At 69.0% G+C, this 56585-nt stretch carries 53 protein-coding genes (2 of these 53 running past the window's edge); 14 read left to right on the forward strand and 39 right to left on the reverse strand.

The features are described 5' to 3' along the window. A protein-coding gene (locus AC07TY_RS03865; RefSeq protein WP_488626195.1) for a TetR/AcrR family transcriptional regulator crosses the window boundary here: on the reverse strand, positions 1-129 show its 5' portion. The gene continues 459 nt to the left of window position 1, outside the view; only the first 129 of its 588 coding nucleotides appear in the window; it begins with the start codon at positions 127-129; the stop codon falls past the left edge of the window. A gap of 63 nt (positions 130-192) precedes the next feature. Between AC07TY_RS03865 and AC07TY_RS03870 the strand changes: the two genes are divergently transcribed. Beyond that, the gene (locus tag AC07TY_RS03870; RefSeq protein WP_494784377.1) at positions 193-1659 is read left to right on the forward strand and encodes an MFS transporter; all 1467 of its coding nucleotides are present in this window, start codon (positions 193-195) and stop codon (positions 1657-1659) included. 77 nt (positions 1660-1736) lie between these two features. Here the strand turns inward: AC07TY_RS03870 and AC07TY_RS03875 are convergent, their stop codons facing one another. From AC07TY_RS03875 to AC07TY_RS03885, 3 genes are all read right to left on the reverse strand, one after another. Continuing rightward, positions 1737-2489: a methyltransferase domain-containing protein gene (locus AC07TY_RS03875; protein ID WP_494784378.1), complete on the reverse strand. Its 753-nt coding sequence runs from the start codon at positions 2487-2489 to the stop codon at positions 1737-1739. A gap of 233 nt (positions 2490-2722) precedes the next feature. Then, positions 2723-4165 carry an argininosuccinate synthase gene (gene argG / locus AC07TY_RS03880; RefSeq protein ID WP_123504464.1) on the reverse strand — a complete coding sequence of 481 codons (1443 nt, stop codon included), beginning with the start codon at positions 4163-4165 and terminating at the stop codon, positions 2723-2725. Positions 4166-4216: 51 nt separating this feature from the next. Then, complete coding sequence (locus AC07TY_RS03885) at positions 4217-4393, reverse strand: hypothetical protein (RefSeq protein ID WP_488626156.1); 177 nt, start codon at positions 4391-4393, stop codon at positions 4217-4219. 48 nt (positions 4394-4441) lie between these two features. Here AC07TY_RS03885 and AC07TY_RS03890 point away from each other — a divergent pair, with 48 nt between their 5' ends. Beyond that, a complete protein-coding gene (locus AC07TY_RS03890) occupies positions 4442-4861 on the forward strand; it encodes a YchJ family protein (RefSeq protein WP_488626155.1) in 420 nt (139 codons plus the stop codon). A 13-nt stretch (positions 4862-4874) separates the two neighbouring features. Here the strand turns inward: AC07TY_RS03890 and dhaM are convergent, their stop codons facing one another. From dhaM to dhaK, 3 genes are read right to left on the reverse strand one after another with little or no spacing between them, the layout of a single operon-like run. Beyond that, the gene (gene dhaM, locus AC07TY_RS03895) at positions 4875-5567 is read right to left on the reverse strand and encodes a dihydroxyacetone kinase phosphoryl donor subunit DhaM (RefSeq protein WP_123504462.1); all 693 of its coding nucleotides are present in this window, start codon (positions 5565-5567) and stop codon (positions 4875-4877) included. Between the two features lie 4 nt (positions 5568-5571). Next, entirely contained in the window at positions 5572-6216 is a 645-nt protein-coding gene (gene dhaL / locus AC07TY_RS03900) for a dihydroxyacetone kinase subunit DhaL (protein WP_123504461.1), read from the reverse strand. 33 nt (positions 6217-6249) lie between these two features. After that, the gene (gene dhaK / locus AC07TY_RS03905) at positions 6250-7251 is read right to left on the reverse strand and encodes a dihydroxyacetone kinase subunit DhaK (protein WP_494784379.1); all 1002 of its coding nucleotides are present in this window, start codon (positions 7249-7251) and stop codon (positions 6250-6252) included. A 229-nt stretch (positions 7252-7480) separates the two neighbouring features. On the opposite strand from dhaK, the gene AC07TY_RS03910 reads away from it, so the two are divergent. Together AC07TY_RS03910 and glpK are read left to right on the forward strand one after the other, a co-directional pair. Beyond that, positions 7481-8158 carry an MIP/aquaporin family protein gene (locus tag AC07TY_RS03910; protein ID WP_494784554.1) on the forward strand — a complete coding sequence of 226 codons (678 nt, stop codon included), beginning with the start codon at positions 7481-7483 and terminating at the stop codon, positions 8156-8158. A gap of 94 nt (positions 8159-8252) precedes the next feature. Continuing rightward, entirely contained in the window at positions 8253-9770 is a 1518-nt protein-coding gene (gene glpK / locus AC07TY_RS03915) for a glycerol kinase GlpK (protein WP_488626151.1), read from the forward strand. A gap of 71 nt (positions 9771-9841) precedes the next feature. On the opposite strand, the gene trpD is transcribed toward glpK, so the two are convergent. Then, positions 9842-10894 carry an anthranilate phosphoribosyltransferase gene (gene trpD, locus AC07TY_RS03920; RefSeq protein WP_494784380.1) on the reverse strand — a complete coding sequence of 351 codons (1053 nt, stop codon included), beginning with the start codon at positions 10892-10894 and terminating at the stop codon, positions 9842-9844. Positions 10895-10987: 93 nt separating this feature from the next. Between trpD and ctaE the strand changes: the two genes are divergently transcribed. The 4 genes from ctaE (at position 10988) to qcrB (ending at position 15345) form a co-directional block, all read left to right on the forward strand. Further along, positions 10988-11632, forward strand: coding sequence for an aa3-type cytochrome oxidase subunit III (ctaE, locus tag AC07TY_RS03925; RefSeq protein ID WP_123504456.1), 645 nt, complete (start codon positions 10988-10990; stop codon positions 11630-11632). A gap of 37 nt (positions 11633-11669) precedes the next feature. Beyond that, a complete protein-coding gene (gene qcrC / locus AC07TY_RS03930; RefSeq protein WP_494784381.1) occupies positions 11670-12497 on the forward strand; it encodes a cytochrome bc1 complex diheme cytochrome c subunit in 828 nt (275 codons plus the stop codon). Between the two features lie 95 nt (positions 12498-12592). Further along, positions 12593-13660, forward strand: coding sequence for a cytochrome bc1 complex Rieske iron-sulfur subunit (gene qcrA / locus AC07TY_RS03935; protein ID WP_488626149.1), 1068 nt, complete (start codon positions 12593-12595; stop codon positions 13658-13660). Positions 13661-13719: 59 nt separating this feature from the next. Further along, entirely contained in the window at positions 13720-15345 is a 1626-nt protein-coding gene (qcrB, locus tag AC07TY_RS03940; RefSeq protein WP_233579844.1) for a cytochrome bc1 complex cytochrome b subunit, read from the forward strand. A 781-nt stretch (positions 15346-16126) separates the two neighbouring features. Here qcrB and AC07TY_RS03945 read toward each other — a convergent pair. From AC07TY_RS03945 to AC07TY_RS03965, 5 genes are all read right to left on the reverse strand, one after another. Next, positions 16127-16549 carry a cytochrome c oxidase subunit 4 gene (locus AC07TY_RS03945; RefSeq protein WP_123504452.1) on the reverse strand — a complete coding sequence of 141 codons (423 nt, stop codon included), beginning with the start codon at positions 16547-16549 and terminating at the stop codon, positions 16127-16129. An 11-nt stretch (positions 16550-16560) separates the two neighbouring features. After that, complete coding sequence (gene ctaD, locus AC07TY_RS03950; protein WP_123504451.1) at positions 16561-18306, reverse strand: aa3-type cytochrome oxidase subunit I; 1746 nt, start codon at positions 18304-18306, stop codon at positions 16561-16563. A gap of 10 nt (positions 18307-18316) precedes the next feature. After that, positions 18317-19210, reverse strand: a complete 894-nt coding sequence (gene ctaC / locus AC07TY_RS03955; RefSeq protein ID WP_123504450.1) for an aa3-type cytochrome oxidase subunit II — start codon at positions 19208-19210, stop codon at positions 18317-18319. A 206-nt stretch (positions 19211-19416) separates the two neighbouring features. Then, entirely contained in the window at positions 19417-19785 is a 369-nt protein-coding gene (erpA, locus tag AC07TY_RS03960) for an iron-sulfur cluster insertion protein ErpA (RefSeq protein ID WP_123504449.1), read from the reverse strand. Positions 19786-19827: 42 nt separating this feature from the next. Beyond that, positions 19828-21240, reverse strand: coding sequence for a dipeptidase (locus AC07TY_RS03965; protein ID WP_494784382.1), 1413 nt, complete (start codon positions 21238-21240; stop codon positions 19828-19830). 43 nt (positions 21241-21283) lie between these two features. Between AC07TY_RS03965 and AC07TY_RS03970 the strand changes: the two genes are divergently transcribed. Then, a complete protein-coding gene (locus AC07TY_RS03970; protein WP_494784383.1) occupies positions 21284-21862 on the forward strand; it encodes a DUF3043 domain-containing protein in 579 nt (192 codons plus the stop codon). A 57-nt stretch (positions 21863-21919) separates the two neighbouring features. On the opposite strand, the gene AC07TY_RS03975 is transcribed toward AC07TY_RS03970, so the two are convergent. Genes AC07TY_RS03975 through AC07TY_RS03990 form a run of 4 tightly spaced genes read right to left on the reverse strand, consistent with a single transcriptional unit; the run spans position 21920 to position 25261 of the window. Continuing rightward, positions 21920-22951, reverse strand: coding sequence for a quinone-dependent dihydroorotate dehydrogenase (locus AC07TY_RS03975; RefSeq protein ID WP_123505143.1), 1032 nt, complete (start codon positions 22949-22951; stop codon positions 21920-21922). Between the two features lie 29 nt (positions 22952-22980). After that, positions 22981-23463, reverse strand: a complete 483-nt coding sequence (nrdR, locus tag AC07TY_RS03980; RefSeq protein ID WP_494784384.1) for a transcriptional regulator NrdR — start codon at positions 23461-23463, stop codon at positions 22981-22983. A 32-nt stretch (positions 23464-23495) separates the two neighbouring features. Then, a complete protein-coding gene (hisD, locus tag AC07TY_RS03985; protein WP_494784385.1) occupies positions 23496-24806 on the reverse strand; it encodes a histidinol dehydrogenase in 1311 nt (436 codons plus the stop codon). A gap of 41 nt (positions 24807-24847) precedes the next feature. Further along, entirely contained in the window at positions 24848-25261 is a 414-nt protein-coding gene (locus AC07TY_RS03990; RefSeq protein WP_494784386.1) for a MarR family winged helix-turn-helix transcriptional regulator, read from the reverse strand. Between the two features lie 82 nt (positions 25262-25343). On the opposite strand from AC07TY_RS03990, the gene AC07TY_RS03995 reads away from it, so the two are divergent. Both AC07TY_RS03995 and AC07TY_RS04000 read left to right on the forward strand, forming a co-directional pair. Next, positions 25344-26297 (forward strand): quinone oxidoreductase family protein, encoded by a 954-nt coding sequence (locus tag AC07TY_RS03995; RefSeq protein WP_494784387.1) that lies wholly within the window; start codon positions 25344-25346, stop codon positions 26295-26297. Positions 26298-26589: 292 nt separating this feature from the next. Next, positions 26590-27195: an HD domain-containing protein gene (locus AC07TY_RS04000; protein WP_494784388.1), complete on the forward strand. Its 606-nt coding sequence runs from the start codon at positions 26590-26592 to the stop codon at positions 27193-27195. A gap of 93 nt (positions 27196-27288) precedes the next feature. Here AC07TY_RS04000 and dnaE read toward each other — a convergent pair whose 3' ends face one another. From dnaE to AC07TY_RS04105, 21 genes are all read right to left on the reverse strand, one after another. Continuing rightward, positions 27289-30750, reverse strand: coding sequence for a DNA polymerase III subunit alpha (gene dnaE, locus AC07TY_RS04005; protein ID WP_233579842.1), 3462 nt, complete (start codon positions 30748-30750; stop codon positions 27289-27291). A 131-nt stretch (positions 30751-30881) separates the two neighbouring features. Beyond that, a complete protein-coding gene (locus tag AC07TY_RS04010; protein WP_123504440.1) occupies positions 30882-31805 on the reverse strand; it encodes an RluA family pseudouridine synthase in 924 nt (307 codons plus the stop codon). Next, on the reverse strand, positions 31802-32419 hold the full coding sequence (lspA, locus tag AC07TY_RS04015) for a signal peptidase II (RefSeq protein ID WP_494784389.1): 618 nt from the start codon (positions 32417-32419) through the stop codon (positions 31802-31804). Before lspA ends, AC07TY_RS04010 begins: the two co-directional genes overlap by 4 nt. Beyond that, entirely contained in the window at positions 32406-33257 is an 852-nt protein-coding gene (locus AC07TY_RS04020) for a DivIVA domain-containing protein (protein ID WP_488626142.1), read from the reverse strand. The genes lspA and AC07TY_RS04020 overlap by 14 nt, the downstream gene beginning before the upstream one ends. 182 nt (positions 33258-33439) lie before the next feature. After that, positions 33440-33736, reverse strand: coding sequence for a YggT family protein (locus tag AC07TY_RS04025; protein WP_123504438.1), 297 nt, complete (start codon positions 33734-33736; stop codon positions 33440-33442). A gap of 69 nt (positions 33737-33805) precedes the next feature. Next, positions 33806-34372, reverse strand: a complete 567-nt coding sequence (locus AC07TY_RS04030; RefSeq protein ID WP_123504437.1) for a cell division protein SepF — start codon at positions 34370-34372, stop codon at positions 33806-33808. Between the two features lie 34 nt (positions 34373-34406). Then, a complete protein-coding gene (locus AC07TY_RS04035) occupies positions 34407-35093 on the reverse strand; it encodes a YggS family pyridoxal phosphate-dependent enzyme (protein WP_494784390.1) in 687 nt (228 codons plus the stop codon). A 17-nt stretch (positions 35094-35110) separates the two neighbouring features. Next, positions 35111-36259 carry a cell division protein FtsZ gene (gene ftsZ, locus AC07TY_RS04040; protein ID WP_123504435.1) on the reverse strand — a complete coding sequence of 383 codons (1149 nt, stop codon included), beginning with the start codon at positions 36257-36259 and terminating at the stop codon, positions 35111-35113. Between the two features lie 160 nt (positions 36260-36419). Beyond that, positions 36420-37439, reverse strand: coding sequence for a cell division protein FtsQ/DivIB (locus tag AC07TY_RS04045; RefSeq protein ID WP_494784391.1), 1020 nt, complete (start codon positions 37437-37439; stop codon positions 36420-36422). Between the two features lie 10 nt (positions 37440-37449). Next, positions 37450-38856, reverse strand: a complete 1407-nt coding sequence (gene murC / locus AC07TY_RS04050; RefSeq protein ID WP_494784392.1) for a UDP-N-acetylmuramate--L-alanine ligase — start codon at positions 38854-38856, stop codon at positions 37450-37452. After that, on the reverse strand, positions 38853-39953 hold the full coding sequence (locus tag AC07TY_RS04055) for a UDP-N-acetylglucosamine--N-acetylmuramyl-(pentapeptide) pyrophosphoryl-undecaprenol N-acetylglucosamine transferase (RefSeq protein ID WP_494784393.1): 1101 nt from the start codon (positions 39951-39953) through the stop codon (positions 38853-38855). The genes murC and AC07TY_RS04055 overlap by 4 nt, the downstream gene beginning before the upstream one ends. Further along, on the reverse strand, positions 39950-41242 hold the full coding sequence (gene ftsW / locus AC07TY_RS04060; RefSeq protein ID WP_123504431.1) for a putative lipid II flippase FtsW: 1293 nt from the start codon (positions 41240-41242) through the stop codon (positions 39950-39952). The genes AC07TY_RS04055 and ftsW overlap by 4 nt, the downstream gene beginning before the upstream one ends. After that, complete coding sequence (murD, locus tag AC07TY_RS04065; protein WP_123504430.1) at positions 41199-42731, reverse strand: UDP-N-acetylmuramoyl-L-alanine--D-glutamate ligase; 1533 nt, start codon at positions 42729-42731, stop codon at positions 41199-41201. The genes ftsW and murD overlap by 44 nt, the downstream gene beginning before the upstream one ends. Further along, positions 42731-43822: a phospho-N-acetylmuramoyl-pentapeptide-transferase gene (gene mraY / locus AC07TY_RS04070; RefSeq protein ID WP_123504429.1), complete on the reverse strand. Its 1092-nt coding sequence runs from the start codon at positions 43820-43822 to the stop codon at positions 42731-42733. The genes murD and mraY overlap by 1 nt, the downstream gene beginning before the upstream one ends. After that, positions 43819-45237, reverse strand: a complete 1419-nt coding sequence (locus AC07TY_RS04075) for a UDP-N-acetylmuramoyl-tripeptide--D-alanyl-D-alanine ligase (protein WP_488626138.1) — start codon at positions 45235-45237, stop codon at positions 43819-43821. Before AC07TY_RS04075 ends, mraY begins: the two co-directional genes overlap by 4 nt. After that, positions 45234-46796, reverse strand: coding sequence for a Mur ligase family protein (locus tag AC07TY_RS04080; protein ID WP_494784394.1), 1563 nt, complete (start codon positions 46794-46796; stop codon positions 45234-45236). The genes AC07TY_RS04075 and AC07TY_RS04080 overlap by 4 nt, the downstream gene beginning before the upstream one ends. A gap of 73 nt (positions 46797-46869) precedes the next feature. Beyond that, positions 46870-48672, reverse strand: coding sequence for a peptidoglycan D,D-transpeptidase FtsI family protein (locus AC07TY_RS04085; RefSeq protein WP_233579743.1), 1803 nt, complete (start codon positions 48670-48672; stop codon positions 46870-46872). Positions 48673-48688: 16 nt separating this feature from the next. Further along, a complete protein-coding gene (gene ftsL / locus AC07TY_RS04090; RefSeq protein ID WP_494784395.1) occupies positions 48689-49300 on the reverse strand; it encodes a cell division protein FtsL in 612 nt (203 codons plus the stop codon). Next, positions 49297-50250 carry a 16S rRNA (cytosine(1402)-N(4))-methyltransferase RsmH gene (rsmH, locus tag AC07TY_RS04095; RefSeq protein ID WP_123504426.1) on the reverse strand — a complete coding sequence of 318 codons (954 nt, stop codon included), beginning with the start codon at positions 50248-50250 and terminating at the stop codon, positions 49297-49299. Before rsmH ends, ftsL begins: the two co-directional genes overlap by 4 nt. A gap of 102 nt (positions 50251-50352) precedes the next feature. After that, positions 50353-50784 (reverse strand): division/cell wall cluster transcriptional repressor MraZ, encoded by a 432-nt coding sequence (gene mraZ, locus AC07TY_RS04100; protein ID WP_123504425.1) that lies wholly within the window; start codon positions 50782-50784, stop codon positions 50353-50355. 220 nt (positions 50785-51004) lie between these two features. Beyond that, entirely contained in the window at positions 51005-51415 is a 411-nt protein-coding gene (locus AC07TY_RS04105) for an SCO2097 family morphological protein (protein ID WP_123504424.1), read from the reverse strand. A gap of 190 nt (positions 51416-51605) precedes the next feature. On the opposite strand from AC07TY_RS04105, the gene AC07TY_RS04110 reads away from it, so the two are divergent. Beyond that, positions 51606-52727, forward strand: a complete 1122-nt coding sequence (locus tag AC07TY_RS04110) for a polyprenyl synthetase family protein (protein WP_494784396.1) — start codon at positions 51606-51608, stop codon at positions 52725-52727. Between the two features lie 36 nt (positions 52728-52763). On the opposite strand, the gene AC07TY_RS04115 is transcribed toward AC07TY_RS04110, so the two are convergent. Continuing rightward, positions 52764-53120 carry an Rv2175c family DNA-binding protein gene (locus AC07TY_RS04115; RefSeq protein WP_123504422.1) on the reverse strand — a complete coding sequence of 119 codons (357 nt, stop codon included), beginning with the start codon at positions 53118-53120 and terminating at the stop codon, positions 52764-52766. Positions 53121-53289: 169 nt separating this feature from the next. Between AC07TY_RS04115 and AC07TY_RS04120 the strand changes: the two genes are divergently transcribed. Then, positions 53290-54597, forward strand: a complete 1308-nt coding sequence (locus AC07TY_RS04120) for a LysM peptidoglycan-binding domain-containing protein (RefSeq protein WP_494784397.1) — start codon at positions 53290-53292, stop codon at positions 54595-54597. A 168-nt stretch (positions 54598-54765) separates the two neighbouring features. Beyond that, positions 54766-56585: the 5' portion of a Stk1 family PASTA domain-containing Ser/Thr kinase gene (gene pknB / locus AC07TY_RS04125; RefSeq protein ID WP_494784398.1), read on the forward strand. It continues 184 nt past the right edge of the window; 1820 of the gene's 2004 nt are visible here — the first part of the coding sequence; its start codon is at positions 54766-54768; the stop codon falls past the right edge of the window.

The raw sequence follows: 56585 nt of genomic DNA on the forward strand, positions 1-56585 counted from the left end.
CACGCCCGCGTCCTTCGCGACCTGAGCCACCGTCACAGAGTCGAAGCCGCGCTCGATGAAGAGGCGGTTGGCGGCTTCGAGGATCCGGGCGCGCGTCTGGGGCCCGCCGCGCTCGCTCGTTCTGGGCATGTCGCTCGCTTTCTCCACCGACTGAGTCTTGTGTGACTTAATTTAGTGACATAACCTAACGGCATGTCCATCACTATTCTCCCGTCTGCGCGCACGCAGCCCGCCACTCTCCGAGCCGCCTGGCTCGCCCTCGCGGGCCTGTCGGCGGTCTTCCTGTTCGAGATGCTCGACAACTCCGTGCTGAACGTGGCTCTGCCGACCATCGGCCGCGACCTGCAGGCGTCGACGACGGCGCTGCAGTGGGTGACCGGCTCGTACTCGGTGGTCTTCGGCGGCCTCATGCTCGCTTTCGGCAGCCTGTCGGACCGCTTCGGTCGCCGCCGGATGATGCTCATCGGCCTGACACTGCTCGCCGTGGCCAGCCTCGCGACCGCGTTCGTCACCAGCGCCGAGCAGCTGATCGCCGTCCGCCTGCTCATGGGCGTGGCCGCGGCCATGACGACGCCGGGCTCGATCGCCCTGGCGTTCCGCCTCTTCGCAGGCGACGACCTGCGCGTGCGGGCGATGAGCCTGATCACGACGGTCGGCCTCGTCGGCCTGGCCCTCGGCCCGACGGTCGGCGGTCTCGTCATCGCCATCGCACCGTGGCAGGTGCTCCTGCTGGCCAATGTGCCGATCGCCGTCCTCGCCTGGATCGGAATCCGCGGCGGCATCGCCGTCGACGAGCCGGGGGAGCTGCATCGCGACCCCATCGATGTCGCCGGCGCCGTGCTGGGCACGGTGACGATCGTCCTCGCGCTGGTCGCCCCGACGCTCTTCGTCGACTTCGGCGCGAGCTCCTGGGCGGCCTGGGCATCAGCCGTCGCGGCCGCCGGGGGAGCAGCGCTCTTCGTCCGTCGCATGCGGACTGCTCAGCACCCGCTGCTCGACCTGGCGCTCGTGGCCCGGCCGCTGGTGTCGTCCGGCCTCGCCTACAAGGCCGCCACCGGGCTCGCGACCGCCGGCCTCGGCTACCTCGTCACCCTTCAGCTGCAGCTCGACTGGGGCTGGCCGCCGGCGCTGGCAGCTGTCGGCCTGCTGCCGCAGGTGGTGGTCCTGCTCGCCGGCGGGCCGTTCGTCGGCCCGCTGGTGAAGCGCATCGGAATGGACCGCGCCGCCTGGCTGAGCTCCGTCTGCGTCATCCTCGGCCTCGCCGTCTACGGCGTGCTCGGGACCCTCGGCTACCCGTGGGTCGCCACAGCGCTCGTCCTGGTGGCCGCCGGCATCCGGATCAACGGCGTCGTCGCCGGAACCAACGTCATGCGCGGCCTTCCCGAGAACCGCACGTCGATCGGCGCAGCCCTCGTCGACACGGCCTCCGAGGTCGCCACCGGCGTGGGCGTCGCCGTCACCGGAACGATCCTGGCGGCATTGTTCACCGGCAGCATCGCGACGGCGCACTGGTCGGCGGCCCAGACGGCGGAGTTCCGCGACGCCGTGATGGTCGGCGGGCTGAGCCTCACGGCGATGGCCGCGGCGCTGGTGGCGTGGGGTGTGTGGCGGGCCCGGCGCGGCGGCGCGGTGACGGCCGTGCCCCATCCTGCGCAGTAAGTCCCCGAATGCGCTGATAATGCACATTATGTCAAGTAATGCGGATTTCGGACCGGAGTTGCCCCGTTGCGCACGCCCTAAGCGACCTTGCGCCACACCGACACGTGACCCGCACTGTCGGCCGTGAACGGCGCACGCGTCCAGTCGGCCCAGCGCTGGTCCAATCGCAGGCCGGCGTGCATCGCCATCAGGTCGAGCTCCGACGGCCAGACGTAGCGGTGCGGCGACGAGAACGTCGTCGCGGCACCGTCGGCGAAATCGTAGTGATGCGACACGAGCAGCTGCGTGACGGTGTCGATCTCGTCGAAGCCGAGGTGAGTGTCGGTCACCTCGAACGGCTGGTACCTCTCCCCCGGAACCAGCTGTCGCAATCGCGGCACGAACGTCTCGATGACGAATGCGCCGCCGAGTCGCAGGTGTGCCGCGGCGTTCTCGAAGCACGCGACCTGCTGCTCCTGCGTCAGCAGGTTCGTGATCGTGTTGTATACCAGATACACGAGAGCGAACTCGCCGGGGACCCGGGTCGAGGCCATGTCGCCGACGACGACCGGCACCGCCTCTCCCCCGGGCTTCGCCGCCAGCTCGGCGGCCATCGCCTCGGAGAACTCGATGCCCGACACCGCGACACCCGTCTCGGCCAGCGCAAGCCCGATGCGCCCGGTGCCGATGGCGAACTCAAGTGCCGGCCCGCCCGCCGCGATCCGGCGCAGGAACTCCACCGTCGGCCCCACGACCTCCGGCGCGAACATCCCCGCCGACGACCGGTCGTACGAGCGAGCGACGTCGGCACCCCAGACGTGCGGATCGAGATCGTCGGCGTCAAGCGGCATGGCGTCCTCCTCGGACGCAGGAACTGCGTGCCACCCTACCCACGGCCCCGCGTCGCCGCACGTGCCCGCCCCCGCCGCCCCTCCCCCGCCCGGCCCACGATCGCGACATGGCACCACGACGTCGAGCGGTGTCATGTCGCGATCGTGGGCGGAAGCGTCGCGATCGTCCGCGCACAGCACGACGGCCGGGTCACCCGCAGGTGACCCGGCCGTCGCCGGTGCTGCCGCTGCGCCTAGTCGGTGCCGGAGTCGAACGCCGCGGACTCGCTGGCGGCGTCGGTGGCGCGCCCCTGGGCGTCCGTGGCCGCATCGACGGGCTCGGACGCACCGAGGATGAGCTCGCCCTCCCCTGCCTCGAGCGACCCGACGAGGTCGGCCGTGGCTCCGCCGATCAGGCCCGACAGGGCGTACTGCTCGAGGCGCGAGCGCGAGTCGGCGATGTCGAGGTTGCGCATCGTGAGCTGGCCGATGCGGTCGTCCGGGCCGAAGGCCGAGTCGCCGACGCGCTCCATCGAGAGCTTCTCGGGGTGGTAGCTGAGACCGGGGCCGGTGGTGTCGAGGATCGTGTAGTCGTCGCCGCGGCGGAGGCGGACCGTGACCTCGCCGGTGATGGCCGAGCCGACCCAGCGCACGAGCGACTCGCGGAGCATGAGCGACTGCGGGTCGAGCCAACGGCCCTCGTACATGAGGCGGCCGAGCTTGCGGCCCTCGTTGTGGTAGTTCGCCACGGTGTCTTCGTTGTGGATCGCGTTGAGCAGGCGCTCGTAGGCGAGGTGCAGCAGAGCCATGCCGGGTGCCTCGTAGATGCCGCGGCTCTTCGCCTCGATGATGCGGTTCTCGATCTGGTCGGACGCGCCCAGGCCGTGACGGCCGCCGATGGCGTTCGCCTCGAGCACCAGGGCGACGGAGTCGGCGAATTCCACGCCGTTGATCGCGACCGGGCGGCCGGCCTCGAAGCGGACGCTCACCTCTTCGGTCGCCACCTCGACGTCGTCGCGCCAGGCGGCGACGCCCATGATCGGCTCGACGATGTCGAGGCCGTGGCTGAGCTCCTCGAGGCTCTTCGCCTCGTGCGTGGCGCCCCAGATGTTGGCGTCGGTCGAGTACGCCTTCTCGGTCGAGTCGCGGTACGGGAAGCCGCGGGCGACGAGCCACTCGCTCATCTCGGTGCGGCCGCCGAGCTCGTTCACGAAGTCGGAGTCGAGCCACGGCTTGTAGACGCGCAGGCGCGGGTTGGCCATGAGGCCGTAGCGGTAGAACCGCTCGATGTCGTTGCCCTTGTAGGTGGAGCCGTCACCCCAGATGTCGACGCCGTCCTCTTTCATGGCGCGGACCAGCATCGTGCCGGTCACCGCGCGGCCGAGCGGCGTCGTGTTGAAGTACGTCTTGCCGCCGGAGCGGATGTGGAAGGCGCCGCACTGGAGGGCGACCAGGCCCTCTTCGACGAGGGCGCTCTTGGCGTCGACGAGGCGCGCGATCTCGGCGCCGTACTCCTTCGCGCGCTCCGGCACCACGTCGATGTCGGGCTCGTCGTACTGGCCGATGTCGGCCGTGTACGTGCACGGAACAGCGCCCTTCTCGCGCATCCACGCGACGGCGCAGGAGGTGTCGAGGCCACCGGAGAACGCGATGCCGACGCGCTCGCCGACGGGGAGACTGCTCAGTACTTTGGACATGACGAAAATCCTAGTGCGAACCTCGCCCCCGACCCGACCGGGCGACGCGGGTCAGCCGCGCGTGATCTTCGGCTTCTTGGGCACGGCGACCTTGCGGCCCTTCGGATACCCGGCCTCACGCGCGGCGTGCTCCTTGGCCTCGGCCTTGTCGGTCTTCGCCTCGCTCCGGTGCTGGTACAGCGCGAAGAGACTCGCCAGGACGGCGACGATTAGGGTTACCACTCGCATAGCCCAACCCTACGACCGCCGAGGCGCCCGCCGCCCAGCAAGGACCCCATGACGACAGACGGACCCGCCACGAGCGAGGGCGCGCCGAAGCCCGACACCGACCGGTGCCCCTGCCTGAGCGGAGAGACCTACGGGGCCTGCTGCGGGCCGTTCCACCGCGGCCGAGCGTCGGCACCGACGGCCGAGCGTCTGATGCGATCGCGCTACTCGGCCTTCGCGGTCGGCGACGCGGCCTACCTGCTCGCCACCTGGCACCCGTCGACACGGCCGGCGAGTCTCGAGCTCGACCCGGCCGACCGGTGGTTCCGGCTCGACATCCTCGACGTGGTGCGCGGCGGAATGCTCGACACCGAAGGCACAGTGGAGTTCGAGGCGCGGTTCAGAGACGACGACGGCGCTCACGTGCTCCGAGAGCGGTCGACGTTCCTGCGCCAGAAGAACCGGTGGCTGTACGTCGAGGCGGTCTAGCCCGCTCCGAAGCTCAGACCTCGCCGAAGCCCGAGTCGACGAGCTGGACGAGCGCGTCGACGGCCGCCACCGCGTCGTCACCCGTCGCGACGATCGAGACGGTCGAGCCCTGCGGCAGGCCGAGGCCCATGATGCGCAGCAGGCTCTTCGCATCGACGCCGTTAATCTGGATGCTCGACGAGAAGGCTCCGGCGTGCTTCACGAACTCGGCCGCGGGGCGCGCGTGCAGGCCCGACGGGTTGATCAGCGTCGTCGATCGCTCGACGGCGCCGGCCACCTCCGCTCGGCTGAGGTCGCGCTCGTCGGCGTGGGCGTCGGCGACCCCCGTAGCCGTCCGGGCCGCGGCCGCGACGTCGGCGAGCGACCCACCGGTCTCGGCCGATACGGCTGCGGCGACCGTGCCCTCGACGACGGGCGCGTCGGCGATCACGACGAGCGCCTTCTCGGCGTCGTCCAGGAAGTCGACGACAGTCTCGGCGGTCAGGATCGCGGACCCGAGATCGCACAGGATCACGACACCCGATCCGCCCTGCGCCCGGGTCAGCCCCTGCGAGATGCGGTCGAAGCTGGTGCCGATGCCGCCCTCGTCCGTGCCGCCCGCGGCCACGATCGTGATGCTGGGCGCCATCTGCGCGGCCAGCTCGACCGTGCCCTCGGCGATCTTCGAGCTGTGCGACACGACGACGATTCCGACTGGTGCTGCCATGGGGTCAGCCTTCCTGAGAGGCGGCCGCGTCGGCCGCGGCGGCGATGATGAGAGAGGACGACTCGGCGCCCGGGTCACGGTGGCCGACGGCTCGCTCGCCCAGGTAGCTCGCACGGCCCTTGCGCGCCACGAGCGGCTCGGTCGACACGGCGCCCGCGGCGGCGGCGTCGGACGCGGCGCGCAGCACCTCGCTCGGCGACTTCCCGTCGGCGGCGGCAGCGGTGGCGGCGTCGACGGCCGGGGTCCACGCGTCGATCATCGTCTTGTCGCCCACCTCCGCCTTGCCGCGCAGCACGACGCCGTCGCGCGCCGCCGTCAGGAAGGCGACGACCGCGTCGGAATCGAGCTCCGCCTGGTCTCCGATCGCCTGCGAGCCTTTCAGGTACGCGGTTCCGAGCAGCGGACCGGAGGCTCCGCCGACCGTGGAGATCAGCGTCGTCGCAACCAGCTTGAGCGCCTCGCCCGGCGTCGAGTCGGACGGGAGGCTCTCGAACTTCGCCTTGACGGCAGTGAAGCCGCGGTCGAGGTTCTCGCCGTGGTCGCCGTCGCCGATCTCGCGGTCGAGGTCGATCAGGTGGAGCCGGTTGTCGGAGACGACCTTGACGGTGTCTGCGACCCAGGCGGTGACCCAGGAGAGGCCGAGGCTCATGGCAATCCTTTCGAGAGGAGGTGGGGCGGAGGCTCAACGGCCCCAGCGGAGGGCGACGGTCTCGACGGGGGCGTCCCACAGCTCGGTCAGCTCGTCGTCCAGCTTCGCGACGGTGATCGACACGCCCTGCATCTCGAGGCTCGTAACGAAGTTGCCCACCAGCGTACGCGCGACCTCGATGCCCTTCTCGGCGAGCACCTTCGCAGCGTGCCGGTAGACGATGTACTGCTCGACGAGCGGCGTGCCGCCCATCCCGTTGACGAAGAGGAGCACCCTGTCGCCGGACGCGAACGGGAGGTCCTCCAGGATCGGCGCGAGCATGCGATCCACGATCGCGTCGGCCGGCTCGAGCGGGATCCGCTCGCGTCCGGGCTCGCCGTGGATTCCGATGCCGATCTCGATCTCGTCGTCGGCGAGCACGAAGCTCGGCTCGCCGGCGTGCGGCACGATGCCCGCGGCGAGGGCGACGCCCATGGTGCGCACGACGGAGTTGGCCTTCGTGGCGATGGCGGCGACGGCATCGAGGTCGTCGCCGCGCTCGGCCGCCGCGCCTGCGACCTTCTCGACGAACACGGTGCCGGCGACACCGCGCCGCCCGGCCGTGAAGAGGCTGTCCTTCACCGCGACGTCGTCGTCGACGACGACCGAGACGACCCGCACGCCCTCGGCGTCCGCGAGGTCGGCCGCGGTCTCGAAGTTCAGCACGTCGCCCGTGTAGTTCTTCACGATGTGGAGCACGCCTGCCCCGCCGTCCACGGCGAGCGTCGCAGCCACGATCGGGTCGGGGGTGGGCGAGGTGAACACGGGCCCGGGAACTGCGGCCGACAGCATGCCCACGCCCACGAAGCCCGCATGGAGCGGTTCGTGGCCCGAGCCGCCTCCGGAGACGATCGCCACCTTGCCGCTCACCGCCCCCGAGGCCCGAGCCACGAAGAGCGGGTCGGGCGTGACGCTCACGATGTCGGGATGGGCGAGCCCGAACCCCTCCACGGACTCGTCGACGACGTTCTTCGGATCATTGATGAGCTTCTTCATCGAAGGCCTCCCAATCGGCTGATGCGCTTACCGTACCGCTCCGGTAACGGACACAGCCAGACACAGAACAAAGTCCGACCGTGTTGGTATCGCAAACCTCTGCGCCGGGTCTAGGGTGATGGCAATTGCTCATCGCGGAGTACCCAGCAGGGGAACTCTGCTTTCACGGCTAAGGACGGTCGAAGTGGATCTGGGAACTATTTTTCTCTCCGAGACGGTGGGCACGGCGATGCTTCTCCTTCTCGGTGGCGGCGTGGTCGCCAACGTGGCGCTCGTCAAGAGCAAGGGCTTCAACGGCGGCACGCTGATGGTCAACTTCGGCTGGGGCCTCGCGGTCATGGCCGGAATCCTGGTGTCGTACAAGTCGGGCGCCCACCTCAACCCCGCAGTGAGCATCGCGCAGCTGATCCTGGGGAACATCACGTTCGTCCAGTTCCTCGTGTACGTGCTCGCCCAGATGATCGGCGCCATCATCGGCGCCGTGCTGGTCTACCTGGCGTACAAGAACCACTTCGACGAAGAGCCGGAGCCGGCTGCGAAGCTCGGCGTGTTCTCCACCGGCCCTGCGATCCGCAGCTACGCGTGGAACTTCGTGACCGAGGTCATCGCCACGTTCGTCCTCGTCTTCGTGATCATCGCGATCGGCAACGGCAAGGCTCCCGCCGAGCTCGGCCCCTTCCCGGTTGCCTTCCTGGTCGTCGGCATCGGCGCCTCCCTCGGCGGCCCGACCGGCTACGCCATCAACCCGGCCCGTGACCTCGGCCCGCGCATCGCGCACGCCTTCCTCCCGATCAAGGGCAAGGGCGCGAGCGACTGGGGCTACGCCTGGGTGCCGGTCCTCGGTCCGCTCGTCGGCGGCGCGCTCGCAGCGCTCCTGTCGTTCGCGCTCCTCCCCCTCGCCTCCTAGAGGCCCCGAGGCCCGGACGACTCCCGTCGCCCGGGCCTCCGCATGAACTCACCACCCCGTACCGATCTGAACTATCAACGAAGGAGTTCACACCGTGAGCGACGACTACATCCTCGCAATCGACCAGGGCACCACCTCCAGCCGTGCCATCGTCTTCGACCACTCGGGCGGCATCGTGTCGACCGGGCAGCTCGAGCACGAGCAGATCTTCCCCCGCGCCGGCTGGGTCGAGCACAACCCCAAGGAGATCTGGGAGAACACGCGCGAGGTCATCGGCCAGGCGCTCTCCCGCGCCAACATCACGCGCCACAACCTCAAGGCGATCGGCATCACCAACCAGCGCGAGACCGCCGTCGTCTGGGACAAGAACACCGGCGAGCCCGTCTACAACGCCATCGTGTGGCAGGACACCCGGACGCAGGAGATCGTCGACCGCTTTGCGGCCGACGGCGGCGTCGAGCGCTTCAAGGACATCGTCGGGCTCCCCCTCAGCACCTACTTCGCCGGAACCAAGATCGTCTGGATCCTCGAGAACGTCGAAGGCGCACGCGAGAAGGCCGAGGCGGGCGACCTGATCTTCGGCACCACCGACACCTGGGTCCTCTGGAACCTGACCGGCGGCGTCGACGGCGGCGTCCACGTGACCGACGTCACCAACGCCTCACGCACGCTCTTCCTCGACCTCGAGACCCTCGAGTGGCGTCAGGACATCCTCGACGTCTTCGGCGTGCCGAAGTCGATGCTCCCCGAGGTCAAGTCGTCGTCCGAGATCTACGGCTACGCGTCCTCGTCGTCGCTGGTGCGCGAGGTGCCGATCGCCGGCATCCTCGGCGACCAGCAGGCCGCCACCTTCGGCCAGGCCGCTTTCGACAAGGGCGAGTCGAAGAACACCTACGGCACCGGAAACTTCCTCATCTTCAACACGGGCGAGGAGAAGGTCAAGAGCGAGAACGGCCTGCTCACGACCATCGGCTACAAGCTGGGCGACGGTCCGACGCACTACGCGCTCGAGGGCTCCATCGCCGTCACCGGCTCGCTGATCCAGTGGCTGCGCGACAACCTCGGCATCATCAACTCGGCCCCCGAGGTCGAGACGCTCGCCACCACGGTGGAGGACAACGGCGGCGTGTACTTCGTGCCCGCGTTCTCGGGACTGTTCGCGCCGTACTGGCGCTCGGATGCCCGCGGCGCGCTCGTCGGCATGACCCGCTACGTGAACAAGGGCCACATCGCCCGCGCCGCCCTGGAGGCCACCGCCTTCCAGACGCGCGAGGTGCTCGACGCCGTCAACGCCGACTCGGGCGTCGACCTGACCGAGCTCAAGGTCGACGGCGGCATGACCGCCAACGACGCGCTCATGCAGTTCCAGGCCGACATCCTCAACGTGCCGGTCGTCCGCCCGGTCGTCGCCGAGACCACTGCGCTCGGCGCAGCCTACGCAGCCGGTCTCGCCGTCGGCTTCTGGGAGAACCTCGACGATCTCCGCGCCAACTGGCAGGAGTCGAAGCGCTGGACGCCCAACCTCGACGACGCGGAGCGCGACCGCACGCTCCGCCTCTGGAAGAAGGCCGTGACGCGCACGTTCGACTGGGTCGACGAAGACGTGAACTGATTCACCGTCGGGCAGACGAATGACAGAGCGGGCCGCAGGAAGTTCCTGTGGCCCTCGTGTCGTGCTCGGAGTCAGGAGCGGGTTGCGGCGACCCACTCGTCGAGCTTCGCAGTCGCGGCCCCGGAGTCGATGGAGCGCGCGGCCACCTCGAGCTGCTCGCGGAAGCGATGGACGATCGGGCGCTCACGCTGGGCGGGATCCTGCGCGAGACGGAACGACACCAGGCCCGCAGCCGCGTTCAGCAGGACGATGTCGCGGACCGGGCCGGTCTCCCCGCTGAGCGTGCGACGGGCCACGCCGGCGTTGTGCTCGGGGTCCTTGCCGAGCAGGTCGTCGATCGACGCGCGCGGGATGCCCAGCTCGACCGGATCGAGGTCGTGCTCGGTCACCTGGCCGCCCGACACCTCCCAGATGTGGCTGTGGCCCGTCGTGGTGAGCTCGTCGAGGCCGTCGTCGCCGCGGAACACCAGTGCCGTCGCTCCCCTGGTCTGGAACACGCCGACGATCAGCGCGACCTTCGAGGCGTTGGCCACGCCGACGGCGCTGGCCTCAGGACGCGCGGGGTTCGTGACCGGACCGAGGAAGTTGAACACCGTCGGGACGCCGATCTCGCTGCGCGTCGGGCCGGCGTGCCTGAAGCCGGGGTGGAAGGCTGCCGCGTAGGCGAAGGTGATGCCCACCTCCTGCAGCACCTCGGCCACCCGGGAGGGATCGCGGGTGAGATCGACACCGAGCGCACTGAGCACGTCGGACGACCCCGACGACGAGCTGGCGGCGCGATTGCCGTGCTTGATGACCGGCACGCCCGAGGCCGCGACCACGATCGACGCCATCGTCGAGACGTTCACCGTGCCGAACCGGTCTCCCCCGGTGCCGACGATGTCGACCGCCATGGAGTCGACCGGGAGCGGCACGGCATGGGCCAGGATCGCGTCGCGGAACCCCACGATCTCATCGACCGTCTCGCCCTTGGCCCGCAGAGCGATCAGGAAGGCAGCCAGCTGCGAGCCGGTCGCCTCGCCCACCATCACGCGCTCCATCGCCCAGGTGGCGTCGGCGATCGAGAGGTCCTCGCCGTCCAGGAGCAAGTCGATGATGCGGGGCCAGGAGAGATCGCTTGTCATGACTCTCAGCCTACTAAGCGCCTTCTTTCAGATATCTCGCCATCAAGACTGGCAGGGTCTTGCGGCGAAATTCTCGGGGCTTTATCGGCCATAATGAATCTTGTGACAAGTACCTCTCTCTCGAGACCTTCAGGCGGACCGGTTGTCAACCGGCCCAGCACTGCCGCTGTCGGAACCATCGTGTGGCTCGGAAGCGAGGTGATGTTCTTCGCGGGCCTGTTCGCGATCTACTTCACCCTTCGCAGCACGTCACCCGAGCTCTGGGCGTCGCAGAGCGCCAAGCTCGACGTCCCGTTCGCGGCCTTCAACACCATCACCCTGGTTCTCTCCAGCGTCACCTGCCAGTTCGGCGTCTTCGCCGCTGAACGTCTGCAGGGCAAGCGCACGGGCAAGCTCTTCCAGGTGTCGAAGTGGGGCCTGGTCGAATGGTTCTTCCTCTCGTACGCCATGGGCGCCGTCTTCGTCTCCCTGCAGACCTACGAGTACACGAACCTGATCGCCGAGCACGTGACGCTCCAGTCGAGCGCCTACGGCTCGGCCTTCTACCTGACCACCGGCTTCCACGCCGCGCACGTCACGGGCGGTCTCCTCTGCTTCCTGTTCATCATCGGACGCGCCTATGCGGTCAAGAACTTCAGCCACCGAGAGGCCACCAGCGCCATCGTCATCTCGTACTACTGGCACTTCGTCGACGTCGTGTGGATCGGCCTGTTTCTCGTCGTCTACATCTTGAAATAAGCATCGTCTCAAATAGGCATTGGATTCCCACAGCAGAATGTTCTCCTCCTCTAAAGCCACCGCCACGGCCCGCCGCAAGCGCGTCGGACGCCGCTCGCCGCTCGCCACCGTCTCGCTCATCGTCGTCGGCCTGCTGACCACCGGCGGTGCGTACGCGCTCTTCACCTCGACCGCCACGGCCGAGACGGGCAGCGGCACCACCTCCGCCGTGTCGCAGGACAAGGTGAACGAGGGTCAGAAGCTCTTCGCCGCCAACTGCGCCACGTGCCACAACATGAGCGGCTCTGGCACGACCGAGGGCCCGAGCCTCATCGGCGTCGGCGCCGCTGCCGTGGACTTCCAGGTCGGCACCGGGCGCATGCCCGCCGCGGCGAACGGTCCGCAGGCTCTCGAGAAGCCCGTGCAGTTCACGAACGAGCAGATCCAGGCGATGGCCGCCTACGTGGCCTCGCTGGGCACTGGCCCTTCGGAGCCTCAGTCGAAGTACCTCAAGGAGAACGGCAACGCCGCCAACGGCGCCGAGCTGTTCCGCATCAACTGCGCCATGTGCCACAACGTCGCCGGCGCCGGTGGCGCGCTGACGGAGGGCAAGTTCGCTCCCTCGCTCAAGGGAGTCTCGTCCAAGCACATCTACGAGGCCATGCTGACCGGCCCGCAGAACATGCCCGTGTTCAACGACATGAACATCACCCCGCAAGACAAAGCGGACATCATTACGTACCTCAAGTACCTCGAGAAGAACCCGTCGCCGGGCGGATTCCAGCTCGGCGACCTCGGTCCCGTCTCCGAAGGCCTCTTCATCTGGATCTTCGGCCTCGGCGCGATCGTCGCCATCACGGTCTGGCTGACGGCCCGCTCGCACTAATCCCCTCTCGCGGGCACGGCGATCAGACCGGCTCGCGAGCACCGAAGTCAGAACCACCGATTTTTTGAGTCACGAGCTCACCGAAAGGCAGCACCATGGCAGATCACGACGACGAGACCCTCGCGGGCTCGGCTGTCGAGAAGGCTGAGCCGCAGAAGATCTCCGCGGGTACCGCGGTCATCCCTGCAGACCCCTTCGAGAATCCGGGCGAACCGCAGCATCACATCCGGATGACCGACAAAGACCCGGCGGAGGAGAAGCGTGCGGCCCGTCAGGTCTCGACGCTGTTCTTCGCGTCGATCGTCTTTAGCTGCCTGGCTGTGGCCGCCTACATCGCCTTCCCGATCAAAGACGGCGACACCGGCTCCATCCGCCTGAACAACCTGTTCCTCGGTCTCGGCATTGCACTCGGCCTGCTCGCCATCGGCATCGGTGCCGTCCACTGGTCCAAGACGATCATGCCCGCGCGCGAGATCACGGAGCAGCGTCACCTCACACGCGGCTCGGATGCGACCCGCGCCAAGGCCGTCGAGGTCTTCGAGCTCGGCAACAAGGAGTCGGGCTTCGGTCGCCGCAGCCTGATCCGCAACAGCCTCTTCGGCGCCCTGTTCGCCTTCATCCTCCCCGGCGTGGTCATCTTCCGCGACCTCGGCCCGAAGGTCGACCCGAACGTCGTTCTGAGGCATACACTCTGGAAAAAGGGTATGCACCTCACCCTCGACCCTTCCGGCACTCGCATCAAGGCTGCCGATGTGACCCTCGGCTCGGCTTTCCACGTCATCCCCGAAAGCCTGCTCGACTCCGAGGATCTGCTCGAAGAGAAAGCCAAGGCTGCCGTTCTCCTCATGCGCCTGAAGCCTGAGGACCTCCACGAGCCCGAGGGCCGCGAGGACTGGCAGTACAACGGAATCGTTGCCTATTCCAAGATCTGCACGCACGTCGGCTGCCCTGTGGCGCTGTACGAGCAGCAGACACACCACCTGCTCTGCCCCTGCCACCAGTCCACGTTCGACGTGACCGAGAACTGCAAGGTCATCTTCGGACCGGCCTCACGGCCCCTGCCGCAGCTGCCCATCACGGTCGACGACCAGGGCTACCTCGTGGCACAGAGCGATTTCCACGAGCCGGTTGGCCCGAGTTTCTGGGAGCGTGACCGCGCATGAGCGCCACGACCGAATCACCCGTAGAGACCCACGAAGTGGGCTACGCCGAACAGGGCAACATGCCGCTGCGCCCCGCTAAGGGCAGCAAGCTCATGGGTGCCGCCGCCAACTACATCGACGAGCGCACGAGCGTCTCCGGCCTGGTCAAAGAGGTGGGTCGCAAGATCTTCCCCGACCACTGGTCGTTCATGCTCGGAGAGGTCGCCCTCTACAGCTTCGTCGTGATCCTGCTCTCGGGCACTTTCCTGACGTTCTTCTTCCAGCCGTCCATGGCCGAGGTCACCTACAACGGCTCGTACGTGCCTCTCAAGGGCATCGACATGTCGGCGGCGATGCAGTCGGCCCTGAACATCTCGTTCGAGATCCGCGGTGGCCTGCTCTTCCGCCAGATCCACCACTGGGCGGCCCTGCTGTTCATCGCTGCCATCGGCCTGCACATGCTCCGCATCTTCTTCACGGGTGCGTTCCGCAAGCCGCGCGAGATCAACTGGTTCATCGGCTTCGTGCTCTTCATCCTGGCGCTGGCCGAGGGTTTCACCGGCTACTCGCTCCCCGACGACCTGCTCTCGGGCAACGGTCTCCGGATCATCGACGGCATGGTCAAGGGCATCCCTGTCCTGGGCGTGTGGATCTCGTACCTCCTCTTCGGCGGAGAGTTCCCCGGAACCGCGATCGTCAGCCGTCTGTACTCGCTGCACATCATGCTGCTGCCGGCGCTCCTCATCGCGATGCTCGGCGCCCACCTCCTGCTGCTCGTCATCAACAAGCACACGCAGTTCTCGGGCCCCGGCAAGACGAACAACAACGTCGTCGGCGTGCCGGTCATGCCGGTGTTCGCGGCCAAGGCCGGTGGGTTCTTCTTCATCGTCTTCGGTGTCATCGTCCTGATCGCGTCGCTCTTCACGATCAACCCGATCTGGAACTACGGACCCTACGACCCTTCCCCGGTCTCCGCGGGCACGCAGCCCGACTGGTACATCGGCTTCGCCGACGGCGCGCTCCGACTGGCGCCGCCTCACTGGGAGGTCGTCTGGGGCGGCTATACCGTCTCGTTCAACATCCTGGTTCCGATCGTCGTCCTGATGGGTCTTCTCGCGACCGTCGCCTTCTATCCCTTCATCGAGGGCTGGGTCACCGGCGACAAGCGCGAGCACCACATCCTCGACCGTCCGCGAAACGCTCCGACGCGCACGGCCATCGGTGCCGCTCTCATGACGCTGTACGCAGCGCTGTGGGCCGCAGCCTCGTCCGACCTCATGGCGACGCACTTCAAGCTGTCGATCGATCAGGTGATCCACGTCATGCAGTTCTTGACCGTGGTAGGCCCGTTCATCGCCTTCTGGATCACGAAGCGCGTCTGCCTCGGCCTTCAGCGCAAGGACCGCGAGATCGCTCTCCACGGACACGAGTCGGGCCGCATCGTCCGCCTCCCCGGTGGCGAGTTCATCGAGGTCCACACCCCGCTCACCGAATACGAGCGCTGGACCCTGGTCAGCTACAACGAGTACGAGCCCCTCATGGTCCGTCCAAACGAGCGCGGAGTCATCACGCCCGTCGAACGTGTTCGGGCCGCCGTCTCGGGATTCTTCTTCGAAGACCGCATCTCCCCCGTCACCAAGGCTGAGATCGAGGCGTCGCACCACGACAGCCACGGAGCCATCGACGCCGGCGATTCGCACCACTAAGCGCTCCGCCGCTCGCACAACCCCCGTCTGCACTTCGGTGCGGGCGGGGGTTTCGCGTTGGCGGAGCGACCGGGTGGTGGCGTGAGCGGGGTCGTGCGGTGGCGGCGTGAGCGGGTCGTGCGCCGGCGACGTGCGCGGGGTCGTGCGCCGTCGCCGTGAATCCGAGAGCTCTGCGGTGCGAACTCCGCTGCGTAGGGCCAGCCTGGGCACTCAGGAGGCAGACCTTCGCCGGCCTCAGCGCCGGGCTCCCGCCGGAACTCCCGGCGGCGGCGCACCCGCTCCTAGCGGGACTCCCCCGCCGTCCGGCCGCTACCTCGTCGGCGGGCTCGTCTTGCGGCCCGCAGTGGCGTATCGCCTCCGCCAGGTCACTGTGGCCGTCGCGCTCCGCCGCGCCGCCCTTTTCCCACGATCGCGACATGGCACCACCATCTTTGATGGTGCCATGTCGCAATGGTGGGCCGACAGTGCTCCGCCTCGCCTCCATCGGTGGGCCAGCAATCCCTGCCCCGCACCACGATCGGGACTCAGCAGGCGCGCCCAGCTACTCGGGCTCCCTTGGCGAGCATGGACCCGCAGAGCCGCGCCACGATCGCGACGTGAAACCACGATGTGGAGTGGTGTCATGTCGGTATCGTGGGCGGGGCCGCCGATCGGGGTGAGCGACCCAGCGGCACTGGGAGCGGCGGCGGTTTGCCGGTCCTGCGCCCGAGGGAACGGCCGGGACGCGAAAGCGAGGCACCACCCGAAGGTGATGCCCCGCTAGGAGAACGCGCAGTGCGACTCAGTGCTTGTACACGCCCCGGTAGTTCTCGTAGACCCAGCCGACGAGGGCGACGGCGGTGAGAGCCGCACCGATGAAGATGAGCCACATGCCGACCGCGAGGGCAAGGAAGACGATGGTGCAACCAGCCGCGAGGAAGATCGGCCACCAGCTGAACGGGTTGAAGAAACCGATCTCAGGGTCGCCGTCGTCGATGTTGGCGTCGAGACGGTCTTCGGGCAGCTCACCGCTCTGCGCGAAGTGCGAGCGGTTCATGTAGAACCCGAGGAAGACCGACATGATTCCGGCGAGGCCGATACCGAGGGTTCCGGTCCACTCGACGGTCTGGAACTCCCGCGAGAGGAGGCTCCAGACCGTGTAGCCGGCATCAGCGACGAAGAAGAAGACCGCGAGGATCCAGAAGATGTTCGATTGAGCTCTCATGACGCGTCTTTCTACTTGACCGTGTTGTCGCCAGCGTCGTACGTGGGGGCATCAGGCGCATCTTTCAGCGGGCCCACGCCGACCGGGATGCCGGCCTCGGGGTGGTTGAGGTCGAACGCCGGGGACTCGGAGCGGATACGCGGGATCGACTCGAAGTTGTGGCGCGGGGGCGGGCACGACGTCGCCCACTCGAGCGAACGCGAATAGCCCCAGGGGTCGTTGACAAGCACCTTCGGCGCCAGTCGAGCCGTGATGTAGACGTTGTAGATGAACGGGAGCATCGACACGCCGAGCAGCATGGCGCCCATCGTGGAGAGCTGGTTCATCCACTCGAAGCCGTCTTCAGGCTGGTAGGTGGCGTACCGACGCGGCATGCCCAGGACGCCCAGCCAGTGCTGGATGAGGAACGTCGTGTGGAACCCGATGAAGAGCAGCCAGAAGTGGATCTTGCCGAGACGCTCGTTGAGCATCTTGCCGGTCCACTTCGGCCACCAGAAGTAGAAGCCGGAGAACATCGCGAAGACGACCGTGCCGAAGACCACGTAGTGGAAGTGCGCGACGACGAAGTACGAGTCGGAGACGTGGAAGTCGAGCGGCGGCGAGGCCAGGATCACGCCGGTGAGACCACCGAAGGTGAAGGTGATGAGGAAGCCGATCGCCCAGAGCATAGGAGTCTCGAATGTGATCGAGCCCCGCCACATCGTGCCGACCCAGTTGAAGATCTTCACGCCGGTGGGCACTGCGATGAGCATCGTCATCAGAGAGAAGAACGGCAGCAGGACAGAGCCGGTGACGTACATGTGGTGAGCCCACACCGTGACCGACAGAGCGGCGATCGCGAGCGTCGCGTAGATGAGGGTCTTGTAGCCGAAGATCGGCTTGCGGCTGAAGACCGGGAACACCTCGGAGACGATGCCGAAGAACGGCAGCGCGATGATGTACACCTCGGGGTGGCCGAAGAACCAGAACAGGTGCTGCCACAGGATGGCGCCGCCGTTGGCGGGGTTGAAGATGTTCGCGTCGAAGACTCGGTCGAAGCCGAGGCCGAACAGGGCTGCGGCGAGGACGGGGAACGCCATGATCACGAGGATCGAGGTGACGAGGGTGTTCCAGACGAAGATCGGCATGCGGAACATGGTCATGCCCGGGGCGCGCATCGTGATGATCGTCGTGATGAAGTTGACACCACCGAGGATCGTCGAGAAGCCGGTCAGCGCCAGGCCGAAGACCCAGAGGTTTCCGCCGAGACCTGGAGTGAATGTCGTGTCGGACAGCGGCGCGTAGGCGAACCAGCCGAACGAGGCCGCACCCTGCGGGGTGAGGAAGCCGGCGATGACGACGAGCGCGCCGAAGAAGTACAGCCAGAAGGCGAAGCCGTTGAGCCGCGGGAACGCGACGTCGGGCGCGCCGATCTGGAGCGGCATGATCGCGTTGGCGAAACCCGAGAACAGCGGCGTCGCGAACAGCAGCAGCATGACCGTGCCGTGCATCGTGAACAGCTGGTTGTACTGCTCCTTGGTCTGGACGATGTCGAGACCCGGGGCGAACAGCTGCGCCCTGATGATCAGCGCCATGACGCCGCCGATCAGGAAGTAGATGAACGAGGTGATCAGGTACATGTACCCGAGAACCTTGTGGTCGGTGGAGGTGATCCACCGCACGACGACGTTGCCCTTGCGGCCGACGCGAGTCGTGTTGAAGTTCTGACCGGAGGACTGGCCGCCTGTCTCGGGGCGGGTAGCAGTGGCTGAGCTCATCGAATGCGCCTTACTTGCTCGAGGTGCTGTCGGCGCCTGCGGCGACCGGGGTCTTGTTGTCGGGCTCGTTGGTGTTGGTGTTGTACTGGTCACCCAGATCACCGACGTTGCCCTCGTTGCGGAGCGTGTCGAGGTACGCCTCGTAGGCGGACGGCGAGACGACCTTCACGTTGAAGAGCATCAGCGAGTGGTACTCGCCGCACAGCTCGGCGCACTTGCCGGTGTACGTGCCCTCTTTCTCGGGCGTGAAGTACTCGTAGTTGGTCTTGCCGGGGATCATGTCTTTCTTGTACAGGAAGTCGACCACCCAGAAGGAGTGGATGACATCCCGCGACTTGAGGATGATCTTGACCGTCTTGCCCTTGGGCAGGTAGAGCACGGGAAGCTTCGACTCGTCGACGTTTCCGTCGCCGAGCTCCTGCGCCTGGATGCCCTGGTAGTAGACGCTGTTGGCCTTCGTCTGGGTGTCCATGTAGTTGAAGTCCCAGGCCCAGCGCTTGCCGTAGACCGTGATGGTCACGTCGGGGTTGGCGGTGGGCTTCTCGATGTCGGCCTGGTCGCGGGCCGTGAAGAAGAAGAAGCCGAGCACGAGGAACAGCGGCACGATCGTGTAGAAGATCTCGATCGGCATGTTGTACCGGAGCTGGACGGGAAGGCCCTTGTCGGCCTTGCGGCGACGGTAGACGACGACGGCCCAGATGATGAGGGCCCACGTGATGACGCCGACGCCGAGGAGGACGATCCAGGACGTGACCCAGAGGCCGATCGTGGCGTTGACGTGGTTCGTCGTGCCGCGCTCGGTGGGAAGCCAACCCTGAAGCTGCTGCTCCGTACAGCCGGACAGGGCCAGGATCGAGATCGCTGCCACAGGAATGGCGGCGAGTAGACGACGTTTTGAGCGCACTGTTACCTCTCGGATGACTCAGCTGTAGGGCACGCTCCCCCGCCGACCAGAGCCGGAGCTCTCAGTAAGAGAAGGAACATGCTTAGCCTACTCGCAGGCAAGGGGTGCATTCGTCCCACCCGGCCGCGGTTCGCTTGATGATGAGACGAAAAAACGGCAGGGCTCCATCCGTCTGGATGAATCCCTGCCGTTCTCTGGATGAACGCTCAGTGGAAGCTGTCGCCGCAGGCGCAGCTGCCCTGCGCATTGGGGTTGTCGATCGTGAAGCCCTGCTTCTCGATGGTGTCCTCGAAGTCGATCGAGGCGCCCTCGAGGTACGGGACGCTCATCTTGTCGACGACCACCTCGACGCCGTCGAAGTCGACGGTCGCGTCGTTCTCGAGCAGGCGCTCGTCGAAGTAGAGCTGGTAGATGAGGCCCGAGCAGCCGCCAGGCTGGACGGCGACGCGAAGGCGCAGGTCGTCGCGGCCCTCCTGCGTGAGGAGGCTCTTCACCTTGTTTGCTGCGGCGGCCGAGAGGCCGACCTTGTGCGCGGGCGCGTCAGCGACGATGGGTGCGGTGGCGATGTCAGTCAAAGTGCCTCCAGGTTCAGGGGTTGTCACACAAGTGTAAGCAGGTCAGGATTGCGCGTCGAGCCTCGCGAGCAGGAGCGCCTCGCTCAGGATCGAACGGTGGAAGACGCCGAGGTGCTGCGACTCGTTCGGGCTGTGGGCCCGTGTGTCGGGGTCCTCGACGCCGGTGACGAGGATCTGCGCCTCCGGGAAGACCTCGGCCAGGTCGGAGATGAACGGGATCGAGCCGCCGGCGCCCGTCTGGACGGGCGTCTCGCCCCATCCCTCGGCCAGCGCGGCGAGCCCTTCGGCGAAGCCCCACCCGGAGGTGTCGACGAGGAACGGGTTGCCGGTGTCGACGTCGCTGATCTCGAGGTGCGCTCCGAACGGCACGTTCGACTCGAGATGCGTCTTCAGCGCCTGGAACGCCTCGACGGCCGGCTGGCCCGGCGCGACGCGGGCGCTGATGCGCACCGAGACCGTGGGCAGGAGGGTGTTCGACGCGTTGGCGACGCTCGGCGCGTCGATGCCCGTCACGGTGACGGTGGGCTTCGACCACATGCGGCTCAGGATCGGGCCGTCGCCGATCAGCGAGACGCCCTCGAGCAGGCCTGTCGTCTGACGGATCTCCGCCTCGTCGAACTCCGGGTACTCGGCCTCGCGCGAGGTCATGCCCTCGACGGCGACGGAGCCGTCTTCGGCGTGGAGGGAGGCCAGGAGGCGGACCATCGCCAGCATCGCGTCGGGGACGGCGCCGCCCATCATCCCGGAGTGCGACGCGTGCGCCAGCGTCGACACGGTGAGCTTGAAGGTCACGTTGCCGCGCAGGCCGACGGTGAGCGCCGGCACGGAGGTGGTCCAGTTGTCGGCGTCGGCCACGACGATCACGTCGGCGGCGAGCTCGTCGTGGTGCTGGGCCAGGAAGTTGGTGAACGAGCGCGACCCGAACTCCTCCTCCCCCTCGATGAAGACGACGATGCCGAGGTCGAGGTCGTCGCCGACCACCTCGTGGATGGCGCGGAGAGCTGCGACATGGCTCATGACGCCGGCCTTGTCGTCAGAAGCCCCGCGCCCGTAGAGGCGCTCGCCCCGCACCGTCGGCTCGAACGGCAGAGTCTCCCACAGCGCCTCGTCGCCCTCCGGCTGCACGTCGTGGTGCGCGTACAGGAGGACCGTCGGCCGGCCGTTCTTCGCGGGGCGCTTCGCGAGCACGGCGGGGTGGCCGAGCTGGTCGCCCTCGATCGGGGCGCGGCTGGTCGTCACCGACTCGAAGAGGCCCGTCGACTCGATCAGCGCCGCAACCGCCTTGGACGACACGACGACGTTCTCCGGGTCGAAGGTGTCCCACGAGACGCTGGGAATCCGCACCAGGGCCGAGAGGTCGGCGATCGACGCGGGCAGAGCCCCCTGAACGCTCTCCCGGAGCTTGGCCGAGAGTTCGGGATCCAGCGGGGCAGGAGAATAGGAGGTCTCAGTCATGACAGGTAATCTTAGGTTCTCCGACGAAACCAAGGATCTCCCCGTGGCCAAGGCACCCATCATCTCCCCCGACAACTCGACGAAGAAGTCGACCGAGTCCGACGAGCCGATCACGATCGGCAAGGGCCGAGCCACTCCGACCCGCAAGGAGCGCGAGGCCGCGAACCGCCGCCCGCTCGTGCCGGTGGGCAAGGAGGCCCGCAAGGAGCAGCGCGACCGGGTCGCCATCGAGCGCAACAAGGCCCGGCTCGGCCTCGCCAACGGCGAAGAGAAGTACCTCCCGGCCCGCGACAAGGGCCCGCAGCGCAAGTTCGTCCGCGACTACATCGACGCGCGCTACTCGGTCGGCGAAATCATGCTGCCCCTGATGGTGATCGTCATCGTGCTCAGCTCGGTGCCGGCCCTCGCCAGCGTCGCGCTCTTCGCGATCTGGGGCTTCGTGCTCCTGGCCGTCATCGACTGCTTCTTCGTCGGCCACCGCATCGTCAGGAAGCTCGAGGCGAAGCACGGCAAGGAGCACGTCGAGCGCGGACTCCGCTGGTACGCCGCGATGCGCGCCCTGCTCATCCGCCCGATGCGCACGCCGAAGTCGCAGGTCAAGCGCGGCTCGTTCCCCGCCTAGCCGGTCCCCGGCCTAGCCGCTTCCCCGATCAGCCGCTCCCCCGCGTCGTCCAGGGTCCTAGCGGCGCAGGTCGCGCAGACCGCGGTTGATCTCCCGTGCCCACAGCGGCCCGCGATACAGGAACGCCGTGTAGCCCTGCACGAGCGTGGCGCCGGCGTCGAGGCGCTCCTGAACGTCGGCGGCAGTGGTGACCCCGCCGACCGAGATGACGCAGAGAGTCGCAGGAACTGCCTGGCGGATCACGCGCAGCACGTCGAGCGACCGCTGCTTGAGCGGGGCACCCGACAGGCCGCCGGCCCCCGCCTTCTCGACGACCTTCAGGTCGCTGACCAGACCGTCGCGCGACAGCGTCGTGTTCGTGGCGATGATCCCGCCGAGACCGAGCTCGACCGTCAGCTCGGCGACGCGGCGCACGGCATCGTCGTCGAGGTCGGGCGCGATCTTCACGAGCACCGGCGTGCGGCCGGCGGCGTCGCGGACGGCCGTGAGAAGAGGGGCGAGCTTGTCCAGCTCCTGCAGGCCACGGAGCCCGGGCGTGTTGGGCGAGGAGACATTGACGGCGAGGTAGTCGGCCAGCGGCGCTAGCAGGCGGGTCGAGACGAGGTAGTCGTCGACGGCGTCGTCGACCTCGACCACACGGCTCTTGCCGATGTTGACGCCGATGACCGGGCGGTGACGGAGATGGCGGGCGCGGCCGACGACCCCGGCGGCCTTGAGAGCACCGCCGTTGTTGAAGCCCATGCGGTTGATCACGGCACGGTCGGCGACCAGCCGGAACAGACGCGGCCGGTCGTTGCCGGGTTGCGCCTTCGCAGTGATCGTGCCGACCTCGACGTGGCCGAACCCGAGGGCTCCGAGGCCGGCTATGCCCTTGGCGTCCTTGTCGAAACCGGCGGCGACGCCGAACGGCGAGGGGAAGGTCAGGCCGAGCGTCTCGACGCGGAGCGAGCGGTGGGGCTTCGTGGCGCGACGGACGAGCGTCGACACGACGGGGATGCCCGGGATCGCCTTGATGAAGCCGAACGCCAGGTGATGCGCGCGCTCGGGGTCCATGCGGACGAAGAAGTGCCGGAAGACGAACCCGTACACGCCGGCGTCGTCGTGGGCGTCGGTCTGGCTCACTTGTCTGCCGCCGACGCCGCCTTCGGATGATTCGCGTGGTCTTCTCGGAGGACGCGGATCGACTCCTCGAAGTCGTCGAGCGAGTCGAAGGCCTGGTAGACGCTGGCGAAGCGGAGGTACGCGACCTCGTCGAGCTCACGGAGCGGAGGCAGGATCGCCAGGCCCACCTCGTTCGCGTCGATCTGCGAGGCGCCGCTCGCGCGAACGGCCTCCTCGACCTTCTGGGCCAGGACGGCGAGGTCGCCGTCGGTGACCGGACGGCCCTGGCAGGCCTTTCGGACACCCGAGATGATCTTCTCGCGGCTGAACGGCTCGAGGACCCCGTTGCGCTTGATCACGGCGAGGCTCGCGGTCTCGGTCGTGGAGAAGCGGCGGCCGCAGTTCGGGCACTGGCGGCGGCGGCGGATCGACGTGCCATCGTCGCTGGTACGGGAGTCGACGACTCGGGAGTCGGGGTGGCGACAGAATGGACAGAACATATGCGACCAGGCTATCGCGAGAGGCCGGGTGCCTACGGGCGCTCGAGGCGCGCGGCGACGGCCTCGCCGTGCGCGGGCAGCAGCTCGGCCTTCGAGAGCGCGACCAGTCGCTCGGCGACATCCGCCAGCGGCGCGGCGGTGTAGCGGATGATCTGCTGCGGGCGCAGGAACGTGTACGCCCCGAGGCCCGACGAGAACCGCGCTTGACCGCCGGTGGGCAGCACGTGGTTCGAGCCGGCGAGGTAGTCGCCCAGGCTCACGGGCGTGTCGGGCCCGACGAAGATCGCGCCGGCGTTGGTGATGCGCGCCAGCACGGAGTCGTCGTCGCCGGTCTGGATCTCGAGGTGCTCGGGACCGTAGGCGTTGCTGAAGTCGGCGGCGCGTTCGAGATCGTCGACGAGCACGACGGCCGACTGGGGCCCCGCGAGAGCGGTCTGCACGCGTTCGGCCGAGTGAGTCAGCGGCGCGAGTCGGCCCACCTCGGCGACGACGGCCTCGCCGAAGTCGGCGGAGTCGGTGACGAGCACGGCCGAGGCCTGCTCGTCGTGCTCGGCCTGGCTGATGAGGTCGACCGCGACGAGCGTGGCGTCGGCGGTCGCATCGGCGATGACGAGGATCTCGGTGGCTCCCGCCTCGGAGTCGATGCCGGTGACCCCGCGCACGAGGCGCTTCGCAGCGGCGACGTAGTTGTTGCCCGGACCGGTGATGACCTGGACCGGCTCGAGGTCGGCGTCGTCGACGCCGTACGCGAGGGCGCCGATGGCACCGGCCCCGCCCATCGCGTAGACCTCGTCGATTCCGAGGAGCCCGGCCGCGCCGAGGATGGTCGGGTGCACCGAGCCGCCGAACTGCGCCTGCGGCGGAGACGCCAGGGCGATCGAGGTGACGCCGGCGACCTGCGCGGGGACGACGTTCATGACGACGCTCGACGGGTAGACCGCCTTGCCGCCGGGCACGTAGACCCCGGCGCGGGCGACGGGCTGCCAGCGCTGGACGATGGTGGCGCCGTCGGCGGGGTGGGTGGTCTGCGATGCCGGCACCTGCGCGGCGGACGACGCCGTGACCCGCGCGATCGACTCGACGAGCGCGGCCTTCACCAGCGGATCGAGGGCTGCGACGGCCGCGTCGATGTCGGCCTGCGGCACGCGCAGCGAAGCGGGGCGCACCCGATCGAAGCGCTCTGCCTGGTCGAGCAGCGCCCGGCTGCCGTGCTGACGGACCTCGGCGATGAGCATCGCCGCGGCGGCGCTGGCGGCGGCGACGTCGACGGTCGCACGCGGGATCAGGGCGAGCAGCTCGCTGGAGGTGGACGTCTGGCCGCGGAGGTCGAGGGTAGCGATCATGGCCCGGTCAGCCTACCGGGAACCGGTGAGAGGGGCGGCCGTCAGACAGCCGACGGCAGGGTCGCCGCCAGACGGCGGAGAGCCGTCCGATCGGCCGCCGAGGCCGACTCCAGCAGCGCCTCGATGCGCGGCTCGACGACGGCCTCGATGCGCACGGCGGCCTCGCGACCCGCGGCGGTGAGACCCACGCTCACGACGCGGCGGTCGGTCTCGGAGGGAGCCCGCTCGACGAGCCCCTTGGTCGCGGCGCGGTCGACCAGACCCGATACCGACGACCTGTCGAGCGCCAGCTGGTCAGCGAGCGACGCCATCGTGGGGGTCCGGTCGCGGAGGATCCCCAGCATGCGCAGCTGCGTCACCGACAGGCCGAGCTCGGCCGCAGCCCGGGTCAGCACCTCGTGCACGGCGAAGGTGAGCTGAGCTGCGGCATCGACGAGCGAGAGGTCTTCGGGCATGCCCCCAGCCTACTTGACATGATTGGTACCACCAACTATATGATTGGTGATACCAACTACTTTCGCCAGTCAGGAGCTCCCTATGAAGGCCGCAGTCGTCACCTCGTTCGAACAGCCGCCCCGGTACGGGGAGTTCGCGTCTCCCGTTCCTGCGTCCCCTCACGACGAAGTCGTCGAGGTGCTGGCGTCGGGGCTGCACCCGCGCGTCCGCTCCCAGGCCGACGGGTCGCACTACACATCGACCGACGAGCTGCCGCTCGTGCCCGGGATCGACGGGGTCGGCCGCCGTGAGAACGGGGAGCTCGTCTACTTCGTGCTCGGCGACGGGCCCCTCGGCGCCATGGCGGAGCGGACGCTGATCGACACGCGCCGCAGCGTCACGCTGCCGGCCGACGTCGATCCCGTCGCGATCGCCGCGGCGATGAACCCGGCGATGTCGTCGTGGATCCCGCTGCGGACGCGCGTCGACTTCCGGCCCGGGCAGTCCGTCCTCGTGCTCGGCGCGACGGGGTCGGCCGGCCGGCTCGCGCTGCAGACGGCCAAGCGGCTGGGCGCCGACCGCATCGTCGCCGCCGGTCGCGGGGCCGAGCGCGTCGAGGCCCTGCGCGACCTCGGTGCCACGCACGTCGTCGACCTGTCGGCGGAGCCCGACGCCGTCGCCGCGCAGATCGCCGCCACCTCCGCGGAGGTCGACGTGGTGCTCGACTACCTCTGGGGCTCGCCGACCGAGGCCGCCATTCCACCCCTCCTGAAGGCGCGCGGTGATCGCTCTCGCGCGCTCGACTGGATCGAGATCGGCGCCGTCGCCGGCCCGGAGATCGCGCTGCCGTCGACGGTGCTGCGGCAGGCGAACGTGCGGTTCCTCGGCAGCGGGCAGGGGTCGGCGAGCGTCCGCGCGATCGTCGAGTCGCTGCCCGCGCTCGCGGCTGAGATCATCGCGGGCACGTACCGGCTCGACGCAGACGCCGTCCCCCTGCGCGACGTCGAGGCCGCGTGGGCGACGCGGGCCTCGCATCGCGTGGTGCTCGTCCCGTAGCCGCGATGCTCGTCGGGTTCGGCGGGCGCTCGTCGCGTTCGCAGGCGCTCGTCGCGTCGGGCCTGCGCTCGTCGGGTTCGGCGGGCGCTCGTCAGTCCGGGCGTGTCTCCGGGGGCGCGCCGATTACGACGCGGACCCGCACGAGCATGGTTCAACCCCAGCACGATCCCGCCCCGGCGAACCACGGCCCTCCCGCGAACCACGGCCCTCCCGCCGACGACGGCAGGAACTCGACGTGGCCAGGCAGGCAGGCCCCTCCCGCTCGGGGCCGCGCCCCGCCTAGCCTGAGCGCGTGACCGACATCGACGCCCTCCTCGCTCCCCCGACCCCCGCCGCCGCGCTCGCCCTCGAGGCGGCGCGCGAGTGGATGAGCCCCGCGCTCGTCGCCCACAGCCTGCGCTCGTGGGCCTGGGCCGTCGCACTCGCGGAGCGAATCGACCTGCCTTACGACGCCGAGCTGCTCTTCGTCGCGGCGATGCTGCACGACGCCGGGCTGGCTCCGCACTTCGACGCCGTCGCCGTGCCCTTCGAGGAGGCGGGCGGTGCCGTCGCGGCCGTCTTCGCGGCCGGAGCGGGCTGGGCTCCTGTGCGGCGCGGGCGCGTGCGCGAGGTGATCGAGCGGCACATGTGGAGGGCGGTCGACCCCGCCGTCGATGCGGAGGGGCACCTGCTCGAGATGGCGACGTCGCTCGACGTGCGTGGTTCCGGGGCCTCCGACTGGGGTCCCGCGCTGCTTCGCAGCGTGACGGAGCGGCTGCCGCGGTCCGGGTTCAGCGACGAGTTCGGCGGCTCGATCGCGGCGCAGGCGGCGCGCAAGCCGGAGTGCAGCGCCGTGCGGCTGCACGCCGCCGGCGGAGCGGCGGCAGGCGCCGTCGCGTGGGCCGCGCTGCTGCCCTAGCCGCGCGGATCAGACCCCCGCGATCGGCCCATCTGCCAGTCCGTGGTCCGGCGGAGAGGACGGACCTGTGGGTCTGGCGGACGGGCACGCCGCCTAGAGCAGGCAGCTCGGCCCGAGCAGGCTCTTCAGCTCGCCGTAGAGATCGGCCGTGATGTCGACGGGCATCGGGATCTCGAACGTCCGGGCGTTGTCGCCCTTGAGCAGGCGCAGGCGCACCTCGGTCGCACCGGCGTGGCGGCCGAGGACGGCCCCGAGCTCGGTGACGACGTCGGTCGTGGCGCGGAACTCCGGCATGCTCAGAACCAGCGGGCCGCTGCTGGCGGCGACGCCGAGGTCGGGCATGAACATGCTGACGGCGTGAAGGTTCTTGCCGTCGTCACGGACGCTGACGCGGCCCTTGAGCACGATGACGGAGTCGCCGACGAGCGACGGCCCGAACTCCTGGTAGGTCTTGCCGAGGAACATCGCGCTGATCTCGCCGCCGAAGTCTTCGACGGTGATGATGCCGTAGGGGTTGCCCGAGTTGCGGGCGACGCGGTGCTGGACGCTCGTGATGAGGCCGGCGATGGTGACCGTCTCGCCGTCGATGGAGTCGTCGGCGGCCGTGATGGTGGTGACCGTGGTGGAGGCGTGCTTGGCAAGCGGCAGCTCGAGGCCGGCCAGAGGGTGATCGGACACGTAGAGGCCGAGCATGTCGCGCTCGAAGGCGAGCTTGTCGCGCTTCGTCCACTCGGGGCGCACCGGCACCTGCTGGGCGTGCGCCGGTTCGTCCCACAGCGAGTCGAAGTCGAAGCCGACCTGGCCGTTGGCCTCGGCCCGCTTCTCGCTGACGGCGCCCTCGACAGCGGCCTCGTGGATCTCGACGAGAGCACGGCGGGTGTCGCCCATCGAGTCGAACGCGCCGGCCTTGATCAGCGACTCGACCGTGCGCTTGTTGGCGACGGGGATCGGGACCTTCGACAGGAAGTCGTGGAACGAGGTGAACGCGCCCTTGCTCTCACGGGCGGCGATGACATGGTCGACGACGTTGAAGCCGACGTTGCGGATGGCGCCCATGCCGAAGCGGATGTCTTCGCCGACCGCGGCGAAGAAGCCGATCGACTCGTTGACGTCGGGCGGGAGCACCTTGATGCCCATGCGGCGGCATTCGTTGAGGTAGAGGCCGAGCTTGTCGCGGGAGTCGCCGACGCTCGTGAGGAGCGCGGCCATGTACTCGGCCGGGTAGTGCGCCTTGAGGTACGCCGTCCAGTACGACACGACGCCGTACGCCGCCGAGTGCGCCTTGTTGAACGCGTAGTCGGAGAAGGGAAGCAGGATGTCCCAGATCGCCTTGACGGCATCGGCCGAGTAGCCGTTGTCGAACATGCCCTGCTGGAAGCCCGCGTACTGCTTGTCGAGCTCGGACTTCTTCTTCTTGCCCATCGCGCGACGGAGGATGTCGGCCTGGCCGAGAGAGAAGCCGGCGAGCTTCTGCGCGGCGCTCATCACCTGCTCCTGGTAGATGATGAGGCCGAAGGTGCCGCCGAGGACCTCGCTCAAGGGCTCTTCGAGCTCGGGATGGATCGCTGTGATCGCCTGGAGGCCGTTCTTGCGCAGCGCGTAGTTCGTGTGCGAGTTCGCACCCATGGGGCCGGGTCGGTAGAGCGCGATGACGGCCGAGATGTCTTCGAAGTTGTCGGGCTTCATCAGCCGCAGCAGGCCGCGCATGGGCCCGCCGTCGAGCTGGAAGACGCCGAGGGTGTCGCCGGAGGAGAGGAGCTCGTAGGCGCCGACGTCGTCGAGCTCGAGGTCTTCGAGCACGAGGTCGAAGTCGCGGTTCGACTTGATGTTGTCGAGGGCGTCGTTGATGATCGTGAGGTTGCGGAGCCCCAGGAAGTCCATCTTGATCAGGCCGAGCGCCTCGCTGGCCGGATAGTCGAACTGCGTGACGATCTGGCCGTCCTGCTCGCGCTTCATGATCGGGATGATGTCGAGCAGCGGGTCGCTCGACATGATCACGCCGGCCGCGTGGACGCCCCACTGGCGCTTCAGCCCCTCGAGGCCGAGCGCCGTGTCGAACACGGTCTTCGCCTCGGGGTCGCCCTCGACGACGGCGCGGATGTCGCCGGCCTCCTTGTAGCGCTCGTGCTCGCGGTCGAAGATGCCGGTCAGCGGGATGTCTTTGCCCATGATCGCGGGCGGCATCGCCTTGGTGAGCTTCTCGCCCATGCCGTAGGGGAAGCCGAGCACGCGCGAGGAGTCTTTCAGCGCCTGCTTCGCCTTGATGGTGCCGTACGTGACGATCTGCGCGACGCGCTCGGAGCCGTACTTGTCGGTGACGTAGTTGATGACCTCCGTGCGCCGACGGTCGTCGAAGTCGACGTCGAAGTCGGGCATGGAGACGCGGTCGGGGTTCAGGAACCGCTCGAAGATCAGACCGTGGCGGATGGGGTCGAGATCGGTGATCTTCATCGCGTAGGCGGCCATGGAGCCGGCTCCGGAGCCTCGGCCCGGCCCGACGCGGATGCCGTTGTCTTTCGACCAGTTGATGAAGTCGGCGACGACGAGGAAGTAGCCCGGGAACCCCATCTGCGCGATGACGCCGACCTCGTAGTCGGCGCGCTCCTGGACGTTCTGCGGGATGCCGTCGGGGTAGCGGTACTTCAGGCCCTCGGCGACCTCCTTCTTGAACCAGGTCTCTTCGGTCTCGCCCTCGGGGACGGGGAACCGAGGCATGTAGTTCGCCTCGGTGTCGAACTTGACCTCGCAGCGCTCGGCGATGAGCAGCGTGTTGTCGCACGCCTCGGGGTGGTCCCGGAAGAGGTGGCGCATCTGCGCCGCGGTCTTGAGGTAGAACTCGTCGGCGTCGAACTTGAAGCGGTTCGGGTCGGAGAGCGTCGAGCCGGACTGGACGCAGAGGAGGGCCGCGTGGCTGGTGGCGTCGTGCTCGTGCGTGTAATGGAGGTCGTTCGTCGCGAGGAGCGGGAGGTCGAGCTGCTTGGCGAGCTTCACGAGGTCGTCCATGATGCGGCGCTCGATGCCGAGGCCGTGATCCATGATCTCGGCGAAGTAGTTCTCTCTGCCGAAGATGTCGCGGAAGTCGCTCGCCGCCTTGAGCGCCTCGTCGTACTGGCCGAGGCGCAGGCGGGTCTGCACCTCGCCGCTGGGGCAGCCCGTCGTGGCGATGAGACCCGTGGAGTACTGCGACAGGAGCTCGCGGTCCATGCGCGGCTTGAAGTAGTAGCCCTCGAGCGACGCCTTCGACGACAGGCGGAACAGGTTGTGCATGCCCTCGGTCGTCTCCGAGAGCAGGGTCATGTGCGTGTACGAGCCGGCGCCCGAGACGTCGTCACGGCCCCCGTCGCCCCACTTGACGCGGGTCTTGTCGCCCCGGTGCGTACCCGGCGTGATGTAGGCCTCGGTGCCGATGATCGGCTTGATCCCTGCGGCGGTGGCCGTCTTGTAGAAGTCGAACGCACCGAAGACGTTGCCGTGGTCGGTGACCGCCACGGCCGGCATGCCCTGCTTGGCGGCCTCCTCGATCAGGGGCTTGACGCGTGCGGCGCCGTCGAGCATCGAGTATTCGCTGTGGACGTGCAGGTGCACGAAGGAATCGCTCGAAGACAACTTTTCTCCCCTGGGTCAAGGCGTGCGACAAGCGTAACCGGGGCCGCCGACATCCCTCGGCGCGTCGCTCCAAATCGCAGTCAGGAAGACCGAAGGACCTCAAGCGCGTGTTGAAGGTCTGCCGGGTACTCGGACCGGAACGACACCCAGTCACCCGTCGCCGGGTGATCGAAGCCGAGCTGGACGGCGTGCAGCCACTGCCGCGTGAGCCCGAGCTTGGCCGATAGCGTCGGGTCGGCGCCGTAGAGCGCGTCGCCGACGCACGGGTGGCGCTGAGCGGCCATGTGGACCCGGATCTGGTGCGTGCGGCCGGTCTCGAGGTGGACCTCGAGCAGCGACGCGGCGGGGAACGCCTCGACCGTCTCGTAGTGCGTGACGGACGGCTTGCCGTCGACGACGACCGCGAACTTCCACGACGACGAGGGATGGCGGCCGAGCGGCGCGTCGATGGTGCCGATCAGCGGGTCGGGGTGCCCCTGCACGACGGCGTTGTAGATCTTCTCGACGGTCCGCTCGCGGAAGGCCTGCTTGAGGAGCGTGTAGGCGCGCTCCGACTTCGCGACGACCATGAGGCCCGAGGTGCCCACGTCGAGGCGGTGGACGATTCCGGCGCGCTCGGCCGCACCGCTGGTGGCGATGCGGAACCCAGCCGCGGCGAGACCGCCGAGCACGGTCGGGCCCGTCCAGCCCATCGACGGGTGCGCGGCGACGCCGACGGGCTTGTCGACGACCACGAGGTCGTCGTCGTCGAAGACGATGCCCATGCCGGGCACGTCGACCGCGACGACCGTCGGCTCTTCTTTCGGCTGCCAGGTGACCTCGAGCCACGCGCCGGCCTCGAGGCGGTCGGACTTGCCGACGATCCGCTGGTCGACGCTCACTCCCCCGAGCCCTGCCACCTCGGCGGCGAAGGTGCGGCTGAAGCCCAGGAGCTTGGCCAGGGCGGCGTCGACGCGCTCCCCCGCCAGGCCGTCGGGCACCGGCAGCGAGCGGGACTCCGTCACGAGGCGTCCCGGGAGGACGGCTCGGGGCTCGTCGCGGCGGTGTCGGGTCGAGCGACAGCGGCGGGATCCTGCGCCGGAGCGCCTTTCGGCACGCGCACGACGCGCTGGCCGTCGAGGCCGATGCCCAGAAGCGTCAGCAGGAGCAGAAGGCCCATGCTCGAGACGATGAAGGTGTCGGCGACGTTGAAGATCGCCGGCAGGAGCTTCGGGAAGTAGATGAAGTCGATCACGTGGCCGACGCCGAAGCCCGGCTCGCGGAACAGGCGGTCGGTCAGATTGCCGAGAGTGCCGCCCAGCAGCATGCCGAGCATGAGCGCCCAGCGGAACGAGCGGATGCGCCGGGAGAAGACGATGATCGCGACGACCACGGCGGCCGCGGCGATCGAGAACACCCAGGTCGATCCGGTGGCGAGCGAGAACGCGGCGCCGGGGTTCTTCACGAAGTGCAGCTGCAGGAACTCGCCCAGGACGTCGACCTGCTCGCCCACGATGAGGCTGTGCACCACGAGGTACTTGCTGCCCTGGTCGAGCGCATAGACGACTACCGCGACGAAGGCCAGTGTCAGCAGGACGCGGACACTGGCCTTCGGGGTAGCCGTTCTAGTTCGAGCCAAAGCCCTGGAAGCTGGCCGGAGCGGCGGACTGCGCCGACACCGGCTCGGGGGCGCCTTCGCCGTCGAGCTCGCGAAGCTGGCCCTCGATGTAGCTCTTGAGCTTGGCGCGGTACTCGCGCTCGAAGCCGCGCAGCTCGTCGATGCGGTGCTCGAGGCCGATGCGCTCGTTGTCGAGGCGCTCGACCTGCACGCGCTGCTCGCCCTCGATTTTCTCCTGGCGGGCGCGGAACTCGGTGTCGAACTGGTCGGCCTTGGCCTTCTGCTCGGCCTCGAGCGCGGCCACGCGGGCCTGGTGCTCGGCCTCGAACTGCTCGGTCTTGGTGCGCGAGGTGGTCTCGGCCTCGGAGACGAGCTGAGCGGCGGTGGCGTGACCCTCGGCGATGAGCGCGTCGCGCTTCTCGATGCCCTCGCGGACGTGCTCCTCGTGGAGGCGGCGCGCGAGCTGCAGGAGGTTGTTCGTGCTGGTCGTCTCGTCGACGGTCGGCGCGGAGTAGGCGGGAGGAGCAGAGACGGCGGCGGCCGCCGGAGCGGGCTCGGGCTCCGGCTCGACGACCGGGGCGGCCGCGACGGGCTCCGGGGTCGGCTCGGGCTCGGGGGCCTTCTCGATGGCGACGGGAGCGGCCGCTGCCGGGGCGGCGGACGCCTGGCGCTGAAGGTCTTCGGCCTTCGACTCGCTCGTAGCGAGACGCTGGCGGAGCTCTTCGTTCTCCTGGCCGAGACGACGAAGCTCGACCACGACCTCGTCGAGGAAGTCGTCTACCTCGTCTTGGTCGTAGCCCTCACGGAACTTCGTCGGCTGGAACCGCTTGTTGACTACGTCTTCAGGCGTCAAAGCCATTGCCGTCACCTCGTGAATCTCTGGTACATGGTCTGGGAATGGTGTCTGTCGCTTCGTCTCGCCCTGAACGAGAGAGGCCGATGGGGACACCGTACTGACTCAGCCTACAACGACAACAGTCGACCTGACCTGAAGGCTGAGGGTCATCCGCGCGTCGCGGTAGTCGCGAGACGAACCGGCCGTCAGCGCTGGAGGGCCGAGGCGACGCTCATCAGCACGACGACGAGCAGCATCACGATGCTCCAGCCGAAGTCGAGCGCGACAGCACCGAGGCGGATCGGAGGGAGCACCCGCCGGATCGCCTTGATGGGCGGATCGGTGACGGTGTAAGTCACCTCGGCGAGCAAGAGGAGCGGACCCTTGGGGCGGTACGTGCGGCTCACCGACTGGGTCAGGTCGAAGATGAACCGCGCCCACATCAGCAGGAAGAAGATGAGGAGCGCGACGTACACGATCGTGGCAATGGGCTGGACGATCATCGAGGGGATTCAACTCGCTGTGGTAGTGCGGGGAGGCCCCGCCGGCGGAAGCCAGCCCCGGGGAGGTTCTCAGGACTGGGCGAAGAACGACGCGTCGATGTCGGACTCTGCCTCGGCCTGGTCGCCGCTGACGGCGATGTGCGACGGCGAGAGAAGGAACACCTTGTTCGTCACCCTCTCGATCTTGCCGTACAGACCCTGGGAGAGTCCGCTGGCGAAGTCGACGAGACGACGAGCATCGCCCTCGCTCATCTGCGAGAGGTTGATGATGACGGGGATGCCGTCGCGGAAGCTGGCCGCGATCGACTGGGCGTCCTTGTACTCGCGCGGGTGGACGGTGAGGATTTCGTTCATCTCGGTGGCTACCGCATTCTTGGTCGACGTGGGGCGCCTCAGGGGCGTCACAGGGGCCTTGTTCGCCACGGGAGCCGGGACCGGCTGCACGGGCGAGGCCGGAGCCTGCTTGTGGGGGTGCGCGGACTTCTGCGCGGGGTGCGCGACAGCCGGCTGCGGCGCCGTCTGCTGCACGGCGGCCGGCTGGGGCCGCGACTCGCTCTGGGGGGCGTTGCCGTCGTATTCGAGTTCTTCGTCGGCAAGCCCGAGGTAGATCAGGCTCTTCTTGAGGGGGTTCGCCATGGTGTCCTCCGGTCGTGGCTCGTCTGCATCGACATTAACGAGCGTCGGGGCGGTTTCCGGTGATTGCGGTGCCGATTCGTAGGTGTGTCGCGCCTTCGGCGATGGCCTCGGCGAAGTCGAGAGACATCCCGGCGGAGATCCGGTCGGCCCCGGGCGACAGGGAGCGCACGCGCTCGGAGAGACCCCGGAGGCGTGCGAACGCGAGCCGGGGGTCTCCTTGCACCGGAGCGACCGCCATGACGCCGCGGAGCACGATGCCGGGACTCTGGAGGACGCGCTCGGCGACCGCTTCGAGGTCGTCCGCCTGCACTCCGCCGCGACCCGGATCGTCGGTGAGGTTCACCTGCACGAAGCCGTCCAGCACAGTGCCGTCGTCGGTCGCCAGGGCGTCGATCACACTGGCGCGGTCGAGCGAGTGCACGACAGAGGCGTAGGCACGAGCCTGACGGGCCTTCTTCGACTGGAGCTGTCCGACGAAGTGCCACCGGAGCCCGTCGAGATCGCTCGTCTCGGCGGCCTTGGCCTGCGCCTCCTGATGGCGGTTCTCGCCGACATCTCGGATTCCGAGCGCGTGGAGGTCTCGAACGAGCTGCGCCGGATGGAACTTCGTCACGACGATCGTCGTGAGCTCGTCCGGGTCCCGACCGGCCGAGCGGGCCGCATCGGCGATGCGTCCGAAGACGTCGTCGACACGGCCCGCGAGGTCGGAGGGCGCAGCCATAGCCGGAGGGATGGCCGCTACTTGAGGAAGTCGGGGACGTCGAGGTCGTCGTCGCCGTCGTCGAACACCGGGTCGGGGCTCTGGGCGGGCTCCTGGGGGCGGGTGTACGTCGGGGCCGCGCCGCTGTCGGCGATGGCCGAGACACCGGCGACCGTGGTGGTGGCGGGGCCGTCGGTCTCGACGAAGCTCGCGCGGCGCTCTTTGGTCTTGGTGGTCGGCTCGCCGCCGTCGAAGCCGGCGGCGATGACGGTCACCCGGACCTCGTCGCCGAGCGTGTCGTCGATGACGGCACCGAAGATGATGTTCGCCTCGGGGTGCACGGCTTCCTGGACCAGGCGCGCAGCGTCGTTGATCTCGAAGATGCCGAGGTTCGAGCCGCCCTGGATCGAGAGCAGAACGCCGTGGGCTCCGTCGATGGAGGCCTCGAGCAGCGGCGACGCGACGGCCAGCTCGGCTGCCTTGATGGCGCGATCGGCGCCGCGCGACGAGCCGATGCCCATGAGCGCGGAGCCCGCGCCCTGCATGACGCTCTTCACGTCGGCGAAGTCGAGGTTGATCAGACCCGGGGTCGTGATGAGGTCGGTGATGCCCTGCACACCCGCGAGGAGCACCTGGTCGGCGGTGCCGAAGGCCTCGACCATCGAGATGCCGCGCTCGGAGATCTCGAGGAGGCGGTCGTTCGGAACGACGATGAGGGTGTCGACCTCTTCTTTGAGCTGCGCGACGCCGGCCTCGGCCTGCGCCTGACGACGACGACCCTCGAACCCGAAGGGCTTCGTGACGACGCCGATCGTGAGGGCGCCGATCGACTTGGCGATGCGAGCCACGACCGGAGCACCGCCGGTGCCCGTGCCGCCGCCCTCGCCCGCCGTGACGAAGACCATGTCGGCCCCGGCGAGGGCCTCCTCGATCTCCTCGGCGTGGTCTTCGGCGGCGCGACGACCGACCTCGGGGTCGGCGCCTGCGCCGAGGCCTCGCGTGAGCTCGCGGCCGACGTCGAGCTTGACGTCGGCGTCGCTCAGCAGCAGAGCCTGCGCGTCGGTGTTGATCGCGATGAACTCGACGCCGCGAAGCCCAAGCTCGATCATGCGGTTGACGGCGTTGACGCCACCGCCGCCGACACCGACGACCTTGATCACGGCTAGGTAGTTATGGTTCGTTGTCACGTCCGGCCTCCGCCTGGTGGAAGTTCTCGCAAACCTTCAAGTTGAACTTCAAGGTTAATGTTATGCGCAGTATGCATATCTGCAGTCACAAGGTAGGTCGACCCGGCGCGACCTGTGTCGACGTGAGCCGCGTGTCGCGCGAATCGGGTCGACCTCCACGTTACTTGGTGCGGATGATGCCGTTGTCGGGAGCCGACACGTCGTACTGCACCGACTGCTGCGGATCGCGCGCGTTGTGGTCGCGGATGAGCCCCGTCAGCAGCTGCGCCTTCTTCGCCGACCGGTCGGCGCTCCCCCAGACGACCTGCTCGCCGCCCGTGAGCGTGAGCGTGACGTCGTCGGCGGTCGACGCCGAGACCGACGCCACCTTCTTCAGCAGCTCGGCCGGCAGCGCCAGAAGCACCTCCGCGGTCGACCGGAACACCTTGCCGTCGACGCTTCCGCCCTTGAGGCCGACGACCGGGACACCGGCGGGCTTCCTGGTCGACGTCGCGATGACCACGCCGGCCGGGTCGACGAGCTCGTACGTCTTGCCGACCCTCACCGAGGCGATCGGCTCACGCTCCGTGATGCGGATCACCAGCGTGTGCGGCGGCTTCGTCTCGGTGACGTACGACTCGATGAGCGGGAACTCCGAGAGGTCTCTCTTGACGGCGGTGAAGTCGATCAGCGCCAGCGGCTTGCCGACCTGTGCGTCCAGTGACGAGAGCACCTGCGCCCTGTCGACGCGCGACGTTCCCTGGACGGTGATGGTCTGCAGCGACAGAGCCGGCGAGAACACGCTGATCGTGACCGTCGCGACCAGCGCGAGCACGACGGCGCCTGCGGTGATGAGGGTGGCGCGGCGGTGGCGCGTGCGGCGGGTGAAGCGGCGCACCTCCGTCCGCTCGACGGCTCGGCGCGCGGCGGCCGCACGCCGGGCCTGTCGGCGCGCGTCACGGGCGCGATCGCGCCCCTCGGCGGCACCGCGGTCGTCCCGGGGCAGATCGACGGGCGCAGGAACTGCGGGCTCCACCGCCGGGGCCTTCGCCTGCGGGCCCGGCACGGGTACGGCGGGCCTGCTCGCAGCCGGCCTCGACGGCGCGACCCCGGCGCGAACGGGCTTCGACGGTGCTGCCGCCTGTGGTGCTTCGGGCCGCTCGGCCGGAGCGTGACGGTCGAATCCCTCGGGGCGCTTCATGAGTCGCCTGTCACGCGGCGCTCTCCGGCGTCGCCTCGAGGCTGCCGAGCAGCTGCGGGACGATCCGGTAGACGTCTCCGCAGCCGAGGGTGATCACGAAGTCGCCCTCGCGGGCGATCTCGGCGACGCGGTCGGCGGCCGCCTGCCAGTCGGGGACGTAGTCGGCCTTGGCGGCGTCGCGGAAGCGCTCGGTGACGAGGGCACCGGTCACTCCGGGCACCGGGTCTTCGCGTGCGCCGTAGACGTCGAGCACCACCGTGTGGTCGGCGAGGGACTCGTACGCGTCGGCGAACTCTCCCGCCATCATCTGGGTGCGGCTGTAGAGGTGAGGCTGATGGACCGCGATCAGGCGACCGTCGCCGACGACGCTGCGCGCGGCCTGCAGCGCGGCCGCGACCTCGGTCGGGTGGTGCGCGTAGTCGTCGAAGACGCTCACCCCGCGCACTGTCCCGTGCAGCTCGAAGCGGCGCTGGGTGCCGCCGAAGACCTCGAGGCCCGCGATGGACTCCTCGGGGCTGAGACCGAGCCCCGTGAGCACGGCGTAGGCGCCTGCGGCGTTCAGGGCGTTGTGGTGGCCGGGCACGCTGAGCTGCACGCGGCGCTCGACGCCTGCGTGCACGAGGGTGAAGGCCACCGGGCCCGAGGTGGTGACGTCGGCGACGCGGATGTCGGCGTCGGCGGCCGCGCCGAAGGTGACGACCTTCGAGCGATCGAGCTTGTGAGACACGGCGACGGCACCGGGATCGTCGCTCGAGATGGCGACGAACTCGCTCGCCGCCGAGGCGAAGGCGACGAACGCCTCGTCGAAGGCCTCGCGCGAGCCGTAGTGGTCGAGGTGGTCGGCGTCGACGTTCGTGATCAGGGCGATCGACGTGTCGTAGAGCAGGAACGAGCCGTCGGACTCGTCGGCCTCGATCACGAAGAGGTCGTCGGCACCGCCCTTGGCGCTGACGCCGAGCGACTGGATGACGCCGCCGTTGACGAAGCTCGGGTCGCGGTCGGCCTCGAGCAGAGCCGTGATGATCATGCCGGTCGAGGTGGTCTTGCCGTGCGCGCCCGCGACCGACACCAGCCGGTGCCCGCCGATCAGCCACGCGAGCGCCTGCGAGCGGTGGAGCACGGGGATGCCCCGCTCGAGGGCGAGCTGGTACTCCGGGTTGTCCTGCCAGAGGGCGCCGGTCACCACGAGGGTGTCGGCGTCGCCGACGTTGGCCGCGTCGTGGCCGATCGCGACGGTGGCTCCGAGCGCGCGGAGCGCCTCGACGTTGCCGCTCTCGCGCGAGTCGGAGCCCGAGACCGGGATTCCTGCAGCGAGGAAGACGCGGGCGATGCCGCTCATGCCGGAGCCGCCGATTCCGACGAAGTGCGCGCGCCCGATCGTCTTGGGAAGCGGCTGGTCGAGGTCGGGCTTGATCATGAGTTCGCGATTCGTGTGGAGGTGGACGCGGGAGTGGCCTCGAGGACGAGGTCGACCGTCTTGTCGGCGCCGTCGCGCACCCCGACGGAGGCCGCGCGGACGGTCATGTCGGCGATGCGGGCCCGATCGAGCAGGATCGGCACGAGCTTCGAGCGCACCCACGCCGGCGTGAACTCGGCGTCGGCGACCAGGACGGCGCCGCCGGCGTCGACCACGTCGGTGGCGTTGAAGCGCTGCTCGCCGTTGCCGACGGGATAGGGCACGAGCACGGCGGGCAGGCCCAGGGCGGTCAGCTCGGAGACGGTCGCTGATCCTGCGCGGGAGACGACGAAGTCGGCAGCGGCGAGGGCGAGATCCATGCGATCGCAGTACTTCACGATGTGGTAGTTCGCCAGGCTGGACGGCCCGAGCTCGGACTTCTCGCCGGTGATGTGCAGGATCTGCCAGCCCGATCCGAGCACGACCTCGGCGGCCCTCGACAGCGTGTCGTTGATCCGTCGCGCGCCCGTCGACCCTCCCGTGACGAGCAGGGTCGGCAGCGCCGGGTCGAGGCCGAAGAACTGGAGCGCCTCGCTCTTGACCGCGTGGCGGTCGAGGGTCTCGATCTCGACGCGCAGGGGCATCCCGACCTGGCGCGCGTGGCGCAGCTTCGTCGACGCGAAGACGACGCCGACGTGCTTCGTCGCGAACGAGCCGAGCACGTTGGCGATGCCGGGCTTGGCGTTGGCCTCGTGCACGACGATCGGAACCCTGGCGCGCCAGGCGGCCAGGTAGGCGGGCGCGGCCGCGTAGCCGCCGAACCCGATGACGACGTCGACTCCGCGGTCGCGGAGGATCGAGCGGACGCCGCGCACCGAGCCGACGATCCGCGACGGGAAGCGGAGGGCGGCCGCGTTCAGGCGCCGCGGGAAGGGAAGGCGCGGCACGGTGAGCAGCTCGTAGCCGCGGGCCGGGACGAGCCGGGCCTCGAGGCCCTCGGCGGTGCCCAGCACCAGGATCGTCGCGTCGGGCTCGCGGCTGCGGAGCCGATCGGCAGTCGCCAGGAGGGGGTTCACGTGCCCGGCGGTGCCGCCGCCGGCGAGGAGGTACGTCGTCACCGGAGAGACCCTACCTGCTCGTCGGAGCGCAGCGCTGACACCGGGTCGCCCGGCCGTCGGTGCACGAACGAGAGCACCACGCCGATGGCGATGAGAGTGAAGATGAGCGACGACCCGCCCGCGCTGATCAGCGGGAGGGGCACGCCGAGCACCGGCAGGAGGCCGAGCACCACCGCGATGTTGACGAGCGCCTGGCCGATCACCCAGGTCATGACGCCGCCGGTGACGATGCGGACGAAGGGGTCGTCGGTCGAGCGCAGGATCTTCATGAACGACACGGCCAGGACGATGAACAGGGCCAGGACGACGCAGGCGCCGATGAGGCCCAGCTCTTCGCCGACGATGGCGAAGATGAAGTCGTTGTCGGCCTCGGGCAGCCACGACCACTTCGCCTTCGAGTTGCCGAGACCCACGCCGAAGACCCCGCCCGAAGCGAGCGCCCAGAGCCCGTGCACGGTCTGCCAGCAGGTCGACTGGTACGCCTCTTCGGAGCTGCAGCCCGACATCCACGCCGAGATGCGATCGGTGCGGGAGCTCGCTCCCGACGTGATCACCGGGAGCACGCAGGCGAGCAGGATCAGCGGGGGGACGAAGAACCTCAGCTTGACGCCGGCCACGAACACCGCGACGGCGACGAGCATGATCAGGATCAGCGTGGTGCCGAGGTCGCCGCCCTTCATGACCAGGCCCATGGCGATCAGGACGACCGGGATCAGGGGGACCAGCAGCTCTTTCCAGTCGCCGAGCTTGCGCTCCTTCTTGACGAGGATCATCCCGATCCAGATCACGAGAGCGAGCTTCAAAAACTCGGAGGGCTGGGCGCTGAACGAGGAGCCGATGCGGATCCAGTTGCGGTTGCCGTTGACGGTGGAGCCGAGGGGCGTGAAGACCAGGAGCTGGAGGAACATCGCGAGCACGAGCAGGTGCCAGGCGTACTTCTTCCAGGCCCAGGTGGGCACTCGGCTCACGACGAGCATGGCCGGGACGCCCAGCGCCGCGAAGATGCCCTGGCGCAGGAACGCGCCGAAGAAGTCGTGCGTGGCGACGTACTGCTCGACGCTCGACGACGACAGGACCATCACGAGGCCGAAGACGACCAGGAAGAGCGCGGTCCCGAGGATGACAAAGAAGCTGGTCTCCTCGGCCGCGAACAGCTTCTTGACTGCGACGCGAGCGGCCCCGGTCGGTGCCGATCTGATTCGGCCCGCGACGGCGTCCGAGAGGGTGCGGCTTCGCGCCGACCCGTCAGACTTCAGGCGTCGCGGGAGGCTCGACGGCGTGTCGGCCATCGGCGTCACCTCCCAGGTGGTCGTGTACGGCTCGGGCGAACGCGTCTCCGCGCGCGCCGTAGTCGGCGAACTGATCGAACGATGCCGCGGCCGGCGCGAGGAGGACGGTGTCTCCTGCCTCGGCGACCGCGGCCGCGAATGTCACGGCCTGCGGCATCACTCGTTCAGTGTCGGTCTCGTCGACCTCGAAGACCGGCATGCCGGGCGCGTGTCGCTCGAAGGCCTCCCTGAGGATCTGCCGGTCGCTGCCGATCAGGACGGCGGCTTTGACGCCGCGACGCACCTCGGCGACGAGCGGCGCGGGGTCGACGCCCTTGAGCAGGCCGCCGACGATCCAGACGACACTCGGCGAGGCGGCGAGCGAGGCCTTGGCCGCGTGCGGGTTCGTGGCCTTCGAGTCGTCCATCCAGACGATGCCGCCCGCGGTCGCGACGACCTCGGAGCGGTGGTGGTCGGGCCGGAAGGCCGCCGTGGCGAGCCGGATCGCCTCGGGGGCCACGTCGAGGGCGCGGGCGAGCGCGGCCGCGGCGAGGACGTCGGCGACCAGGTGCGGGGCGGCCAGACCCGACGCGGTCAGGGTCTCGAGGGTGGACAGCTCGAGGGCGCGGTGCGCGCGGTCGGCCAGGAAGGCGCGGTCGACGAGGATCTCTTCGACCACCCCGAAGTCGCCGACCGGCGGGGTGCCGAGGCCGAAGCCGACGGCGCGGCAGCCCTCGACGACGTCTGCCTCCTGCACGAGCAGCCGCGTGGCGATGTCGGCGCGGTTGTAGACGCACGCGACTCTCGTGTTCGCGTACACGCGGCCCTTGGCGGCCCGGTAGGCGTCGGCACCGCCGTGCCACTCGAGGTGGTCGTCGTCGATGTTGAGGATGACGCTGGCCACCGGGCTGAGCGAGCCGGGGCCCTCGATGGGCAGGTAGTGCAGCTGGTGGCTCGACAGCTCGACGGCCAGGACGTCGAAGCCGAGCGGCTCGCGGATGGCGTCGAGCACCGGGAGCCCGATGTTGCCGCAGGCCGCGACGCTCCGGTCGTCGGCGGCGACCATCGCGGCGACGAGCTGCGTCGTCGTGGTCTTGCCGTTCGTGCCGGTGATGAGCACCCAGTCGGCGATGTGCTCGGGGGTCTTGTCGCGCACGCGCCAGGCGAGCTCGACGTCACCCCACACCGCGGCGCGCGAGGCGGTGGCCCAGACGACGAGCGGGTGGTGCGGGGCGAAGCCCGGGCTCACGACGACCACGTCGGCGTCGAAGGCGACGAGCTCGGCCGGAGGCGTCGACAGGTCGGCCTGGACGATCAGGCGGGCGCCGATGACCGGGACGAGCTGCGCGCGATCGGACGCCTCGTCGGGCGCGACCACGACCACGTCGGCACCGAGCTCGGCGAGGGTGTCGGCCGACGAGAAGCCGGAGACGCCGAGGCCGAGCACCGCGACGCGGAGCCCCGACCAATCGGCGTGCCAGCTGATGAGCGAGTCGAGGGGAGCCGCCATCAGGACTTCGAGATCCACTCGAGGTAGAACACCCCGACGCCCGCGGCGACGAACAGGCCGGCGACGATCCAGAAGCGCACGACGACCGTGACCTCGGCCCAGCCCTTCAGCTCGAAGTGATGGTGGAGGGGGCTCATCAGGAAGATGCGCTTGCCATGGGTGAGCTTGAAGTACGCGCGCTGCAGGATCACCGAGCCGGTGACGACCAGGAAGAGCCCGCCGATCAGGATCAGCAGGAGCTCGGTGCGGCTGAGGATCGCGAGGGCGGCGAGGGCGCCGCCGAGACCCAGCGAGCCGGTGTCGCCGAGGAAGATCTGCGCCGGCGACGTGTTCCACCAGAGGAAGCCGATGAGGCCGCCCGACACGCAGGCTGCGACGACGGCGAGGTCGAGCGGGTTCGTCGTCTCGTAGCAGGCCGACTGGACGGCGCGGGCGCTCGTGCAGAGCTGATTGTTCTGCCAGAACCCGATGAAGATGTACGACCCGATCGCCAGGATCGAGGCGCCGGTGGCGAGCCCGTCGAGGCCGTCGGCCACGTTGACGCCGTTCGAGGCCGACGCGGTGATCATGATCACCCAGATGGTGAACAGGATTCCGCCGAGGAGGGGGCCGGCGAACGCCAGGTCGAGCCACGGGATGTCGCGGACGCCCGAGATCATGGTCGACGCCGAGGACTGCCCGACGCGGCTGTGCACGGAGAGCGCCAGCACGGCGAAGAGGACGGCCACGAGCACCTGCCCGAGGATCTTCGCCCAGCCGGTGAGGCCGAGGCTGCGCTGGTTGCGGACCTTCGTGAAGTCGTCGAGGAAGCCGACGAAACCGAGGCCGACCATCATCAGCAGCACGAGGAGACCGCTCGGAGTGAGTCGGTCGCCGCCGGCGAGGTGGCCGACGAAGTAGCCGATGACCGTGCCGAGGATCAGGACGATGCCGCCCATGGTCGCCGTGCCGCGCTTGGTGTGGTGCGACTGCGGACCGTCGCTGCGGATGAACTGGCCCCAGCCGAGGCGGTGGAACAGCCGGATGAACAACGGCGTGAGCAGCAGGGTGAAGACGAGCGACACCGCACCGCCGATGAGGAGGGCGATCACGCGGTCACCCCCGCGAGGCGGTCGCCGAGGAACCGGAGACCCGCCGACTTGGACGATTTCACGAGGACGACGTCTCCTTCTCGCAGATCGGCGCGGACGGCGTCGTACGCCGCGTCGATGTCAGGGACGAGGAGGGACTCCCCGCTCCAGCTGCCCTCGAGGCCGGCGGCCATGTGGACATGGCGGGCGGCGTCGCCCACGACAACCAGCCTGTGGATGTTGAGGCGCACGGCGAGACGGCCGATGCGGTCGTGCTCCTCCTGCGCGAACTCGCCGAGCTCGGCCATCTCGCCGATCACGGCGACGGAGCGCTGGCCCGGGCCGACGATCTGCGCGAGCGTCTTGAGAGCCGCCGCCACGGAGTCGGGGCTGGCGTTGTAGGCGTCGTTGATGATGGTGACGCCGGGGCCGCCGTCGAGGACCTCCATGCGCCAGCGCTCCGCGCGAGCGACGCCCTCGAGGACGGTGGCCGCGCGGTCGACGTCGAGGCCCCACTCCCCCGCTACGGCGAGGGCCGCGAGGGCGTTCATGACGTGGTGCTCGCCGAGGATGCGGAGGTGGACCGGACGCGTGAGGCCCGGCGCGTGGAGGACGAACGCGGTGCCCGAAGCGGTGACGTCGACGTCGGATGCCCGGTAGGACGTTCCTGCGCCCAGACCGAAGGTCACGACGCGAGCGTCGGTCAGGTCGGCCATCGAGCTGACGCGGAAGTCGTCGGAGTTCAGGATCGCGGTGGCGGTCTCGGGCAGGTCGGTCACCATCTCGGACTTCGCCCTCTGCGTGGCCTCGATGCCGCCGAATTCGCCCGCGTGCGCGAGACCCACCTTGAGGACGACGCCCGTGTCGGGCTTCGCGATCGCGACGAGTCGGGCGATCTCGCCGGAGCCGGAGGCGCCCATCTCGACGACGAGGTACTTCGTGGCCCCGGTGGCACGGAGCATGGAGATCGGCGCGCCGACGTGGTTGTTGAACGACCCCTCGGGCGCGACCGTGGGAGCGAGGTCGGACAGGATCGCGCGCAGCATGTTCTTCGTGCTCGTCTTGCCGTTGCTGCCGGTGATTCCGACGACGCGGAGGCGGTCGTCGCCGGACGCCGACTCGCGGACCCGGGCGACGACGGCGCGGGCCAGGTCGGCCAGCGCCGTCACGCCGTCGTCGACGACGAGGAGCGGGGCGGCGCAGGCGACCGGGCCCTCGCTGATGACGAGCGCGGCGCCGTTCTCGACGGCCGACGGCACGAACAGGCGGCCGTCGGTGACCTCGCCCGGAAGCGCGAAGAAGATCGAACCGGCCGTGACCAGACGCGAGTCGGTCTCGACGGAGCCGTCGACGATGGTCGCACCGGAGGTCTCGGAGGCGAGCGCGAGAGTGCCGCCGACGATCTGCTGGATCTCGGCGAGGGTCAGCGCGATCACTCGGCCCACCCCGCCTCACGGAGCGCCGCGCGGGCCTCCTCGCGGGCGGAGTAGGGCGTGCGCACGCCCTGGATGTCGCGATAGTCCTGGTGGCCGGGGCCGGCCCAGAGGATCGAGTCGCCCTCGCCGGCCAGCGCCACGGCGGTGCGGATGGCGGCCTCCGGCGGGCTGACCTCGTGGATCTCGTGATCGGGATACGCCTCGCGCGCCGCGTCGACGAGTGTCTTGCGGATCGCGTCGGGGTCTTCGAAGCGCGGGTGGTGGTCGGTCACGACGAGGATGTCGGAGCCGGCCGCCGCCACGCGGGCCATCTCGGGCCGCTTCGTGGTGTCGCGGTCGCCGTCGGCGCCGAACAGCATGACGACCTTGCCGGGAGTGAATCGGCGCACGGCCGCGAGGGTGGTGAGGAACGCGTCGGGGCTGTGGCCGAAGTCGACGAAGACGCTCGGTCCGCGCGCGCCCGAGACGCGCTCGGTGCGGCCGGGCAGGTAGGCGACGATGCCGCCGTCTTCGTCGAGGGCCTGGCCGATGGCCTCCAGCTCGAAGCCCGCTTCGACGAGCATGACGATGCCGAGGGCGGCGTCGGCGGCCATGTGCCAGCCGATCATCGGGACGCGGGTCACCAGCGAGCGGCCCTCGGGGCCGGACAGGCGGAACTCGGTGTAAGCGGCCTGCTCGTCGAGCAGCTCCACGCTCCAGTCGGCGTCGCGCTCGACGCCGGTGATCGCCGGCGTCATCGCGATCGTGGTGACGGGGATGCGGCTCGCCTCGACGACGCGCTGGCCGTAGTCGGAGTCGAGCGAGACGACGGCGCGCTTGGCGCGGTCAGGCTGGAAGAGCGGCAGCTTCGCCTGGAAGTACTCCTCCATGTCGGCGTAGTCGTCGAGGTGGTCGTGGCTGAGGTTCGTGAAGCCGGCGACGTCGAAGACGATCCCGTCGACGCGATTGCGGCTGAGGGCCTGCGCGCTGACCTCGACGGCCACGGCCCGCACCTCGCTCTCGCGCATGCGGGCGAGGAGGGCGTGCATCTCGGTGGCCTCGGGCGTGGTGAGGCGCGAGACGACGGTGAGATCCCCGATGTGGCGCTCGGCCGTGGACGAGAGGCCCGTGACGAGGCCGAGCTGCTTGAGGATGCCCTCGAGGAGGTACGACGTGGAGGTCTTGCCGTTGGTGCCGGTGACGGCGAAGAGCAGCGGCGCGTCTTCGCCGGTGCGGTAGACCCAGCTCGAGACGTCGCCCAGGGCGGCGCGCGGCGAGTCGACGAGGATGACCGGCAGGCCGCTGTCGGCGGCGATCTCGGCGCCATCGGCGTCGGTGAGGAGGGCGACGGCGCCGCCCTCGCGAGCCTGCGCGGCGAACTCGGCGCCGTGGCGGTTCGCCCCGGGCACGCCGACGTAGAGGTCGCCGGGGTGCAGGTCGCTGGTCGAGAGGGTCACTCCCGTGATCTCGATGCCGTCGAGCGAGCCGATGTGCTCGAGTCCGAATTCGCTGGCCAGCTGGCCGAGCGACCTCGCCGAGGGATGTTCCGGTCGCAGGACCGGGGGGATCCGGGCACTCAAAGAATCCTCATTTCTAGCTCAGGTCAGGAGCCGGGGGTGTCGTGCTGCCAGGTGGCGTGCTGCCAGGCCTGTGTCACCACGTGTCTGGCAGGTCGGTGGCCGGCGTGGTCGACGGCTTCACCCGGTAGGTCTCCAGGACCTGGGACATTATCTCGCGGAAGGCCGGAGCCGCCGCGAACGAAGTCTTCAGCGTAGTCGGCTTCGTGAAGGTCACGAGCACGACGTACTGGGGGTTCTCGGCCGGAGCGATGCCGGCGACCGAGATCACGTAGTCGTCGCCGTATCCGCCCCCGGGCGCGTCGGCGATCTGCGCCGTGCCGGTCTTGGCCGCGACGTTGTAGCCCGAGATCGGCGTCATGCCCTTGAGCGTGCCCTCGGGGATGGTGTTCTCGAGCATGTCGACGACGTCGCGCGCGGCCTTCGTCGACACGACGCGCGTGCCGCTCGTGCTCGGCTTGTCGATGACGGTCCCGTCGGCCTGCTTGCAGCCCTTGACGAGAGTGGCCGGCATGCGGACTCCGCCGTTCGCGAGCGTCTGGTATGCGCTGGCGATCTGGATCGCCGACGTGGCGATGCCCTGGCCGAACATCGAGTTGATGTCGGTCTGGCTGTCCCAGCTGCTCGGCGTGCCCAGCTGGCCGACCGTCTCTCCCTGGAAGCCGACCGCGGACTGCGAGCCGAGGCCGAACTTCTTGAGGTAGTCGTAGCGCGTCTGCTTCGAGAGCCGCTCGCCGACCTGGGTGATGCCCACGTTGGACGAGTTCGCCAGGATGCCCGCGAGCGTCAGGTGCTCGGTCTGGTGGAACTCGGCGTCGCTGATCCGGCCGCCCCACGGGAACGTTCGGCTGTAGGGGACGGTCTCCGGCGTGCCGGTGTTCGCGACGCCCTGGTCGATGGCTGCGGCGGCGATCAGCGACTTGACCGTCGAACCGGGCTCGTACGAGTCGGTGAACGCCTTCGAGCCAAGGTTCGTGACCGGCGTGCCGTCGACGTCGTTCGGGTCGACCGAGTCGGAGTCGGCCACGGCGAGGAGCGATCCGTCGGAGACCTTCATGACGATCGCGGTGCCCGACTGCGCGCCGAGAGCCGTGACCTGCTCATCGAGGTCCTGCTGCACCTGGTACTGGAGGTCTTCGTCGATGGTCGTCATCAGAGTGCCGCCGTCGACCGCCTCCTTGGTCGTGACCGTGCTGCCGGGCAGCTTGACGCCGTCGGCGCCGCGCTCGTAGGTCTGCTCGCCGTTCGTTCCGGCGAGGCACTTGTCGTACATGTACTCGAGGCCCTGCTGCGCGCCGTCGGTGCCGAGGAATCCGACCAGGTTGCCCGCCACCCCGCCGTTGGGGTAGACCCGCGAGGTGGTGCGCTGCGGGGACAGCCACGAGATGCCGAGCTTGACGATCCGGTTGTAGGAGTCGACGTCTACGGCGCTGGCGACCTTCGCGTACAGGCTCGTCTTGTCGGCCGTCAGAGCTTTGAGCACGGTCGAGGACTTCTGCCCGGTCGCGGACGCGATCTGCTTCGACGCCTGCGCCAGCGTGTAGGTCGTCTTCACGCCCTTCTTGGACGTGACGCTGTAACCCGCCTGCGCGTACTTCGGCACGGCGAGGATGTCGTAGCGGAGGACGGTCGCCGCGAGCACCTTGCCGTTCGTGTCGAGGATGTCGCCGCGGTCGCCGTAGAGCGTCTGCGGGACGCTCCTCTTGTCTTGGCTGTCCGTGTTCAGCGACGCGGCCTGGACCACCTGGATGTCGACGAGGCGGACCACGAAGATCGCGACGAGCGCGAAGATCACGATGCCCGCGACCGTCGCGCGACGGCGACGCCCCCGGTGCGCGATCGCGGCCGGACTCAGCTTGCCTCGTCGGGCGTTACTCACAGAGCATTCCTCACCGCTAGCGGGTCTCTGGTGCCGCCAGCTCGTTCGAATTCGACGTTACGGAACCGGTGGCGGATTTCACGTCTGCCGCGCCCGTCGTCGACGAAGAGTCGGCTGAGTCTTTCGCCGCGGTGCTCTTCGTGGACTTCGTCACGACGGGAACGCCCTTGAGGAGGCTGTTCGCCACGAGGTTGTCGCTCGTCGCGGCGTCGGAGGCCGCGGGAGTGGGCGTGCCGAACACCTTGAGCGTGTTCAGGTCGAGGTAGACCGGGTTCTGGTTGCGGACCATTCCGAGGGCTGTCGCGTTGTTGGCGATGTTCTGCGGCGACGACAGCACCTGCAGCTTCTCGGAGTACTTCGCCTCGGACCGGTTCAGAGTCGTCTGCTCGTTCTGCAGCGCCGAGATCTGGTACGCACCCTGGCTCAGGGCGATGCTGATCGCGAGCTGGGTCAGGAGCAGCACGAACAGCGCCGCGGTGGCGATGAGCGCGTAGACGAGCCGGGGTCGCGCGCGGCGCTGGGCCAGGCTCGACACGATCTCGATGGGACTGCGGCGCGGACCCAGATCGTCGAGGACGCTCTCATCGGGCTCGAGGCCGATCTGCGCGGTGGCGAGGGTGGTGCTCATGCCTGTCTCCGGATTCGCTCGGCGGCGCGCAGCCGCACGGGTGTCGCACGAGGGTTGACGTCTTTCTCCTCATCGCTGGCGAGCTCGGCGCCGCGCACGAGGAGGGAGAACTCGGGGCGGTGCTCGGGCAGCTCGACCGGCAGCCCGCGGGGTGCCGTCGACGTCGTCCGTGCCGCGAGCTCGCGCTTGACGAACCGGTCTTCGAGCGACTGGTAGGCGAGCACGACGATCCGCCCGCCGACCGCGATGCGGTCGAGGGCGGTCGGAAGGGCCGACTCGAGGGATGCCAGCTCGGCGTTGACCTCGATGCGCAGGGCCTGGAAGACGCGCTTGGCGGGGTGGCCGGCGCGGCTGAGGGCGGCCGGGGTGGCCTCCTGGAGAAGGTCGACGAGCTCGCCGCTGCGGACGAGAGGCGTGTCGGCACGACGCTCGACGATGCGGCGGGCGTAGCGCGGAGCCAGCTTCTCCTCGCCGTACTCGTAAAAGATGCGGCGGAGCTCCGCCTCGGAGTACGTGGCCAGGATGGTCTCGGCGGTCGTGCCCTGGGTCGGGTCCATCCGCATGTCGAGCGGGGCGTCCTTCGAGTACGAGAACCCGCGGTCGACCTGGTCGAGCTGCAGCGAAGAGACGCCGAGGTCGAAGAGGACCCCCGTCACCTCCGGGATGCCCAGCCCGTCGAGCGCGCGGCCGATGCCGTCGTACTCGGTGTGGACCAGCTTCGCGCGGTCGCCGAACGGGGCGAGCCGCTCCCCCGCGATCGCCAGGGCCTCGGTGTCGCGATCGAGCCCCACGAGGGTGAGCTCGGGGAAGCGCGACAGCATCGCCGACGAATGGCCGCCCATGCCGAGCGTGCAGTCGACGACGACGGCACCGGGCGTGGAGATCGCGGGGGCGAGGAGCTCGAGGGTGCGCTCGAGCAGGACGGGAACGTGGATCTGGTCGTCTGCCATGAGTGACGGAGTCTGATTCCTCGGCCCTGATCCCCATCCATCCCACCTGGCACCGGGGAAGGTGTGCCAGGGGTGGACGGCTGGGAGTCAGGGCCGAGGGCGTCAGAGGAGCCCGGGGATCACCTCCTCCGTGGTGTCGGAGAAGGAGGATTCGTGCTCGTCGTAGTAGCTGTTCCACGCCGCGGTATCCCAGATCTCAGCCCGGTTGCCGGCGCCGATCACGGTGAGGTCGCGGCTGAGGCCGGCGTACGCCCGGAGGTTCGCAGGGATCGTCACACGGTTCTGCTTGTCGGGGATCTCGTCCGAGGCGCCGGACAGGAACAGGCGGAGGTAGTCGCGGGCCTGCTTGCTCGTGATGGGCGCCTTGCGGATGTTCGAGTGGACGACTTCGAACTCGCGCTGACTGAAGACGTACACGCAGCGCTCCTGCCCACGCGTCATCACGAGGCCGGAGGCCAGCTCGTCGCGGAACTTCGCAGGAAGGATGATCCGGCCTTTCTCGTCGAGGCGCGGCGCGTAGGTACCGAGGAACACTGCACGTCACCCCCACTCGCCCGCCGTTTCCTCCACTTTACTCCACACTGCGCCACCAAAGCGATGCCTTGGCCCGAACGGGGGGTCGATGACATGCAAAAACCCCGCAGACACAAGGGTCTGCGGGGTGGAGGAAAATGGAGTGAATCAGGCGTCCGAGGCGCGTTTCACCACAAAAAAGGACCGACCCGGAGGTCGGCCCTTTCAGAAGAAGAGGAGGTCAGCGCTCGTCGCCGCCCTGGCGGCGGTCCCAGCGATCGTTGAGGCGGTCCATCATGCTGCCGCCACCCGCCTTGCGGCCATTGCGCCCGGCGGAGCCGCCCGGAGTGGAGGACTGGGGAGGGACCGGTGCAGGCCCGAGGGAGCCACGTCGACGGGGAGGAGCAATAGCGAAGAGGGCACCCGCAAGAAGGAGGATGAAGCCCGCGACGCCGATGAGCGGCTGGCGGAAGGCGACGCCGGCGACGACAACGGCGACACCTGCCAACGCACCGAGGATGCCCACGACGACCAGCGTGTAACTCGGTCGTCCTCGACGCGAGTTCATGGTGGTGACGAAGTCGGAGTCGTTGTTGTAGAGGCTGCGCTCCATCTCTTCGAGCAGCCGCTGCTCCTGTTCGGAAAGAGGCATCTTGATTTCCCTTCAGGCTGAGCCTCTTCAGGCGGAGCCCCTTCGGGCTGAGCCTCTTCAGGCAGAGCCCCTACAGGCTGAGCCTGAGACTGGTGGTGCTGGCACGGAATCGCCCGGTCGGACCGGTCGTTTCGTGCGCGGCTGGTAGCTACCGATCTTACGACCGCCAGCTGTGGTTAGGCTAGGCGGCGTGGCTGAGAGTACGCGGTTAGTAGACGTCGTTCAAGACCGGATCGATACCTTCCTCCGGGGACAGCGTCCGCATCTGGACAGCATCGGCTCGGACCTCGACCCCTTCTCCCGTTTCTCGGCCGATCTGCTGCACGGCGGCAAGCGGTTCCGGGCCCTCTTCTGCTACTGGGGATGGCAGTCCGTCGCGGGTCTGGCCACCAGCTTCGACCCGCTCTCCAGCGGCTCGGGTCGAGAGGCGCTCGCGAGCGTCATGACGGCGTCGGCCGGCCTGGAGTTCTTCCACGCAGCGGCGCTCGTGCACGACGACATCATGGACAACAGCGACACCCGTCGCGGGCAGCCGGCAGCCCATCGCCGCTTCGAAGGCCTTCACCGCGACGAGTCATGGCTCGGCGACGGCGAGGCCTTCGGGCGCAACGCCGCGCTCCTTTTCGGCGACCTCCTCCTCTCGTGGAGCGACGAGCTCGTCTCGGAGGCGTTCGACTCGCTCGAGTCGCGCGCGGCTGCCCTCGCGGCGCGGCGCGAGTTCAACCGCATGCGCACCGAGGTGACGGTCGGGCAGTACCTCGACATCCTCGAGGAGAGCGCCTGGGGCAGCGTCGACGACGAGCTCCTGCTGTCGAGGGCGCAACGCGTCATCGTCTACAAGTCGGCGAAGTACTCGGTCGAGGCGCCCCTGCGGATCGGCGCGGCGATGGCCGGGGCCGAGACGCCGGTGCTCGACGCGCTGAGCGCCTTCGGCCTGCCGCTCGGCATCGCCTACCAGCTGCGCGACGACCTCCTCGGCGTCTTCGGCGACCCGCAGGTGACCGGCAAGCCCGCCGGCGACGACCTCCGCGAGGGCAAGCGCACCGTGCTGATCGCGACCGCGCGGGCTACCCTCCCTGCCAACGCGGTCCGACTGCTGGACGAGCTGCTGGGAGACCCGGAGCTCGACGACGACCAGGTCCAGATGCTGCAGGCGACGATCCGCGAGTCGGGTGCTGTCGACGCGATCGAGGAGTCGATCGCCGAGCAGGTCGAGAAGGCGCAGCGCGCGATCATCTCGGCGCCCCTGTCGGGCAGTGCTCGGCAGCAGCTCTCGCAGCTGGCCGAGACGGTCACGGCCCGCAGCGCCTGAGGGCGTCGCTGCCGCGGGGGGCGCCAGCCCGACAGATCAGAGCATCGACTGCGCGACGCGCCGCACCTCGGCCTTCCGCCCCGCCTGAAGCGCCGCGACCGGGCTCGTCCCCAGCGCGTCGTCGTCCGACAGAAGCCAGTCGAGGGCCTCGTCGTCGGTGAAGTGGTTGTCGGCGAGCACCGTGAGGGTGCCGCGGATCTCGTGCATGGGCTCGCCGTCGACGATGAGCACCGCGGGGATCTTGCGGACGCCGTCGACCCGGGTAGCGATGAGCACGTGCTCTTCGAGGAGGCGCCGCACGCGGCTTGCGGTGGTGCCGAGCTTCTCCGCTGCATCGGGGAGGGTCAGCCAGGCCGTGTCTGCGAACCAGGGTCGCGTCGAGAGTTCGGTCACCCCTCAAGAGTGCCACGGGTTCGCGGGGGCCGGTGCCCCTCCCCCGCTTTGGGGCCCAAGTCACATCAGCCACACCCGCCTCATGAGTTGACTCGCCTATACAGGTGTGTCACGGTTGACGACGTCGACACGCCGGTCGGGCGCCGTCGGATCACACCAGGGGACATCAATGACCGAACAGGAACGACCCGCATCCCGCACGGCCGCGTACCGGATGGGACGCGGCATGCTCGGCACCGTCCCGATCGTGCTCGCCTCGTCGATGCTCGTCAGCGCGAACGTCACCGGACCGCTCCTGGCGGCCGACCACGTCCAGCCGCACCAGAAGCGCCCCGGCGTCAGCCCCGACCCAGTGAGGGCGACGGAGTCGACCACGTTCGACCTGACGGCCGTCACCACCGACACGCCCGACGTCGAACTCGCCTCGGCGCACATCGAGACGGCCTCCGCGCCCACCACCTACTCGGTCAAGAAGGGCGACACGGTCTCGAGCATCGCCGGCCGGTACGGCCTCTCCACCGCGTCGGTGCTCGCGATGAACGGCCTGAGCTGGAAGTCGACGATCTACCCCGGACAGACGCTGCACCTGTCGTCGGCCAAGGCGAGCGCCGGCACGACGACGAAGAGCACCGCCTCGACGACGAGCGCCGGAGGCCGCTACACCGTGGTACGGGGCGACACGCTCTCGTCGATCGCCGCGCGGCACGGTGTGACCACGGCCGCCCTCTTGAAGGCGAACGGCCTGGGGCTCGCCAGCATCATCTACCCCGGACAGAAGGTGACGATCCCGGGAAAGGGGACCACCTCGAGTTCCAGCGCCCCCTCTGCCTCGTCGTCGAGCTCGTCGAGCTCGTCGAGCTCGCACTACGTCATCCGGTCGGGCGACACGCTCTCGTCGATCGCCAAGGCGCACTCGACCACGGTCGAGAAGCTGATGAGCGCCAACGGCCTCAGCTGGACCAGCACGATCTACGCCGGCAAGAAGCTGACGATCCCGTCGAAGGCGGCGACCGTCGCGGCGGCCTCGACCGCGACCAGCCCCGTGCAGAAGTCGGGCTCGGTGCCCGCGTCGGCCCTCGACGCCGAGCAGCGCGCCAATGCCCGCACGATCATCGCCGTCGGACGGTCGCTGGGCGTCAGCGACTACGGCATCGTCATCGCCCTCGCGGCGGCGGCCCAGGAGTCGAGCCTCTACAACCTGTCGTGGGGCGATCGCGACTCGGTGGGGCTGTTCCAGCAGCGGCCGAGCCAGGGCTGGGGCTCGAGGAAGCAACTGCTCGACACCGCCCACGCGGCGCGGCTGTTCTACGGCGGATCGCACAACCCGAACGCCGGGTCGACGTCCGGGCTGCTCGACGTGCGCGGCTGGTCGCGCATGACCGTGACGCAGGCCGCGCAGTCGGTGCAGCGCTCGGCGTATCCGACGGCGTATGCCAAATGGGAGCGGTCGGCGCGCATCTGGCTCGCGAGCCTCTAGGGGCTGCCCGCCGTGCGCCCAGAACGCGGCAACTCGACGCCGAGAACGCCCGGATCTGGGCAACTCGCTGTCGGGAAGGCATAGATCCGGGCAACTCGCACATAACGGTTTGACCCTCGGCGGTGAGCCGCGAGTGGCGGTCGCCCCGCTTTCCGTAGCATTCTCGGCGTGAGCTCCAGCCAATCCGACCCGATGATCGGCCGTCTGATCGACGGTCGATACCAGGTCCGCTCACGCATCGCCCGCGGCGGCATGGCGACGGTCTACCTCGCCTCCGACCAGCGGCTCGAGCGCCCGGTCGCCGTGAAGATCATGCACGGCCACCTCGCCGACGACGAGAACTTCAAGGAGCGTTTCATCCAGGAGGCGCGCTCGGCCGCCCGGCTGGCGCACCCCAACGTCGTCAACGTCTACGACCAGGGGCAGGACGACGAGTCGGCCTACATCGTCATGGAGTATTTGCCCGGCATCACGCTGCGCGAGCTCCTCCAGGACCACCGCGTGCTCACCGCCGACCAGGCGACCGACATCCTGGAGGCCGTGCTCGCCGGTCTCGCGGCCGCCCACCGCTCCGGCATCGTGCACCGCGACCTCAAGCCCGAGAACGTGCTGCTGGCGGACGACGGCCGCATCAAGATCGGCGACTTCGGCCTCGCCCGCGCCGCCTCGGCCAACACGGCCACGGGTGCGGCGCTGCTCGGGACGATCGCGTACCTCTCTCCTGAGCTCGTGACCCGCGGCATCGCCGACACCCGCAGCGACATCTACGCCCTCGGCATCATGCTCTTCGAGATGCTCACCGGCGAGCAGCCGTACAAGGGCGACCAGCCGATGCAGATCGCCTACCAGCACGCCAACGACACCGTGCCGATGCCGAGCTCGGTGAATCCGCGCGTTCCCGCCGAGCTCGACGAGCTGGTGCTGTGGGCGACAGCCCGCGACCCCGACCAGCGGCCCCGCGACGCCCGCGCCATGCTCGACCACCTGCTCGAGCTGCAGCGCGGCGGCGGAGCGCCCACGGGCATCCAGAAGACCATGGTGCTGCCGGCCGCGATGGCACCGGTCGGCCCGGCCCCGGCGCAGAGCACCGGGCCGACGTCCGGCCCCGGCTCCACGGGCGACACCCTGATCCTCGCGAAGGGCCGCCACCGCACCGGGCCGGTCCTGCCCGCCGGAGCGCCGACCGACAACGCCGCCGCCCTGACCCGCAAGGCGCGCGCCCGCCGCCGCCGCGGCGTCGTCTGGCTCGCCATCGTCATCGTCCTCGCCCTCGTCGCCGGCGCGGTCGGCTGGTGGTTCTCGAACGGCCCGGGTGCCCACGCCGTCGTCCCGTCGATCGCGAACTCCAGCGTCGCGCAGGCGACGTCGACGCTCGAGGGCGACGGCTTCGCGGTCAGCTCCCAGCGGGTCAAGCAGTTCGACCCCGACATCGCCATCGGCCAGGTGCTCGGCACCCGGCCCCGCGGCGGCGCGACGGTGGCCAAGGGCGCCAAGGTCGTGCTCGTGATCTCGCAGGGACCGCAGTCGCTGCCCTTCCCCGCCGTCGTCGGCGAGGCCGAAGACACCGCGAAGTCGCAGCTCGGCTCGTTCACCGTAGGCGACTCGACCTACCGATTCGACGGGTCGGCCGCTAAAGGCACCGTGCTGTCGGTCGCCGGCAAGAACTCGGCCGGCGACACCGTCGACCTCGGCTCGGCCACGACATACAAGGAGAAGCGTCCGGTCACTCTCACCGTGTCGCTCGGCGGAGTACCCGACGTCACGGGCAAGGCGCTCTCTGAAGCGCAGTCCACGCTCGAGGCCGTCAACCTGCAGGGCGTCGAGGCTTCGAGCGAGTACAGCGACAGCGTGCCCCAGGGTCAGGTGATCCGCCAGGCGGCGGCGGCCGACGGCGCGGTCGTCGAAGGCTCGACGATCGACCTCGTCGTGTCGAAGGGGCCGCAGCCGATCACGGTGCCCGACGTCACAGGCAAGTCGATCCGCTCCGC

The sequence above is a fragment of the Frondihabitans sp. GW821-FHT04F02 genome (assembly GCF_059420045.1).

Coding starts and splice junctions, on each gene's coding strand:
- AC07TY_RS03870 (WP_494784377.1), top strand. CDS start 193: ATGTCCATCACTATTCTCCCGTCTGCGCGCACGCAGCCCGCCACTCTC.
- AC07TY_RS03875 (WP_494784378.1), bottom strand. CDS start 2,489: ATGCCGCTTGACGCCGACGATCTCGATCCGCACGTCTGGGGTGCCGAC.
- argG (WP_123504464.1), bottom strand. CDS start 4,165: ATGTCCAAAGTACTGAGCAGTCTCCCCGTCGGCGAGCGCGTCGGCATC.
- AC07TY_RS03885 (WP_488626156.1), bottom strand. CDS start 4,393: ATGCGAGTGGTAACCCTAATCGTCGCCGTCCTGGCGAGTCTCTTCGCG.
- AC07TY_RS03890 (WP_488626155.1), top strand. CDS start 4,442: ATGACGACAGACGGACCCGCCACGAGCGAGGGCGCGCCGAAGCCCGAC.
- dhaM (WP_123504462.1), bottom strand. CDS start 5,567: ATGGCAGCACCAGTCGGAATCGTCGTCGTGTCGCACAGCTCGAAGATC.
- dhaL (WP_123504461.1), bottom strand. CDS start 6,216: ATGAGCCTCGGCCTCTCCTGGGTCACCGCCTGGGTCGCAGACACCGTC.
- dhaK (WP_494784379.1), bottom strand. CDS start 7,251: ATGAAGAAGCTCATCAATGATCCGAAGAACGTCGTCGACGAGTCCGTG.
- AC07TY_RS03910 (WP_494784554.1), top strand. CDS start 7,481: ATGCTTCTCCTTCTCGGTGGCGGCGTGGTCGCCAACGTGGCGCTCGTC.
- trpD (WP_494784380.1), bottom strand. CDS start 10,894: ATGACAAGCGATCTCTCCTGGCCCCGCATCATCGACTTGCTCCTGGAC.
- ctaE (WP_123504456.1), top strand. CDS start 10,988: ATGAATCTTGTGACAAGTACCTCTCTCTCGAGACCTTCAGGCGGACCG.
- qcrC (WP_494784381.1), top strand. CDS start 11,670: ATGTTCTCCTCCTCTAAAGCCACCGCCACGGCCCGCCGCAAGCGCGTC.
- qcrA (WP_488626149.1), top strand. CDS start 12,593: ATGGCAGATCACGACGACGAGACCCTCGCGGGCTCGGCTGTCGAGAAG.
- qcrB (WP_233579844.1), top strand. CDS start 13,720: ATGCCGCTGCGCCCCGCTAAGGGCAGCAAGCTCATGGGTGCCGCCGCC.
- AC07TY_RS03945 (WP_123504452.1), bottom strand. CDS start 16,549: ATGAGAGCTCAATCGAACATCTTCTGGATCCTCGCGGTCTTCTTCTTC.
- ctaD (WP_123504451.1), bottom strand. CDS start 18,306: ATGAGCTCAGCCACTGCTACCCGCCCCGAGACAGGCGGCCAGTCCTCC.
- AC07TY_RS03965 (WP_494784382.1), bottom strand. CDS start 21,240: ATGACTGAGACCTCCTATTCTCCTGCCCCGCTGGATCCCGAACTCTCG.
- nrdR (WP_494784384.1), bottom strand. CDS start 23,463: ATGTTCTGTCCATTCTGTCGCCACCCCGACTCCCGAGTCGTCGACTCC.
- hisD (WP_494784385.1), bottom strand. CDS start 24,806: ATGATCGCTACCCTCGACCTCCGCGGCCAGACGTCCACCTCCAGCGAG.
- AC07TY_RS03990 (WP_494784386.1), bottom strand. CDS start 25,261: ATGCCCGAAGACCTCTCGCTCGTCGATGCCGCAGCTCAGCTCACCTTC.
- AC07TY_RS03995 (WP_494784387.1), top strand. CDS start 25,344: ATGAAGGCCGCAGTCGTCACCTCGTTCGAACAGCCGCCCCGGTACGGG.
- dnaE (WP_233579842.1), bottom strand. CDS start 30,750: ATGCTCGACGGCGCCGCACGCGTCAAGCCCCTGATCGAGGAGGCCGCC.
- AC07TY_RS04020 (WP_488626142.1), bottom strand. CDS start 33,257: ATGGCTTTGACGCCTGAAGACGTAGTCAACAAGCGGTTCCAGCCGACG.
- AC07TY_RS04025 (WP_123504438.1), bottom strand. CDS start 33,736: ATGATCGTCCAGCCCATTGCCACGATCGTGTACGTCGCGCTCCTCATC.
- AC07TY_RS04030 (WP_123504437.1), bottom strand. CDS start 34,372: ATGGCGAACCCCCTCAAGAAGAGCCTGATCTACCTCGGGCTTGCCGAC.
- AC07TY_RS04035 (WP_494784390.1), bottom strand. CDS start 35,093: ATGGCTGCGCCCTCCGACCTCGCGGGCCGTGTCGACGACGTCTTCGGA.
- AC07TY_RS04045 (WP_494784391.1), bottom strand. CDS start 37,439: ATGAAGCGCCCCGAGGGATTCGACCGTCACGCTCCGGCCGAGCGGCCC.
- murC (WP_494784392.1), bottom strand. CDS start 38,856: ATGATCAAGCCCGACCTCGACCAGCCGCTTCCCAAGACGATCGGGCGC.
- ftsW (WP_123504431.1), bottom strand. CDS start 41,242: ATGGCCGACACGCCGTCGAGCCTCCCGCGACGCCTGAAGTCTGACGGG.
- murD (WP_123504430.1), bottom strand. CDS start 42,731: ATGGCGGCTCCCCTCGACTCGCTCATCAGCTGGCACGCCGATTGGTCG.
- ftsL (WP_494784395.1), bottom strand. CDS start 49,300: ATGAGCACCACCCTCGCCACCGCGCAGATCGGCCTCGAGCCCGATGAG.
- rsmH (WP_123504426.1), bottom strand. CDS start 50,250: ATGGCAGACGACCAGATCCACGTTCCCGTCCTGCTCGAGCGCACCCTC.
- AC07TY_RS04105 (WP_123504424.1), bottom strand. CDS start 51,415: ATGCCTCTTTCCGAACAGGAGCAGCGGCTGCTCGAAGAGATGGAGCGC.
- AC07TY_RS04120 (WP_494784397.1), top strand. CDS start 53,290: ATGACCGAACAGGAACGACCCGCATCCCGCACGGCCGCGTACCGGATG.